The organism is Quadrisphaera sp. KR29, from assembly GCF_052644995.1.
This window is the reverse complement of sequence record NZ_JBQXXG010000015.1, coordinates 1-55,690: the sequence shown is the minus strand read 5'-3', so window position 1 is coordinate 55,690 and position 55,690 is coordinate 1. Positions and strand designations below refer to the sequence as shown.

Genomic DNA, 55,690 nt, shown 5'->3' with positions numbered 1-55,690 from the left:
CGTCCCCGCGTCGAGGTCGACGACGACGCCGACACCGGCCTCCTCCAGCAGCGCGTCGATGCCTCGCGAGAGCGCCGCGACGCCCTGGCGGGCTCCCGGCGTCGACGTCGTCGGCAGCCCCGCCAGCGGCGCCGCGTAGCGGCCGAGCACGTCGGCGGCGAGCACCGCCGCGAGCGCCACGGACGCGCGCCAGTCCGTGGTGCCCGCGCGCAGGTGCGGGAAGGCGGACTCGACCAGCTCGCCCAGGGCGGCGTGCAGCCGCTCGGGCACGGCCTCGCCCGCCTGGCCGGGCAGCTGGCCGTAGCGCGCCGCCTCGGCCAGGTGTTCCTGCACCTCCCGGGCGACCACCTCGGGGGTGCGGCGGCGGGGCGGGGAGGCCGGCGCCGGGCGGGCGGTGGACGTGCGCTCGCCGCCGGCGGCGCGCGGCGCGGGGACCGCAGCGGAGAGCGGGGCGGAGGCCTGGCGGACGGGTGGCGGCGCGGTCACCGCCGCCCGCCGGCCGGAGGCCGTGGGGGGAGCGGCGGTGAGCGTCGTCAGGGGCATCCTCCGAGGCTAGGCGGACCGGGGGCCCCGGCCCCGCCTTGGCCGTGCGACGCGCCGGACGCACCGCGCCCCGCAGCCCGGGCGGGCTGCGGGGCGCGGTGCGGTGGTGTGCTGGGCGGAGCCGGCGTCAGGCGCGGGCCTGCTCCTGCCCGTCGACGTCGAAGGCGCCGTCGCTCTGCTGGGCCGCGGGTGCGCCGGTCGCGTCCGTCGCGGTGGTGTCGCCGGCGGCGGCGGGGTCGGCGCCCGCGGCAGAGCCCGCCGCGGCGCCCGAGCCGGCACCGGCGGCGGAGCCGGCTCCGGTGCGCGAGCGCGCGGCCCGGCGCGCGGGGGTCCGCGGCGAGGTGCCCGAGGAGCTGGTGCGCCGTCCGCTGCCACCCCCGCTGCCGTCCTCGCGGGAGCGCGCGGCGGCGTCGTCGGCCTTCTGCTCGAGGTCGTTGGCGGCGTCGGCGATGCGGTCGGTGGCCCGCTCCGCGACGTCGGCGGCCTTGGCGGCCAGCCCGCCGCCGCGGCCTGCGGTGCGCCCGTCGCCGTCGCCGTCGCCGGCGCCGCGCCCGGCCTCGCCCGAGCCGTCACCGGAGCGCCCGCCCGAGCCCTTGCGCCCCTCGCCCGCCTTCTTGGCCTTCTTGGACGCCGTGCGCAGCGCGTCGTTGTGGTCGCGCTCGGCCTTTTCGGCGTCCTTGCCCACCTCGGCGGCGTGCTTGGTGGCCACCGCCAGCTGCTCCTTGAGCGACCTGAGGCCCTTGTGGGACACGGTCACGCCCCGCTCGGCCAGGGCCAGCTGCGCGCGGGCCTCGCGGCGCTCGGCCTTGGCGGCCTTCAGCGAGCGGCGGGCCTCCTCGACCTGGCGGGCGAGGGCCTCGCGCTGGTCCCCGGCGTCGTGGGCGGCGCGGGCCGCGCGCTCCAGGGCGATGCGGGTGAAGTCGGTGCGCCCGCCCGCCTCGCCCGTCGTGCTGGGGCTGCTCGCGGTCGCGTCGGAGTCCTTGCGCCCGGTGGTCCGGCGCTCAGCGGTCCGGGTCTCGGCGGTCCGGGTCTCGGCGTTCTGGGTCTCAGCGGTCTGGGGCGCGCGAGAGCGCCCGGCGGTGTTCTCAGCCATGTTCCGATCTTCGTCGGGCGCCTCGCCGCTCGCCACCTGAGGTCCGCCGTCCGTCCACCTCCCGTCCACCTGCCGCTGACGTCGGCGGGCCGGCGCGGGGGAGGGCCAGCAGGATGGGGCCATGTCCACCTGGCTCATCACCGGCTGCTCCACGGGTCTGGGGCGCGCCCTGGCCTCCGCCGTCCTGGACCGCGGCTGGAACGCCGTCGTCACGGCCCGAGACCCCGAGACGGTCAGCGACCTGGTCGACGCCCACCCCCAGACCGCCCTGGCCGCCCGCCTCGACGTCACCGACCCCGAGCAGGTCCGCGCGGCCGTCGGGGCCGCCCTGGAGCGCTTCGGCGCCGTGGACGTGCTGGTGAACAACGCCGGCTACGGCTACCGCTCGGCGCTGGAGGAGGGAGAGGAGGACGCGGTGCGGGCGCTGTTCGACACCAACGTCCACGGCGCCACCGCGATGACCAAGGCGGTGCTGCCCGGCATGCGCGAGCGCCGCAGCGGCGCCGTCGTCAACATCTCCTCCATCGGGGCCCAGCTGTGCCCCCCGGGGTCGGGCTACTACGCGGCCACCAAGCTGGCGCTGGAGGGGCTCACCGGTGCGCTGCGCGCCGAGCTCGCGCCGCTGGGCCTGGTCGCCATGGCCGTCGAGCCGGGCGGGTTCCGCACGGACTTCGCCGGCAGGTCGCTGACCGGCACCTCCACGGTGATCGACGACTACGCCCCCGCGGTCGACGCGCGCCGCAAGGAGAACGACAGGGTGCACGGCACCCAGCCCGGGGACCCCGAGCTGGCCGCGCGCGCCATCATCGACGCCGTCACCTCCCCCGAGCCGCCCGCGCTGCTGCTCCTCGGCAGCGACGCCCTCCAGGCGGCGCGGGAGATCAACGAGGCCCGCCGCCGCGAGCTGGAGGCGTGGGCGGCCGTCTCGGAGAGCACCGACATCCGCGAGGGCTGAGCCGCGGGCGGTCCGCGCCGCGCCCGGCAGCACCTACCCTCGTGGGGTGGTGACGGTCAGCCGGGCGGTGCGCGCGGGGCTGCTCGCTGCCCTCGTGTGGTCGCTGGGCAGCCTCCTGGCGGCGGTGAACTGGCACGGCAACTGGATGTCGTTCGTGCGCAGCGGCAACGGTGAGGGGCCGGTGGCGCTGCACGCGCAGGAGCGCTGGCAGCACTGGGTCGACATGACCCTCGCGGGCGTGCTGGTGGCCGTGCTGTGCCTGGCGCTGGCGCTGTGGCCGCTGCTGCGAGCGGCCGGTGAGCGCGCCCGCGGAGGGACCGAGGGCGACAGGGGCGCCATCACCCCGGGGGGCTTCGGAGGCGGGTCGGAGGAGCTGCGCCGCTACGCCGAAGGCCGCGATGCTCCCTGAGGAGCGCGTGGAGCACCTCGTGCGCCAGGGCCGCGGGGCCCGCGGCCTGCGCTGGGTGGTCGTCCTGTTCGGCCTGTACAACACCATCGTCCACGCGGTTGAGGGCCGGGGGTGGCTCGCCCTGGGCTGGGCCGCGCTGACGGCGGCGCTGCTGGCGGTGCAGCTGGCCCCCCGCCGGCTCGGGACGGCCGTCGAGGGCGCCGGCGTGCGCATCGGCAGCGGGTCGCGCTGGGGGCGGCTCATCACCTGGGACGAGGTCGAGCGGCTGCGCGTGCAGGGGCCCTACGACCGGTGGGGCTCCCTCGTGCTGCGCGACGGCCAGCGGGTGCTGCTCCTGCGGGGGATGGCCCCCGAGGCGGTGCGCGAGCTCGCCGCGGCCAGAACGCTGCCCCTGGAGGACCCCACCCGGCGCCGCACCGCACAGGGCCCGGACGGGCGGGGCGCTGAGGCGCAGGACGCCGACGAGGAGGCCCGCCCGGGCGGAGCGGCCGCGGGCCGCGGCGCCGGCGCCCACCAGCCCCAGCCCCCCGGCGTCGAGGACGCCCCGCACGACGTCGCCGACGACGGGCCCCTTGACGGCCCGTTCCGCGCCGCGCGCCGCTCCGGCTGAGGCCCTCAGACCAGGCCCGCGAGCCGGCGGCCCAGGTCCACCAGCTCCACGCGCTCGAGCGCGTCGACGTCCTCCAGGGGCACCCAGGCCGCCGCGTCGGTGCTGCCGCCGACCTCGTCGCGCAGCGCCCCGCCGACCACGTGCGCGCGGTAGACGACGCGCAGCGCGTGCAGCGGCCCGCGGTCGGTGCGCAGCCGGTGCTCGGAGGGCACCACCACGGAGTCGACGCCGATCAGCCCGTCGAGGGACGCCTCGTAGCCGGTCTCCTCCCGCACCTCGCGCACCGCGGCGTCCGCCGGGTGCTCCCCCGGGTCGATGCCGCCGCCGGGCAGGGTCCACCCGTGGCGGCCCTGCTCGTTCCAGTGCGCCAGCAGCAGGCTGGGGCGGCCCTCGTGCTCGGCGACGACGACGGCGTACGCGGCGATGCGGGTGTCCACGGCGCCACGCTAGGGCGACCCGGGTCCGGGGACGGGAGGCCGGGCGCGCGGTGGACCCCCTCAGTGACACCCCGTGGCCGTCACTCAGCGTGGCGGAGCGCTGTGACGGGTGGGGCGCAGGAGACGATGCGGGCGTGCGTGCGCCCGAGCTGACCCTGGCCGACGTCGTCCCGGGGAGGCCGCTCGAGGCCCTCCTGCGCACCCTGCGCCCGAGCGCCGGCGGCGCCGTCGACGTCCTGGTCGCCCTCGCCGAGCACCCGCACCCCGGCGTCCGCGCCGCGCTCGCCGAGCGCCTTCCCCTGCTGCCGCACGGCCCCGGCGGCCCGGCGCCGGAGCTGGTCAGCGCCCTGGCGCGCCTCGCCGGCGACGACGACGCCGGGGCCCGCGAGGCCGCCTGCTTCGCCCTGGCCACCACGTGGCGCGACCAGGACGCCCCCGGGCTGTGCGACGCCCTGGCCGCCCGGCTGGACGACGACGACCTCGACGTCCGCGAGGAGGCGCTGCTCGGCCTGGCCCAGCGCCGCGACCCGCGGGCGCTCACCGCCGTGGGCGCCGCGCTCGGCGGCGCCGGCGCGCCGGCGCCGCGCCTGGTGCTGGAGGCCGCCGGCGCGCTCGGCGACCCCTCGCTGCACGAGGCCGTGCGCGCGCACGCCGAGGCCTGGCTCGCGGACGAGGACGCCGACCCGGCCGACCTCGACGTCGTCGAGGCCGTGGTGCGCCTGACCGACCCCGACGGCGTGGGTGACGACCTGCTCGACGGCGTGGCCGACCTGTGCCGCGCCCGCGCGCACGCCCGCCCGGCGGGCCGGTCGGTGGCCGCGTGGGAGCAGCTCGACGCCGTGCTCGACGTCGCCCCCCACCGCGCGCGCCAGGTGCTCGAGGAGGTGGCGCTCCGCCTGGACGGCGACCCGGCGGCCCTGGAGCACCTGCTCGAGCGCTCCGCCCTGGGCCAGCTGGCGGCCGCCCTGCCGGGGGACTGAGCGGGCGGCGCGAGCCGTGCTCGCGGGGCGCTGGGTAGCGTCGCGGCGTGCTGACAGCTCCCCAGCCGCCGTCCGTGGCCGCCGTGGTCTTCGACATCGGCGGCGTGCTCGCCGCGCCCGAGGGGGCCGTGCCGTCCGTCGCCGCGGCGCTGGGGCTGCCCGTCGAGGACGTCGACCGCGTGTACTGGCACCCGCGCGACGCCTACGACCTCGGCGGCCCGCTGGCCGAGTACTGGGACGCCGTCGGCGCCGGGCTCGGCCTGGACCTCAGCGCCCGCGCCGAGGAGCTCGACGCCCTCGACGCCCGCCAGTGGGCCACCCTGGGCACCGGCGCCGCCCACCTGCTCGACGAGGTCGTCCCCGCGGTGCGCGCCGCCGGCCTGCGCCTGGCGGTGCTGTCCAACGCGCCCGCCTCGATGGAGGGCGTGGTGCGCGCCTCGGCGTGGTCGCGGCCCTTCGACGCGCTGGTCTTCTCCGCGGCCGAGGGCGTCGCCAAGCCCGACCCGGCGATCTACGCGGCCGTGGAGTGGGCGCTGGGCCTGCCGGGGGAGCGGCTGCTGTTCTTCGACGACAGGCCCGTCAACGTCGAGGCCGCGCTCGCCCGCGGGTGGCGCGCCCACGTCTGGCGGGGCGCCGACGACGCGCGCCAGCACCTGGTCGGCGTGGGCGTGCTCCCCGCCTGACGCGCCGTCAGCCCCTGCCGGCGTCGTCGTCGTAGCGGCGGTACATCGCCGCCATCGCGCCGCCGGTGTCGAGGTGGCGCAGGAGGGCGTCGGTGATGCCGGTGAGCTGCGCCAGCTGCTCGGGGGTCAGGACGTCGACGACGTGCTCGCGCACGGCCCGCACGTGCCCCGGTGCGGCCTGCTCGATGCGCTCCAGCCCGGCACCGGTGAGGACGGCGGCGGTGGCGCGCCCGTCCTCGGGGACCGCGCGCCGCTCGACCAGGCCGCGCGCCTCCATCCGCCGCGCCACGTGCGAGAGGCGCGGGAGGGTGGCGCTGGTCTGCGCGGCCAGCTCGCTCATGCGCAGCGAGCGGGTCGGTGACTCCGAGAGCATCGCCAGGACGAAGTACTCGAAGAGCGTGACGTCCGCGTCGCGCCGCAGCTGGCCGTCCAGGGTGCCGGGCAGCACCTCCAGCAGCGCGGCGAGGCGCACCCACGCCGCCAGCTGGGTCCTGTCGAGCCAGGGGACGTCCACGCCACCATCGTGCCCCGCACTGGTTGTCGCGACAACTTCCCGGTGCTACGGTCGAGGTACCAGTTGAAGCGTCAACGACCGGGCCCTGGACCCCAGGCCGTCCCCGGGAGGAGCCTGACCGCATGGACCTCGGACTCTCGGGCCGCGTCGCCGTCGTCACCGCCGCCTCCAAGGGCCTGGGCCGCGCCAGCGCGCTCGCGCTGGCCGCCGAGGGCGCGCGCGTGCTGGTCTCGGCCCGGACCGCGCCGCTGCTCCAGGAGCTGGTCGCCGAGGTCGGCGCCGCCGGGGGCGAGGCGCACGCGGTGCCCGGTGACATGACCGACCCCGACCTGCCGCAGCGCCTGGTCGACGCAGCGCTGCAGCGGTGGGGGCGCCTGGACGCCGTGGTCGGCAACGCCGGGGGCCCGCCCGGTGGGCGCGCCCTCGACGTCGACGACGACGCGCTGCTCGCCGCCTTCACCACCAACGCCCTGGCCTCGGTCCGCCTGGCCCGGGCTGCTGTGCCGGTGATGGCCGAGCGGGGGTGGGGGCGTGTGGTGTTCATCGCCTCGGCGAGCGTCAAGCAGCCGATCGGCGACCTCGCCCTGTCGAACACCGCGCGCACCGCGCTGTGGGCCTGGACCAAGACGGCGGCGGCCGACGTCGCCGCGAGCGGGACCACCATCAACCTGGTCTGCCCCGGCCTGCACGCCACCGACCGGCTGCTCGAGCGGGGCGTGCCCGCCGGCGCCCGCACCGGGACGCCGCAGGACTTCGGGAAGGTCGTCGCCTTCCTGTGCTCCGAGCCCGCCGCCTTCGTCAACGGCACCGCCGTGGCCGTCGACGGCGGAGCCACCCTCGGCCTGCTCTGACGCCCTCGCACCACCCTCCACGACCCCTCGACGTCCCCGGAGGACCTCCCATGACCACCAGCGAGCTGCTCCTGCCCGGCGCCACCACCATGGACGCCGTCACGCTGCACGTCGCCGACCTGCCGGGCATGACCGCGTACTACCGCGACGCCCTCGGCCTGACCGAGCTGGACGGCGCCGTCGCCCGCACCGCGGTCGACCTGGCCTCGCCGGGGACCTCGCGGGCGCAGCACGCCGTGCTCGGGCGGGGGACCACGCCGCTCGTCGTCCTGGTCCACACGCCGGGACTGCCCGCGCCAAAGCGCGGCGAGGCCGGGCTGTTCCACACCGCGCTGCTCTTCCCCGACCGCGCCGGGCTCGCCGACGCCGTGGCCCGCGCCGCCCAGCACCCCCGCTCGCGCTACGTCGGCTCCGCCGACCACCTCGTGTCGAACGCGTTCTACTTCACCGACCCCGAGGACAACGGCATCGAGCTGTACTGGGACCGCCCGCGCGAGCAGTGGGACTGGCAGGCCGGGCGCGTGGTCATGGACAACGCCCCGCTCGACCCGAACGCCTTCCTGCGCGAGCACGTCTCCGCACCCCTCGACCAGCCCGCCGGGGGCTCCGCCGAGGTCGGTCACGTGCACCTCAAGGTCGGCGACGTCCAGACCGCCCGCGCCTTCTACGTCGACACCCTCGGCTTCGAGGTGACCGCCGAGTGGCACGGCGCGCTGTTCGTGGCCGCCGGCGGCTACCACCACCACATGGCCATGAACACCTGGCAGAGCCGCGGCGCCGGTGCCCGCGCCGCGACCCTCGGCCTGGGGCAGGTGTCGCTGGTGCTGCCGGGACGCGCGGACCTCGACGCCCTGGTCGACCGGCTGCGCGCCGCCGGCGTCGACGTCCGCGACGACGGCCGCACGCTGCGCTTCGAGGACCCCTGGAGGAGCCTGCTCGAGGTCAGCGCCGCCGCCTGACCGCGCCGCTCCGCGCTGGGCGGATCCGGTCCCGTCCCCGGTGGGCGCAGGGTGGCCCTGGTCCACACCTACGGGACCGGGGCCACCCTGCGCCCACGGAGGGGAGGGGTCAGGAGGCGCGGCGCAGCCGCTCGGGCACCACGGCCTCGCGCGGCGCGGTCGGTCCGAACGCGCACGAGTCCACCCCGAGCCCGCGCAGCACAGCCTGCTCCACGGGCGAGTGCGCACCGGCCGTGCCGTCGGCGGGCCTGTCGAAGCGCATCGGCTCGCGCAGCGCGATCGGCGGGTTGGTGATGAGCCGCTGCGCGCGCAGCACGTTCTGCGAGGTCGCGTGCAGCGTGAACGGGTGCATGAGCACCACGTCGCCGGCCCTGCCCGTCATCTCGGTGAACTCGCGGCACCGGCTGATGAGCGGGGTCTCCTGCAGCTGCTCGGGCAGCAGCCCCTCGGGGTGCTCGGCCAGGTGGCGCGCCACCACGCCGACGGAGTCGGTGGCCACGAACGTGCCGCCGCCGGTGGGGAGCACGTCGGTCCACAGCACGATGGTCAGCAGCCCCTGCTCGGGGGAGTCCAGGAAGTGGCGGAAGAAGTCGCCGTCCTTGTGCCACCCCGGCACCTGCGGCGAGGGCGGGTCGAACGGGCGGTCCGCCCCCACGCCGAGGTTGGCGATGAAGCCGTCACCCCACTCCCACGGCAGGTCCACGCGCGGGTCGGCCTCGGTGTGCCCGAGCAGCTGCAGGGCCGCGGCGTGCGCGCGGGGCGCCAGCTGCGCCGCGTCGACGCGCTGCTCGGTGGGCAGGTGCACGCGCGGGCGCGTCCAGGTGGCGGTGTCGTCCGGGTCCACGCCGAGGCGCGACCAGCCCCGCTCCACCCAGCCCGGTGGCTGGGTGGAGGGGTCGAAGGCGCCCTCGACGACGACGACGCCGGTGGCCAGGAACTGCTCGACCTGCTCCGCCGACAGCGGTGCCTCGTCGACAGGGGTGTTCGTCATGGTGGTGCTCCGTGGGGTGCGTCTGCGGGCCGCCGAGGTGCTGCAGCGGGCGTGGGGGAGCGGGGGAGGCGTCAGCCCTTGAACGCGCCGTCCATGATCCCGGACACCATCTGGCGGCCGAAGAACGCGAACAGCACGAGCAGCGGGATGGTGACGAGGAAGGAGCCGGCCATCGCCAGCCCGAGGTCGACCGTGAGGTTGGACTGCAGCGCCTTGATGGCGATCTGCGCGGTGTAGACCTCCGGCGACTTCAGCACGATGAACGGCCACAGGAAGTCGTTCCAGGCGTTGACGAAGCCCAGCAGCCCCAGCACGAAGGCGGCGGGCCGCACGATGGGGAAGGCGATGCGGGTGAAGATCTGCCAGCTGCTGGCGCCGTCGACGCGGGCGGCCTGCAGCAGCTGGTCGTCGATGGTGGCCGAGATGTGCTGGCGCATCCAGAAGATGCCGAAGGCGCTGACCAGGCCCGGCACGACGAGCGCCTGCAGGGAGTCGACCCACCCCAGCTGAGCGATGATCATGTACTGGGGGATCACGGACAGCGACGCCGGCACCGTCATCGTCAGCACCAGCAGCAGGAACAGCGGGTCGCGCCCCTTGAAGCTGAGCTTGGCGAAGGCGAAGCCGGCCAGCGCGCACAGGAACGCCTGGCCCACCGCGATGAGCCCCGCCACGACCAGGCTGTTGAGCAGCGAGCGCAGGAACGGGATGGTCTCGAAGACCAGCTGGGTCACCACGAGCAGCCGCCCGCCGGGGACGACGCGCGGCGGCATCTCGGCGGCGGCCGCGGTGCCCGCCGAGGCCACCACGAACATCCAGTACAGCGGGAACAGGCAGGCCAGCGCCGCCAGGGTGAGGACGGCGTAGGTGTACCAGCGCACCCGCCCGACCTGGCGCGAGCGGGGCACCCTGTCCAGGCGCGGCTCGCGCCGCCGTCCCGGTGCCCCGGGCCGCCCGGCGGCCGGAGCGGTCTGAGCGGACTCCGCGAGCTGCGCCATCAGGCACGCCTCCCCACACGGCTGGACAGCAGGTAGTTGACGAGCGCGACCACCACGATGATCGCGAAGAGGGCCACGCCGATCGCGGAGCCGTAGCCGAAGTTGAAGACGCCGAAGCCCTGCTCGAACTGGAACAGCGACAGCGTCTGGCACTGCCGCTCGGCGCCGCAGGTGGTGCCCGAGGTGGGCTGCAGCAGCAGCGGCTCGGTGAAGATCTGCAGCCCGCCGATGGTCGAGGTGATGACCGTGAAGATGATCACCGGGCGCAGGGAGGGCAGGGTGATGGTGAAGAACTGCTTGACCTCCCCGGCGCCGTCCACCGAGGCCGCCTCGTACAGGTCGCGCGGCACGGCCTGCAGCGAGGCCAGGTAGAGCAGCGTGGTGTAGCCGAACCAGCGCCAGGTCACCATGACGGCGATGAGCACGTGGCTGCCGAGCACGGTGTTCTTGAAGTCGATGTGCTCGAAGCCCAGCAGCCCGATGACGAAGTTCAGCAGGCCGTAGTCCCGGTCGAAGAGCTGGGCGAAGACGATGGTGGTCGCCGCCACCGAGGTGATGTAGGGGATGAGCATCGACATCCGCCAGAAGTTCGCCCACCGCAGCCGCGCCTTGTTGAGCACCTGCGCGAGCACCAGGGCGATGAGCAGCTGCGGGACCGTGGACAGGACCCAGATGCTGAAGGTGTTGCGCAGCGCGTTCCAGAAGCGCGGGTCCTCCCCGAGCCGGACGAAGTTGTCCAGCCCCACGAAGGTGCGCTCGCCGATGGGGTTCCAGTCGTACAGCGCCACCACGAAGGTGAACAGCAGCGGGAACAGCCCGAAGACGGCGAACAGCAGGTAGAAGGGCGCGACGTAGCCGTAGGGCGCCAGGCGCTCCCAGCGGCTCTCGACGGGCTGGGAGGCGGTGGTCCCGCGGGTGACCCGCGAGGCCTGCGGGGTCAGGGTCGCGCTCACAGGTCGCCCACCACGATCTCGACGTTGCGCACGCCCTTGGCCCACGCCTGCGCCGGGTCGGCGGCGCTCAGCTCGACGGCCTTGATGGCGTTCTGCAGCTCGGTGCCGATCTCGGCCGTGTACCTGCCGACGGGGAACGGGGTGATGTCGAGCACCGCCTTCGTGAAGATCGCGCCGGTGGGCGCGTCGGAGAAGTAGGGGTCGGTCGCGGTCGCGAGCTCGGGCCGGGAGTAGTTCTCCGGCGTCGTGGGCAGCGACCCGGCGTCCAGGAAGTGCTGCAGCTGGCTGGCCGGGGACTGCACGTCGCGCACGTACTCCCAGGCGGCCTGCTTGCGCTCGGCGGCGGCGGGGATGGCCAGGTAGCTGCCGCCCCAGTTGCCGATGCCGTTGGGGATGGTCGCCAGGTCCCACTGGCCCTCCAGGTCGGGTGCCTGGGACTTGATGGTGCCGAGCATCCAGCTCGGTGAGCAGGTGACGGCGAAGGCGCCGCGGGCGATGCCGGCGTTCCAGGCGCTGCCGAAGGAGTCCACGCGCGCGGAGATGCCCGCCTCCAGGGCGTCCAGGGACCAGTCGAAGGCCTGGCGCACCTGGGGGTTGGTGTAGGCGTACTCCCCGTCGGCGTCGTAGAACTGCTCGCTGACCTGGCCGAGCGCCTGGAAGAACACCGAGGTGGCGGCGTTGTCCACGAAGGGGCTGCCGGTGGCCTCGGTGTAGCGCCGGCCCGTCTCGATGAAGCTGGGCCAGTCAGGCCACAGCGCGCTGACCTCCTCGCGCGAGGTCGGCAGCCCCGCGGCCTCGAAGAGGTCCTTGCGGTAGGCCACGGCCAGTCCGCCGACGTCGGTGGGGATGCCGATCACCTGCCCGCCCCGCGTGGTGGCCTGGGCGATGACCCAGTCCAGGTAGGGCGACCCGACGTCGTCGCCGCCCAGGGTGCGGTAGTCGACGAAGTTGTCGGGGGACAGGGCGAACTTGGGCAGGTCGGCGGCCTGCACGAGCGCGAGGTCGGGCACCTCGCCGCCGGCGATGGCGGTGGTGAGCGCCTGCGCGGTCTCCTGGGAGCTGCCGACCTCGGTGAGCTTGATGGTGACGCCGGGGTTGGCCTCCATGTAGCGCGCCACGTCGTCCTTCTGCCCGATGCCGGTGAAGGACCAGAACGTGAAGTCGCGCGGCCCGGACGGCGCCTGGGGGGCGCAGGCGCTGGCGGCCGCCGCGGCGCCGAGGCCGGCGAGCGCGTACGAGAGGACCTGCCGGCGCGAGGGGTGCGCGCGGCCGTCCGCGGGGCGGGGCGGGGGTGGGGCGGTGCTTCTCACGGGTCTCCCCTGGAGTCGGGGGCACGCGGGCAGCCGTGCGGGTCGGTGCGGCGGTGGGCCGCGTCGTCGTCGCCGGGCCGGGTGCTCGTCGTCGAGCGTCTTGATCTGCAGATCAGGAGCGTGTATCGATATAGGTGCTGTATCGATATAGAACTGCACGGCCCGCGCGCCGTCAAGGTGCCGGTGCGGTGTGCCGAGGACGACGACGACAGGGGAGGCTCTGCACGTGGTCACCATCCGCGACGTCGCCGCGGCGGCCGGCGTGTCGCCCATGTCCGTCTCCAACGCGCTGTCGGGGACCCGCCCGGTCTCGGAGGTGACGCGCGTCAAGGTGATGAGCGCCGTCGAGCGCCTCGGCTACCAGGTCAACACCGCCGCGCGCAGCCTGCGGCAGGGGCGCACCGGTGTGGTCGGCGTCGTCGTCCCCACCCTGGAGAGCCAGTACTACGCCCAGCTGTGCGGCCGCCTGGTCCGCCGCTTCGCCGAGGCCGGCCTGGCCGCCGTGGTCGAGGACACCGGCGCGACCTGGGAGCGGCAGGCCTCGGTCTTCCGCGACAGCCGCGTGGCCGCCTACGACGGCCTGGTGCTCTCCCCGATCGGCCTGTCCGAGGCGGAGCTGCGCACCTTCGCCGGCCGCCTGCCGCTGGTCGTCCTCGGCGAGCAGCAGCTGCACCGCACCGTCGACAGGGTCGGCATGGCCAACACCGAGGGAGCGGCAGCCGCCACGCGCGTGCTGCTCGCGCGCGGCTGCCGGCGCCTGGCCGTGGTCGGGGCGCCGCCGCTGGACGCCCTGGACGGCTCCGCCGAGCACGCCCTCGCCGAGGGCGCCGCCTTCGTCGAGCGCGCCCGCGGCTTCGCGGCCGAGGTCCGGCGGGTCAGCGGCGTCACCACGACGTCGGTCTACACCGGTTCCACCATCGCCGACGGGTGGCGCGCCGGGCACGAGCTGCTCGACGCCCACCCCGACGTCGACGGCGTGCTGTGCGCCACCGACACCCTGGCCCTGGGGGTGCTGCGCGCCCTGGCCGACCGCGGCGTGCGGGTGCCCGAGGACGTGCGCGTCATCGGCTTCGACGACGTGGAGGAGTCCCGCTTCAGCGTGCCCTCGCTGAGCAGTGTCGACCCCGGCCACGAGGAGATGGCCGAGGCCGCCGTGCGGCTGCTGGTGCGCCGCATCGCCGACCCCGCCGCCGAGCCGCGCGACGTGGTCGCCCCCGCCCGGGTGGTGGAGCGGGAGTCCACCGCCGGCCGGCGCGACACGCCGGGACGTCAGCCCGCGGGCTGACGGCCGGCGCCCCGCCCGGTCACTAGCGTGCGCGCGTGACGACGACGGGCGCCGAGGCGCTGCTGCCGGCCCCCCGCCCCGACGGCAGCGACCACGGCACCGCTGCGGGCACGAGCGCGGCGCCGCGGGTCCGGCTGGCCGGGGTCGACCTGGCGCGCGGGGTCGCCGTGCTGGGCATGTTCGCCGCGCACGCCGCCGCCGCCCCCACCCTGCTGGCCGCCGACCCCGCCACCTGGGGCGGGGTGGTCCACGGCCGCTCCTCGATCCTCTTCGCCACCCTCGCCGGCGTCTCGGTGGCGCTCATGACCGGGCGGACCACCCCGCCCGGCGACGGCGAGGTGGTGGCCGCGCGCGTGCGGGTGCTGGTCCGCGCGGCCTGCCTGTTCGGCCTCGGCGGGCTGCTGCAGCTGGTCAGCACCCCCGTCGCGGTGATCCTCGAGCACTACGCCGTGCTGCTGGTGCTGTGCGTGCCCGTGCTGCGCTGGCGACCCCGCCGCCTGCTGCTGGCCGCCGCGGCCGTCGCCCTCCTGGCGCCGTCCCTGCGCGTGCTGCTGCAGGCCGCCGAGGGCGCCTCGAGCTGGCTCGGGTACGGCGGCCAGCTGGGGGCGCTGGCCCTGGAGGGGCCCTACCCGGTGCTCGTGTGGGCGGCGTTCGTGCTGGCGGGGCTGGCGGTGGGGCGCTGCGACCTGGGCGCGGCGCGGGTGCGCCGGGCCCTCGTGGTGGGCGGGGTCGCGCTGGCGGTGCTCGGCTACGGCGCCTCCTGGGCCGTGACGCAGGCCGTGCCCTCCGCCGACCCGGCCGCCGTCGGCGCGGGGTCGGACCTGGCGTGGGACGGCTCGTCGTCGAGCTCCGGCCCGGGCCTGGTCCCCGGCGCCGGCGTGGACGTGACCGGCTCCACCTGCCAGCGCTGGTCGGAGGGCGCGGTGTACTGCGCCGCTGACGACGGGCCCAGCGCCTTCAACCCCGACGGCACCCAGGGGACCCCCGTGCCGGGCGAGGAGGGCGGGGGCTGGCGCAGCGCGCTGACCGCCGACCAGTTCCTCGGGGCGCAGGCGCACTCGGCCACCACGCCCGAGGTGCTCGGAAGCGGCGGCGTGGCCCTGGCCGTGCTCGGCGGCTGCCTGTGGCTGGCCGCTGCCCTGGCGCGGCGGCGCGCGGGCTGGCTGGTCGCGCCGGTGGCGGCGGTGGGCGCGATGCCCCTGACGGCGTACTGCGTGCACGCGGTGGCCCTGGCGCTCACCTCCCACCTGGCGTGGGACGGGCTGGACGCGCAGGGCGGTGGGCAGGAGGGGCAGAGCTGGCTGGCGGGCAGCTGGCAGCTGTGGGCGCTCTTCGCGGGCACCGCGCTGGTGGTGTGCCCGCTGTGGGGGCGCCTCGCCGGGCGCGGCCCCCTGGAGCGGCTGGTCTCCTGGGCGGCCGGGCGCGCCGCGCGGGCCTGAGCCCCGGCGGCGCGCCCGCCCCGTCGTCGTCCTCGGGCCCCCGCGGCTCAGCCGCGCAGCAGCGGGACGACGTCCTCGGTGAACTGCGTCAGGAAGCGGGTCTGGTCGTGCCCGGGGCCGTGGAAGACCAGGTGGTCGAAGCCGGCGTCGACGTAGCCCTTGACGGCGGCGGCGACCTCGGCGGGGTCGTCGGTGACGATCCAGCGCCTGGCCACCTGCTCGATGGGCAGCTCGTCGGCCAGGCGGCCCATCTCCACGGGGTCGTGCACCTGGGACTTCTGCTCCGGCGTCAGCGACAGCGGCGCCCAGAACCGGGTGTTCTCCAGCGCGCGCTCGTGGTCGCGGTCGTAGGAGAGCTTGACCTCGATGGTCCGCTCGATGTCGGCCTCGGTGCGCCCGGAGGCCTCCAGGCCCTCGCGCAGCGCCGGCAGCAGCGTCTCGGAGTACAGGTCCATGCCCTTGCCGGAGGTGCAGATGTACCCGTCGCCGGCGCGGCCGGCGTACTTGGTCACCCCCGGCCCGCCGGCGGCGATGAACACCGGCACGGGCTGCTCGGGCTTGTCGTAGACGGTGGCGTCGTGCAGGCGGTAGTAGTCGCCCTCGAAGGTCACCCGGTCCTCGGTCCACAGCGCGCGGATGAGGCGGACGGCCTCGCGCAGCCGGGCGAAGCGCTCCCTGGTCTCGGGGAAGGCGGCGCCGACGGCGTGCTCGTTGAGCGCCTCGCCGGTGCCGACGCCGAGGATGACCCGCCCCGGCGCCAGGCAGCCCAGGGTGGCGAAGGCCTGCGCGATGACGGCGGGGTTGTAGCGCAGCGTGGGGGTGAGCACCGAGGTGCCCAGCTGCACGCGGGAGGTCTTCGCGGCCACCCACGGCAGCCAGCTCAGCGCGGCTGGGGCGTGGCCGCCCTCGTGGCGCCACGGCTGGAAGTGGTCGGAGATCCACACCGAGTCCAGGCCCGACTCCTCGGCCTGCACGGCGAAGTCGGCCAGCTGGGCGGGGTCGAACTGCTCGGCGGACGCCTTGTAGCCGAGCTTCAGCTCGCGACGCGCATCACTCATGCCTCGATCCTCGTCCGTGCCAGCCTCGCCTGCGAGGTCAGCCCCCCACCCTCCCCGACGATCAAGGGAGTCAGCGCCGTGTCAGGGGGCGGACCACACCGGACGTGGCGCTCAGGCCCTTGATCGTCGCGGGGTGGGGGACGGGGCTGCTCAGGAGTGCTCGACGGCGGCGCGCTCCACCGGCAGGGCCGCCACGTAGCGGCGCAGGTAGGCGTCGAAGCCGGCGACGTCGTCGGGGTCGGGCTGCAGCGTCTCCAGCTGCGCGCCGGCGAAGACGGCCTCGTCGAGGTAGGCCGCCAGCTCGAGCTGCTCGCCGGACCCGTCACGCACCGCCGTGAAGGCCGCCAGGACGGCGATGCCCCACGCCCCGCCCTCGGCCGCGACGTCCCCGACCGAGACCGGCGTGTCGATGGCGGCGGCGAGGTGGCGCTGGGCGACGCCCTTCGTGCCGAAGACGCCGCCGTGGGCGAACATCCGCTCCAGGCGGACCCCCTCGGCGGTGAGCACGTCCATGCCGATCCGCAGCGTGGCGAAGGCCGCGTAGATCTGGGTGCGCATGAACGTCGGCAGGTCGAAGGGGCTGCCGGGCGTGCGCAGGAAGAGCGGCCGCCCCTCCTCCAGGTCGGTGATGGGCTCCCCGGAGAGGTAGTTGTAGGCGAGCATCCCGCCGCCGTCGGCCGCGCCGTCCAGGGAGGCCTCGAAGAGGGTGCGGAAGACGGCTCCGTCGTCGAGCGGGGAGCCGGCGGCCGCGGCGAACTGGCCGAACAGCCCCGCCCACGCGTTGAGCTCGGACGCGCCGTTGTTGCAGTGGACCATCGCCACCGGGTCCCCGGCGGGGGTGGTGACCAGGTCGAGCTCGCGGTGGACCTGCGACAGCGGGCCCTCGAGGACCACCATCGCGAAGATCGACGTCCCGGCGCTGACGTTGCCGGTGCGCGGCGCCACCGACCCGGTGGCCACCATGCCGGTGCCCGCGTCGCCCTCCGGCGGGCACAGCGGCGCCCCGGCCTGCAGCGCGCCGCTGGGGTCGAGCAGGCGCGCGCCGGCCTCGGTGAGGTGCCCGGCCACCTCGCCCGCGGGCAGCACCTGCGGCAGCACGTCGGTCAGCTGCCCGGCGAACCCGGCCTCGGCCAGGACGCGCTGGGCGGTGGCCAGCCGCTCGGCGTCGTAGGTGCCGGTGGCGCTGTCGATGGGGAAGACGCCGCTGGCGTCGCCGACGCCGAGCACGTGCTCGCCCGTGAGGACGTGGTGGACGTAGCCGGCCAGCGTGGTGGCCGTCGCCAGGCGGGGCAGGTGCTCCTCGCCGTCGAGCACGGCCTGGTGCAGGTGGGCGATGGACCAGCGGTGCGGCACGTTGAAGTCGAGCGCGGCGGACAGCTGCTCCACGGCCTGACCGGTGTGGGTGTTGCGCCAGGTGCGGAACGGCACCAGCAGCTCCCCGTCGGCGTCCAGGGCCAGGTAGCCGTGCATCATCGCCGAGACGCCCAGGCCGGCCAGGCGGGTCAGCTCCACCCCGTGCTCGGAGCGCACCGCGGCGGCCACCTGCGCGTAGGCGTCCTGCAAGCCGGTGCGCACGTCGTCCAGGGAGTAGGTCCACAGCCTGTCGACCAGCTGGTTCTCCCACGTGTGGCCGCCGGTGGCCAGCACGCGGTGGTCGGGCCCGATGAGCACCGCCTTGATGCGCGTCGAGCCGAGCTCGATGCCCAGGACTGCCCGTCCCTCAGTGATCTCCGTCGATGACTGCGTCGCCACGGGCACAGCCTGCCCGATCGATGGGAGCGTTCACAGCACGGGTCCTCCGGGCGGGGCCGGCTGACGGGCGGGCTGCGGGGTGGGCTGCGGCGCGGTCAGCTCCGCGCACCACCGGCGGAAGCCCTCCAGGAGGAAGGCCGTCGCCTCGCGGCTGACCCGAGCCGTGGGCACGAGGATGTCGAAGCCGTGGAAGCAGCCCGGGTAGACCCTGCTCTCCACCCGCACCCCGGCCTCGCGCAGCCGCTCGGCCCAGGTGACCACCTCGTCGTGGAAGGGCTCGGCGTCGCCGACGAAGGTCAGCACCGGCGGCAGCCCCCGCAGGTCCTGGGCCCGGGCGGGCGCTGCGGTGGCGGGCACGTCGGCGCGACCGCGCAGCGGCCCGAGGTAGGCGTCCCACGCGGCGTCGTTGGTCGCCGAGCTCCACACCGGGGCGGTGCTGCCGGTGGACGAGGGCGTCGGCCTGTCGTCGATCATCGGGTACAGCGGCACCTGGAAGGCGACGGCCACCTCCCCGCGCTCACGGGCCAGCAGGCACGTCGCGGCTGTGAGGCCCCCGCCGGCGCTCTCCCCACCCACGACGAGCTGGTCGGGGCGGGCGCCGAGCTCGGCGGCGTGGTCGCGCAGCCAGAGCAGCGCGTCGTAGCAGTCGTGCAGGGCCGCCGGGTACGGCCCGGCCGCGGACAGCCGGTAGTCGTTCAGGACGACGACGCAGCCCGTCGCCTCGACCAGCCGCCGCGCGGTGCGCACGCTCTGCTCGGGAGCGCCGACGGCGTAGCCGCCGCCGTGGATCCACAGCACGGCCGCGCCGGGGTCCGCCGTGCCGCTCGCCCCGTCCTGACCGCGCCCACCGCCGGCTCGCCGCCGCACCACCAGGAGCCGCTGCTGCCCTCCGTCGCGACGCGGGACCCAGCGCTGCAGCTGCTCGACCCCGCCGCCGAGGTCCTCCACCGCAGGGGTCGGGCGCAGGGCGCGGGCGGCCGCCGACACCGCGCCGATGACCCCCACCTGCCGCCGGAAGCTGCTGGCGCTGCGCGGCGTGAGGAGCGACATGAGCCGTCCCGCGCGTCGCAGGTCGGGGTCGTACCGGTCCAGGTCCACCGCGCCTCCTCGAGCACCGCCGTGGGAGGCAGGGTGCCACCACGGGCTGCACCGGCACCGGGTGGTCGCCCCGGACGCCCCGGACGCCCGGGCACCGCCCCGGGTGGCGCACGGGCCGCGGACGGTGCGGAGCCGCGGGCGGGGTCGGGAGATCCACCTGCGGGGGTCGGGTGCCGCGGGCAGGGTGAGGCCCATGGCCACCCCCCTGCGGATCCTCTTCATCGGCGGCACCGGCATCATCAGCTCGGCGGCCTCCGCGCTCGCGGTGGAGCGCGGCCACGAGCTGCACGTCCTCAACCGCGGCACCACGTCGCTGCGGCCGCTGCCCGAGGAGGCGGTGCGGCACACCGCCGACGTCCGCGACCCCGTCGCCGCGCGAGAGGCGCTGGGAGACCTGGAGTTCGACGCCGTCGTCGACTGGCTCTCCTTCACCCCCGACCACGTCCGCACCGCCACCGACCTGGTGCGCGGCCGCACCGGCCAGTACGTGTTCATCTCCTCGGCCTCGGCCTACCAGACCCCGCCGGAGCGCCTGCCCGTCACCGAGTCGACGCCGCTGCGCAACCCGTTCTGGCAGTACTCCCGCGACAAGATCGCCTGCGAGGACCTGCTGGTGTCGATGTACCGCGAGGAGGGCTTCCCGATGACGGTGGTGCGTCCCTCGCACACCTACGACCGCACGCTCGTCCCCTTCGACGGCGGCTGGTCGTTCGTGGAGCGGATGCGGCGCGGGCAGCCGGTCGTCGTCCCCGGGGACGGCACCTCGCTGTGGACCCTGACCCACCACACGGACTTCGCCGGGGCGCTCCTGCCGCTGCTCGCCCAGCCCCGGGCGCTGGGGGAGGCCTTCCACATCACCGGCGACGACGCCTGGACCTGGGACCAGATCGCCAGGGCCCTGGCGCGCGCCGCTGGCGTGGACGACCCCGAGCTCGTGCACGTGCCCTCCGACGCCATCAACGCCGTCGACCCCGAGTGGGGCGCGGGGCTGCTGGGCGACAAGGCCCACTCGATGGTCTTCGACAACAGCAAGGTCAAGTCGCTGGCCCCGGGCTGGCGGGCGGTGGTGCCCTTCGAGCGGGGAGCCGAGGAGATCGTCGCCTGGCACGACGAGGACGCCTCGCGCCGCACCGTCGACGAGCGCTGGGACGCGGTGGTCGACGGCCTGGTGGAGAGGTTCCGCGTGGCGTGACGGCCCGGGGCCGCCACGGCGAGGCCACGCCGGGCGCAGCGCCTCCTTGCGGTGTAAGAACGGGTGGTCGCCGCACCGACGCGGTGGCAGCGGCGCGGGGTCAGCGCCGCCGGCTCCAGACCGAGGAGGCCGTCGTGGCTCGTTCCGTGTCGTACTCGTCCCGCGCTGCCGCGCACCGCAGGACCGTCCCCACCCGCTTCGTGGCCGCTGGCGTGGGCGCGCTCCTGGTGGCGCTGGCAGCGCTGCTGGTGCTGGTGCCCGTGCTGGGGCTCGTCGGCGCCGCCGCGAGCGCGGGGCCCGTGCTGTCCGTGCCGGTCGGCTCCATCACCGCGGTGGTGGTGCTCGGCTTCCTGGTCGCCCTCGGCCTGCTCGTGGCCGCTGCGGTGTCCCGGCCGACGTGGCTCGCCTGGGGGCTGGTCGCCGTCGCCGTGCTGGTCGCGCTCGCGGCCTCGGTCTGGCCGATCATCGCCACCGCCGACCAGGCGGTCGACCGGGCCCGCGACATCTGGCCGTGGATCCAGCAGCTGGTGCAGCAGGTCCGTTCCTGAGCGGGCGCGGTTGACGGGCGCTGGAGCGCGGGGGAGCGGGTAGGGCGAGGACGGCGACGTCGAGCGCACGGGGTCCGCCGCCGCACCCAGGAGGTCGCCCGTGCCCGCCACCACCCGTCATCGCCCGCCCACCTCCGGGACCCGCCGTCGCGCCGGGACAGCCGGGGCTGCCGGTGTCGCCGGTGCCGCCGTCGGGGCCGCCGCCGTCGGGGGAGCGCTGCTCCTGCGCCGGGTCGTCGCCGTCGCCCGAGGCGGTCACGGCCACTCCCTGCGGGTGCGCGCCCTCGACGCCGCCGCCGGCGTCCTGCAGCCCAAGCGCCCCCTCGAGGCCGTGAGCACCCACCTCAACGGCTTCCACTTCTACGCCGACGAGCCCGACCGGCAGGTGGAGGCCACCCACCTGTGCAGCCACCGCCGCCCGGGCCTGCACCAGTGCGTCATCTACGACAGCGACGCCCCCGACGCCCGCCTCATCGGGGTGGAGTACATCGTGGGCGAGGAGGCCTTCCGGGCCCTGCCGGAGGAGGAGAAGCGGCTGTGGCACAGCCACCGCCACGAGGTGCGCTCCGGCACGCTCGTCGCCCCCGGGGTGCCCGAGGTCGCCGAGCACGCCCACGTCGAGCACCTCGCCGGCACCTACGGCAAGACCTTCCACACCTGGCAGTACGACCGGGACGAGGAGGTGCCCCTCGGCGTGCCGCGGCTGATGATGGCGTTCACCGGTGACGGCCAGCTGCGGGAGGACCTGCTCCGGGCCCGCGACGAGCGGCTGGGCACCTCGGCCGGGCGCAAGCGGCGCCAGCGGGAGGGCATCGCCGTCGGCGAGCCGGTGCCGGGCGCCGACGCGTGGGAGGGCGGCACCACACCGCAGCTGCGCGCCGAGGAGGTGCCGGTGCGCCACCCGGGGAGCGGCCCGTCGGCCGGAGGTCCGGCCGGTCCGGCGGCCGGCGCCGGCTGAGCGCTGCGGCCGCGGGCCGGCGCCGCGGCGTGGACGGCCTCGCGGAGCAGCGGCGACCTTCCCCTGTCGCGCCGCCCCGCGAGGCCGCCCGTCGATGGTACAGGTGTTCGACATCCGTGCGCCCGGGGGGCGGCCCGACCCGCCCGCCCGGCTCGACCCGCCTGCCCGGCCGGGCCCACGAGGCGGAGGTCAGGCGGCGGGCAGGCCCGCCCGCTCCTCCAGGGCGTCGGTGAGCAGGCCCACCAGCGCCTCCAGCTGGACGTCGACCGAGCCGCCGACCTCCTCGTCGGAGCCGTCCAGCGCGCGCGCCGCCAGCCCCGCCTTGCTGTCGATCATCGCGGCGATGCGCGCGTCGAGCGTCTGCGCGGCGATGACGCGCCAGGCGGTCACCGGCTCGGTCTGGCCGATCCGGTGCACCCTGTCGATGGCCTGGGTCTGCTCGGCGTCGGTCCACGACAGCTCGGCGAGCACCACGTCGGAGGCCACCTGCAGGTTCAGCCCCACCCCGGCGGCGGTCAGCGAGCACACCACCACGGCGACCTCGGGGTCGGTGGTGAAGGCGTCCACGTTGCGCTGGCGCACCTCGGGGGTCTGGCCGCCGCGCACCGAGGAGAAGCGCAGGCCCTGCCGGGAGAACAGCTCCTCGGCGGCGTCCATGACCTCCACGTGCTTGGCGAAGAAGACGACCTTGCCGGCGCTGCGCGCGAGCTGGGCGGTGTAGTCGGCCGCCAGCTCGGCCTTGGCGCGGCCGATGCGGCGCACCACGCTGAAGACGTTCTCGCCGTCGCCGCTCTCGGAGTCCTTGAGCTCGGCCTTGGCGACCCGCCGCACGAGCGCGGTGTCGATGACCGGCTCCGGGCGCGGCGCGGTGGCGCCCAGGGCCTCGCGCGCCTCCTCGACGGCCTCCGCCGCCTCCTCGGAGAGCTGCTCGTCGGCGGCAGCGGGGACCAGCTCGACGCGCGCGTCGTCGTCCTCGTCGCCCATCGCCAGCGCCCCCTCCAGCCCGGCGGCGGCGCGGTGGGCCAGCGCCCGCTCGTAGCGCTCCACCATGCGCAGCGCGAGGTCGCGCTCGGCGGCGCGCACCGAGCGGCCCGCGGGGCCGTCCAGGTCGACCGGCAGGTCGGCCACGCGGCGGGAGGGGATGTCGGCGGCGACGTCGACCTTGCGCCGGCGCACGATGCCGAGGTCGATGACGGCCCGGCGCGCGCCGGGGTAGAAGTCGGGGTCGGCGGGGGTCCTGTCCAGCTCCTCCAGCGCCTCCAGCAGGCGCGGCACCGGGCGGGTGCCGTCGGTCCAGCCGAGCAGCTGCCAGATGGCGCGGAAGTCGTCGACGTCGTTGATGAGCGGGGTGCCCGTCAGCGCCATGACCAGCGGGTCGGGGGTGCGGGCCCGGACCCGGTCGGCGATGGTGAGCACGTTCTGGGACCGCTGGGAGGTCTTGTTCTTGATGAAGTGGGCCTCGTCGACGACCATCCCGCGGAAGCCGAAGTCGCCCAGCCACCCCAGGTGCCTGTCGAGCACCTCGTAGTTGACCACCACGACGTCGGCGAAGCCGTTGACGCTCTCCCCGCTGCCCTGCACCACGGTCGCGGCGCGGTGCGGCACCCACAGCCCGGCCTCGCGGGCCCAGTTGGTCTTCACCACGCTGGGGACGACGACGAGCAGCGGGTAGGCCATCGCCGCCTCCGCGGCCAGCAGCGCCTGCGCGGTCTTGCCCAGGCCCGGCTCGTCGGCCAGCAGGAAGGTCCGGTGGCCCTGCGCCGCGGCGGCCACCACCTGGCCCTGGTGGAGCATGAGCTCCTTGCCGGCCGGTGTGTACTGCGCGGTGGGGGCGGGCAGGTCCATGCACGCCGCGTCACCGCCTCCGGCGCGCTCGAAGGCCGACAGCAGCGCCGCCACGAGGTCCCAGCCGCCCAGGCGGCGGGGCAGGAAGGCGTGGTCGGGCTGGGCGGTGAAGACGGGGGCCAGGAAGGGGTTGGCCAGCTGGCGCGAGGCCACCGAGGTCGGGACGACGGCGCGCTCGGAGGCGGCCGGTGCGGCGACGGCGCCGCCGGGCGGGGCGAAGGGGCTGGCCGCGGCGGTGCTCGCCTGCGGCGCGGGCAGCTCCGCCGGCGCCGGCTCGACGCCCGCCTCGCGCTGCATCTCGCGCAGCAGGGCGCGCGAGGAGGGCGCGACGACGGCGTCGTCGGAGAGCAGGTGCAGCAGCCCGGCGTCGCGCACCGCGGCCACGGCCAGCTGCTGGGCCACGCCGTCCAGGCGCTTGAGCCGCTCGGCCCGCTTGGCCTCGCCGGCGCCCGACTGCTGCACGCGCGCGCGCTCCTCGCGCAGCAGCAGCGCCACGGCCTGGAAGCGGGAGCGGACGGCGGGGGTCAGCCGGCCTGCGCGCACGGCCTGCTGCACCTCCCGCACCCCGTCGAGCAGCACCGTGACGACGTCCTTGCGCTGCTGGCGCCCGGAGGGCCCGCTGCGGCGGCCGCCGCCGCTCGCGCCGCTCCCTGCGCCGCGGGCGTCGCGGCGTCCGTCACCGCGGGGGGAGCTGCCGGTGCTGCGGCGTGCGTCGCCGCCGCGCTGGCCCTGGGCCAATGCCACCTCCTGGAGGCGTCCGGGCGCCGTGGCGCCACGTCGAGGCCCGCTGGTCCGGTGGCGCTCTGAGGGCGGCCGACCGCCGGGACCACCCGGCGTCGAGCCGGGGCCTGCGACCAGGGGGCGTTCGCGGACCATCGTAGGCGCCGCGAGCGGCTCGGCGCGCCGTCATCCCCGGCCGAGACACCGCTCGCGACGGCCTCACCGCAGCCGGCGCCCCTTCGGCGCAGCTGACGCCCCTTCGGCGCAGCCGGCGCCCCTTCGGCGGGTCTGATGGGGCGTCAGGTGCACCGGAGCAGCTCGGGGGTGGCGCGCACGCCCGTGGTCACGCTCAGGGGTGGGTGGTGCCCGCGCCGCGCAGGGGCACCTCGAGGCGCGCGGCCAGGTCCCTCACCGACGTGCCCCACGTCTCCAGGACGACGACGTCCGGCCCGCCGAGGTCGAACAGGGCGACGTCGGTGTAGACGCGGCTGACGCACCGCACGCCGGTCAGGGGGTAGGTGCACTCCGGCACGAGCTTGGCCGACCCGTCCTTGGCGAACAGCGTCATCATCACCAGCACGTCCTTGGCGCCGCCCGCGAGGTCCATCGCCCCGCCGACGGCGGGGATGGCGTCCGGTGCGCCGGTGTGCCAGTTGGCCAGGTCACCTCTGGCGGAGACCTGGAAGGCGCCGAGCACGCAGACGTCGAGGTGGCCGCCGCGCATCATGGCGAAGGAGTCGGCGTGGTGGAAGTAGGCCGCCCCCGCCAGCTCGGTGACGGGCACCTTGCCGGCGTTGGTGAGGTCGGGGTCGACCTCGTCGCCGTGGGCCTCCGGGCCCATGCCGAGCATGCCGTTCTCGGTGTGCAGCACCACGCCGCTGCCCTCGCGCAGGTGCGCCGCGACGCTGGTGGGCTGGCCGATGCCGAGGTTGACGTAGGAGCCGTCGGGGATGTCGCGGGCCACGACGGCGGCCATCTCCGCGCGCGTCAGCGGCCCGCGGCCGAGGTGCTCGACCGTGCTCGTCGTCGTCATCGCCCCTGCTCCTCGTCGGGCTGCCGGGTGGTGGACAGGTCGACCACGTGGTCGACGTAGATGCGGGGGGTGACCACCGCCTCGGGGTCGAGCGCCCCGGTGGGCACCACCTCGTCGACCTGGACGACGGTGACCGCGGCCGCCGTCGCCATGACGGGCCCGAAGTTGCGGGCGGTCTTGCGGTAGACGAGGTTGCCGACGCCGTCGGCGCGGTGCGCGCCGACGAGCGCCACGTCACCGCGCAGCGCCGTCTCCAGGACGTGCTCGCGCCCGTCGATGACCCGGGTCTCCTTGCCCTGCGCGAGCAGCGTGCCGGCGCCGGTGGGGCAGAAGAACGCGCCGATGCCGGCGCCCGCGGCCCGCATCCGCTCGGCCAGGGTGCCCTGCGGCACCACCTCCAGCTCGATCCGCCCGGCGCGGTAGAGCCCGTCGAAGACCCAGGAGTCCGACTGCCGGGGGAAGGAGCAGATGACCTTGCGCACCCGGCCGGCGGCCAGCAGCGCGGCCAGGCCGGTGTCGCCGTTGCCGGCGTTGTTGCTCACCACGGTGAGGTCGTCGGCGCCGTGGCGGATGAGCGCGTCGACCAGGGCCACCGGCATGCCGGCCATCCCGAAGCCGCCGACGAGCACCGTCATGCCGCTCGTGATGCCCGAGGCGGCGAGCGCGGCGTCGGCGGCCTCCTCGGCCGTCGTCCCGGTGTGGAACCGGGTGCGGCTCACCGGCTGGCCTCCTGGTTCTCCAGCACCACGGCCAGGCCCTGGCCCACGCCGATGCACAGGGCCGCCACGCCCCAGCGGGCGTCGCGCTCGCGCAGCACCGCGGCCAGCGTGCCCAGCAGCCGCGCGCCCGAGGCGCCCAGGGGGTGGCCCAGGGCGATGGCGCCGCCGCGGGTGTTGACGAGGTCGGGGTCGACGTCCCACGCGTCCAGGCAGGCCAGCGACTGCACGGCGAAGGCCTCGTTCAGCTCGACGGCGCCGACGTCGGACCAGCCGATCCCCGCGCGGGCCAGGGCCTGGTCCGCCGCCTCGATCGGGGCGAGCCCGAAGTCGCGGGGGTCCAGGGCGTGCGCGCCGCGGCCGGCGATGCGGGCCAGGGGGGCGGTGCCGAGCAGCTCGGCGGCGCGCTCGGAGCCGATGACCAGCGCGGCCGCGCCGTCGGTGAGGGGGCTGGCGTTGCCGGCGGTGATGGTGCCGCCGTCGGCGGGGGAGCGGAACGACGGCGTGAGCTTCGCGAGGGTCTGCGGGGTGGAGCCGTCGCGGACGCACTCGTCGCGGGTGAGCTCGACGCCGGGGACGTCGGTGACCAGGTGGTCGTAGAACCCGTCGGCCCACGCCTTCGCGGCGAGCTGGTGGGAACGGGCGGCGAAGGCGTCCTGGCGCTCGCGGCCGATGCCCAGGCGCTGGGCCAGCTGCTCGTTGCACTCCCCGAGCGAGGCGGTCCACTGGCTCGGCATGTTCGGGTTCACCAGCCGCCACCCCAGCGTCGTCGACGCCGCGGTGACGTCACCGGCGGGGAAGGCCCGCTCCGGCTTGGGCAGCACCCACGGCGCGCGCGACATCGACTCGACGCCACCGGTGACGACGACGTCGGCGTCGCCCGTCTCGATGCTGCGCGAGGCGAGCGCGGCGGCGTCGAGGGAGGAGCCGCACAGCCTGTTGACGGTGGTCGCGGGGACGCTCGTGGGCAGCCCGGCGAGCAGCACCGCCATGCGCCCGACGTTGCGGTTGTCCTCGCCGGCCTGGTTGGCGCAGCCCCAGACGACGTCGTCGATCCGCGCCGGATCCAGCGCAGGGGTCCGGGCCAGCGCTGCGGTGAGCGCCGTGGCGGCGAGGTCGTCGGGGCGCGCGGTGGCCAGCGCGCCGCCGAAGCGGCCGAACGGCGTGCGCGCGCTGGCGTACAGGTGGGCCGAGGGCATGGTGACGACGCTAGGCCGCTGATCGATCGGCGTCCAAGACGAAGTCTGGCCTGGCTGATCAGTGCTGTGCATCAATGGTGGCCGTGGAGACCCGGCTGCTGCGCTCCTTCGTCGTCCTCGCCGAGGAGCAGCACTTCGGGCGCGCGGCCGCGCGCCTGCACGTCGCGCAGCCGGCGCTGTCCCAGCAGCTGAAGTCCCTCGAGCAGCAGGTGGGTGCCCGGCTGCTCGACAGGTCGACCCGGCGGGTCGAGCTCACCACCGCCGGTGCGCTGCTGCACCAGCGGGCGGTCCGGGTGCTGGCCGACCTCGACAGGACCGCCGCCGACCTCGCGCTCGTGGCCGCGGGGCGGGCGGGCCGGGTGCGGCTGGGCTTCGTGGGGACCGCCACCTACGCGCTCCTGCCCAGCGTCGCGCGCCGCGTGCGCGCCGAGCTGCCCGACGTCGAGCTGGTCCTCCACGGCGAGCGCCTCGCCCCGGAGCTGCTCGACGGCGTGCTGGCAGACCACCTCGACCTCGCCGTGCTGCGTCCCGCCGGCCCGCCGCCACCCGGTCTGGTCGTGGAGGAGCTGCGCCGCGAGCCGCTCGTGGTGGCCCTCCCCGAGGGCCACGCCCTGGCCGGGCAGCCGTCGGTGGCGCTCGCGGAGCTGGCCGGAGAGGTGCTCGTGGCGCACCCCTCGGGCCGCCGGTCCACGCTGCAGCCCCTGGTGCTCGGGGCCTGCCGCGCCGCCGGCTTCGAGCCGGAGGTGCTCGAGGTGGGGGAGACCGGGACCCTCGTCGCGCTGGTGGCCGCGGGCCTGGGCTTCGGCCTCGTGCCGGAGGCGGTGCGCGCGCTGCGCCTGGACGGGGTGGTCTACCGACCGCTCGCCGGCGACCCCGTCCAGGTGCCCCTCGCCGTGGCGCACCGGTCCGACCCCTCACCGCTCGTGCGGCGCGTCGCAGCGGTCGTCACGGCTGCCGCCACCTCCGTGGTGCACGGGCGGTAGTGGCGCCCAGCCGCGTGGTCGTGGCTGAGCGGCGCGGCGGCGCGGGGCGGCGGGGTCAGTACTCGACGGGCTCCAGCTGGGCCAGGATGGACTCGCGCTCGGACTCGAACTGGGGCGGCAGCATGAACGCCTGCCCCAGCTCCTCGGGAGACTCGTCGCAGTCCCAGCCGCCCTCGTTGTGCGTGACCGCGAGCTCGAAGAGCGCACCGCCGGGGGTGCGCACGTAGTGGGACTTGAAGTAGGTCCGGTCCTTGAGCTCGGAGATGTCGGTGTAGCCGGCGCCCTCGATGTCGAACTTCACGGCGTTCTGGTTCTCGAGGGTGTCGAGGTTCCAGGCGAAGTGGTGGTAGGTCCCGGCGCCGAACCGCCAGGTGCCCTGCGTCCGGTCCCGGTCCCCGGTGAGCTCGACCCAGTTCCCGTGGGAGGCCTCGCCCACCCGGAAGCGGGCCCGGTCGCCCTCCTCCTCGACCCCGCCCTTGGCGAAGAAGACGTCGGTGGCGAACTCGACCATCCGGTCGGCGTCGAAGACGTGCACCCCGACCCCGTGCAGGCCGTGGATGGCGTGCTCACCGGGGACGCCGGCGCCCGTGTACCCCCGGCGCGGGTCGCCCTCCTGCGGCACCATCACGTACTCGATGCCGCACGGGTGGGCGAACTCCAGGCGGCGGGTGCCGAACACCTCGCTGGAGCGGGCGGCGACCCCGTGCTCGCCCAGCCGCGCCGCCCAGTAGTCCAGGGAGCCCTCGGGCACCGCCAGGAGCACCTCGCGGGCCTGGTTGGTGCCGCGGGTGCCGTAGGAGCCGGCCTGGGCCCACGGGAAGGTGGTCACGACCGAGGAGGGGTCGCCGTCGGCGTTGGAGTAGTACAGGTGGTAGATCGGCAGGGAGCCGTCGTACAGGACGGTCTTCTTGATGGGGCGCAGCCCCAGGACCCTGGTGTGGAAGTCGACGTCCTCCTGGGCGCGGCCGACGGACAGCGTCACGTGGTGCGAACCGGTCACGTACGTCATCGGGTCCCCTTCGACCTGGCGCACCGGCGCCGACGACGGTGCTGCGCCGATCCTGCCGACGAGCGGGCCGGCGCGCAACGGTCGGGCGGTGCGGTGCCTCCCTCGCCAGCGGCGGCGGCCCCGGGCAGGATCGCCCCGTGGTGGACAGCGGGGTCGTGGGGGACGGCGGGGTCACGACGGACAGGTGGGGACCGCAGCCCCCCGACGGCCGGGCCGTCGTCGTGGCGCTGCACGGCCGGGGCCAGGACCGGGACGCCTTCCGGGAGCTCGTCGAGGCGCTGCCCCTCGGGGACCTGCCGGTGCTGGCCCCCCGCGCCGCGGGCGACACCTGGTACCCGCTGCCCTTCACCGCCGAGCTCGCGCGCAACGAGCCCCACCTCACCCAGGCCCTGGCCGCCGTGGACGCCGCGGTCCAGGAGGCCGTCGACGCCGGGGTGCCGCTCGAGCGGGTCGTCCTCCTGGGGTTCTCCCAGGGCGCCTGCCTGGCCCTGCAGTCCTTCCTCACCTCCCCTCGCCGCTACGCGGCCGTGGTGGCGCTCACCGGTGGCTTCGCGGGGCCGCCGGGGACCGCGCCGGCCCCGCCCGACGGTGCCGCGGGTGTGCCGGTCCTGCTGGCCACGCACGCCGAGGACGGGTGGGTGCCCCTGTGGCGCGTGCAGGAGACGGCCGACCTGCTGGCCTCAGCCGGGGCGCCGGTGACCCTCCTCGTCGAGCCCGGGGCCGACCACGTGGTGACGCCGCTGGCCCGCCGCGCGGTCGCCGACGTCCTGGAGCGGGCCCTGGCCTGAGTCCCTGGTGACGGGCAGCCCCATGATCGTCGCAGCGTCGTGGCGCGGACGTCCTTGATCGTCACCGAGGGACGAGCGCAGGGGGACGGGGGCCGTCGGTCCTCCGCGACGATCACGGGGGTCCGCGCCACGTCAGCCGCGCCCGCTCACGAGCCGGCGCGCACCTCGCCGGGGGAGCACCCGTAGCGCTCGCGGAAGACCCGGGCGAAGTGCGAGGCCGAGACGAAGCCGCAGCGCGCGGCCACCGCCGAGACCGCGGGGCGCCCCGGCGCGGACAGCAGGCGGTGCGCCAGCTCCAGGCGGCGCTCGAGGACCACCCGCGCGACGCTCGTGCCGTCCTCGCTGAACACCCGCGCCAGGTGCCGCTCGCTGAGGCCGACGGCGCGGGCCACGGCGCCCACGGACAGGTCGTGGTCGCCCAGGTGCCGCTCGACGTGCGCGAGCGCCGCGCGGCGGTGGTCGGCGCTGGTGGTCGAGCCGTGCAGGACGGCGTGGAGGAGGCCGCCCAGCTGCCGCTGCGCTGCGGCGCGCTCGCCGGGCCCGGGGCGCGCCAGCGCGGCGCGCACCAGCCGCGCCAGCGCGGCGGCGTGCGCGCCGCCGGGAGCGTCGCCGAAGTCCAGCACCAGGGGCTCGGCCGGCAGCGAGCGCCCGGCGACCTCCTCGAAGGTGGCGCGCGGCACCTGCACGACCAGCTCCTCCAGGCCGTGGGCGAAGCCGCGCAGGAAGGGCCGGCCCACGTCGCAGACCAGCAGGGTGCCCGGGCGCTGCAGCTGCACCCCGCCGCCGTGGTGGAAGAACGACTCCCCGCGCAGCGCGAAGTAGAGGGCGACGCCGTCGACGCCGCTGGCGGCGATCTGCCGCGCGGAGCGCTCCACCACGTGAGCGCTCGCGGCGACGCCCGCCAGGTGCACCCCGCCGACGTCGAGCACCGCCTCGCGGCCCTCCAGCGCGCTGCCGTCGAGCGTCCTGGCGCTGAGCTCGATGAGGGCGCTGGCGTTGTGCTCCTCCCACCTGGCCACGCGCTGCTCGGGGGGCAGCCCGGCGGTGGAGAAGGAGCGGTAGCCCTCGACCAGCACCCCTGCGCACCGCCCCGTCGCGTCGCCCGGACGGCGCCGACGCCGTCCCCGGAGATCGGCAACGTACACCGGCTCGCGGGGTGCTCCGGGTGCTCAGGCGGGTGCGAGCACGATGTCGAAGCGTGTTCTGGCCCAGCCCCGGCCGCCGAGGTCGCGGCCGTCCGGGGTGGGCGCGCCCGCCGGGTGGTGCTCCCAGTCGAGCACCAGCGACTCCTTGACCCCGAACACGGAGTCCCGCTCGAGCAGCTCGTCACCGCGCACGAAGATGTGCGTCACGAGGGTGCGGCACCCCGGTGCGGACACCATGAAGTGCAGGTGGGAGGCGCGCAGCGGTGAGCGTCCCGTGCTGGCGAGCAGGTCACCGACGGGGCCGTCGTCGGGGATCGGGTAGGGGGTGGGGAACAGCCCCCAGAAGCGGTAGCCGCCGTCGTCGCCGGCCACCAGCCGTCCCCGCCCGTAGGTGCGCCCGTCCTCGTGCTGGACGTCGTACAGGCCCTCGGCGTCGGCCTCCCAGACCTCGATCCGGGCCCCGGGCAGCGGGTTCCCGTCGACGTCGCGCACCGTCCCCTCCACCCACGCCGGCTCCCCGGGGGCCCCGCCGGCGATGTCACCGCCGGCCTCCACCACCGGGGCCTCGTCGACGAAGAACGGCCCGAACACGGTGGCCTCGGTGGCGTTCCGGTACGCCTCGTTGTTGACCGCCACCGTCTGCATCGACAGCCCGAGCACGTCGCTGAGCAGCACGAACTCCTGGCGCGTGCCGCTGGTGGTGTGGCCGACGCGGGTGAGGAAGGCGACCGCCGCGGCCCACTCGGACTCGGTGAGCCGCACGGCGCGCACGTAGGAGTGCAGGTGGCGCACCAGCTCGACCAGCAGGTGGCGCAGGCGCTCGTCGGGGGTGGCGTCGAAGGAGGCGACGACGCGCTCGACGAGCTCCTCCTCGCGCGCCCGCTGCTCGGCGGACACCCGGTCGTCCGCCGGGCCGGTCGCCCGCGCGCCCTCACCGCTCACCGCTGCACTCCTTCGTCGGGGACGGGGGCGCCGGCCCACGCCGCGCGCAGCAGCGCCGCCAGCGCGGCGGCGTCGACCGGGCGGGGGTTGGACGGCGGCACGCTCGGAAGCACCAGCTCGACGGCGCGCGGCAGGTCGCCCTCGGCCAGCCCGAGGTCGCGCAGACCCCGCGGCCCGCCGAGGTCGGCGTGCAGCCGCTGGAGCCCGGTGGCCGCGGCGGTGCCGTCGAACAGCCCGGACAGCCGGGCCGCGGCGTCGGGGGCGGCGGGGGCGTTGAAGGCGGTGACGTGCGGCAGCACGACGGCGTGCATCTCGGCGTGCGGCAGCCCGAAGGCCCCCCCGAGGACGTGGCAGACCTTGTGGTGCAGCCCGGAACCGGCCGAGGCGAAGGCCACCGCCGTCAGGTGGGCGCCGAAGAGCAGGCGCTCGCGCACCGCGAGGCCGTCCTGGCCGGCGGCGAGGTCCTGCAGCGCCGGGACGAGGGCCCGCAGCCCCTCCGCGCCGAGGGCGGCGTTGAGGGGGTCCGCGCGGGGGGCCCAGAACCCGTCGACGGCGTGGGCGACGGCGTTCAGGCCGGAGGCGGCCGCCGCGCCGGGCGCCAGCCCGAGCGTCAGCGCGGCGTCGTAGACCACCGCCCGCGGCAGCACCCGGGGGTCCGAGCCGGTCCGCTTGACCCCGTCCGTGGTGGTGCCCCAGACGTCGGTGGCCTCCGAGCCGGCGAACGTGGTGGGCACCGCCACCAGCGGCAGGCCGGTGCGCAGCGCCACCGCCTTGCCCAGGCCCGTCGCGGACCCGCCGCCGATGGTCAGCACGAGGTCCGCGCCGCTGCGCCCGGCCACCTCCACCGCCGCGGCGGCGCGCTCGGCGGGCACGTGCTGGGCCACCTCCTCGATCCGTGCGACCACGGGCAGCGCGGCGGCCACGTCGTGCGCGGCCTGCGCCGAGGAGCGCCCGGCGATGACGAGCACGCGCTGCGCGCCGAGGTCGGAGACCACCCGGGCGGTGCTCTCGACGGCGGCGCCGCTGCCGAAGAGCACCCGCTGGCCGAGGGTGGTGTGGTCGAAGGGCGCCAGGCCCGTCCCGCGCGTGCCGGCGCTCACGCGTCGCGCCCCAGCACCTGGCGCAGCACCCGCTCCAGGGCGGCGGCCGGGTCCTCCACCGGCCCCCGGGAGCGCCAGGCGACCACCTTGTCGGGGCGCACGAGCAGCACGCCGTCCTCCTCGACCTCCCGCAGCCGCGCCCAGTCGTCGTAGAGGTCGGTGACGGCCTGGCCGGGCCCGATGACCACCGCGCGCAGCGGGACGCCCAGGGCGGCGCCCACCTGCTCGGCCGCGTCGGCCCAGGCCTGGCCGGTGACGCCGGTGAAGACGGTGAAGCCCGTGCTGGGGGCGAGGTCGAGGGTGGAGAGCTTGCGGGTGCTGTCACCGACCCACGCGTGGGGGAGCGGGGAGCCCGGGACGGTCGAGGGGGTGAAGTAGAGCTCCGGGTCGCGGGTGGGCTCGGGCAGCGCGCTGCCGTCGCTGACGACGGCGCCGGAGCCGTAGAACTGACCCAGCTCCACGCCGTGCGCGTTGAACTCGTAGTGCTTGAGCTCCATCGCCTTCCGCAGGGCCTCCCGCTTGGCCCGGCCCGCGGGGGTGGGCGCCTTGCGCTCCTCGATGGCGGCGACCATGCCCGCCTCGTCGGCGGCGCCGGTCACCCCGAGGGCGTCGAAGAAGCCGCCGAACTCCCGGCTCGACTGGTTGGCCCGCAGCACCACCTGCTTCGCCACGGGCGCGCGCTCAGCGGTGTAGGAGTCCAGCAGCCGCTCCCCGGCCTGCCCCCTGAGCACGGCGGCGAGCTTCCAGGCGAGGTTGTAGGAGTCCTGCACGGAGGTGTTCGAGCCCAGGCCGTTCGAGGGCGGGTGGCGGTGGACGGCGTCACCGGCGCAGAAGACCCGGCCGCGCTGCAGCTCGGTGGCGTACCGCTCGTTGTTGCCCCACAGCGACGTGCCGGTGATCTCGACGTCGACGTCGGACGTGCCGAGCAGCGACCTCACGACGTCCAGGGCCGCGGCCTCGTCGACCTGCGGCGGCGGCTGGGAGATGTCGTAGCCCCAGACGATGAGCCACTCGTTCCAGGGCCTGACCATGCGGACCAGCCCGGCGCCGATGCCGCCGACGTTCGCGCCCGGCTGCACCACCCAGTACAGGACCGACGGGCGGTGCCCGACCAGGCGCGTGAGGTCGGCGCGGAAGGTGATGTTCATCGACCCGGCGATGTCCATGCGGCCCTCCATCGCCAGCCCGAGGTCCTCGGCCACCTGCGAGCGGGCGCCGTCGGCGCCGACGAGGTAGTGGGAGCGGACCTCGTGCACCGCCCCGGTGACCCTGTCGCGCACCGTCGTCGTGACGCCCTCGTCGTCCTGGACGTGGGAGAGGTACTCGGTGGAGAAGCGCACCTGCGCGCCGCGCTGGGCCGCGCCGCTGACGAGGATCGGCTCGAGGTAGTTCTGCGGGACGTCGCAGTTCATCGTGGGGGAGGCGCGCACGTAGTCGCCCTCGCGGTCAGGGCTGGTGCCCCAGGCGAGGATGCGGCCGAACTCCTCCCCGGCGATGGAGGAGCAGAAGACGGTGTCGCCGATGAGGTGGTGCGGCGTCGAGACCGCCTTCACCTGCTCCTCCAGGCCCATGTCGCGGAAGAACTCCATGGCGCGCTGGTTGGTGATGTGCGCGCGCGGCGTGTTGGCCGTCCAGCGGTACTTGGTGATCAGCTGGACGCGGACGCCGTAGGTGGCCAGCGCCAGCGCCATCGAGGCGCCGGCGGGGCCGGAGCCCACCACGAGCACGTCGGTCTCCACGCGCGAGCCGCTGGGGAGCGCCGTCGCGGCGATCCCGTCGTCGAACACAGCCACTGGACGCCTCCACCGCGCGCACCCTCGCGCGCCTCGCCACCGCCGGACCCCCTCGAGTGTGGGGCCGTGGACCGCCCGCCGGCCCGGCGTGGCGCGACCAGGCCAGGGGACGGCCGGAACCAGCGCACAGCGCCTGGGTCACCTGGCGCTCACCCGCGTGGTCGTCGCGGCCCGAGGGGGCCTCCTCCCCTCGGTGACGATCATGCGGCTGCGCGCCACATCCCCTGGAGGCGCGCAGGTCAGGCCCCGCCGTCCTCGGACAGCGCCTGCTGCGCGATGCGGAAGGCGGTGTTCGCGTCGGGCACGCCGCAGTAGACCGCCGCCTGCAGGAGGACCTCCTTGACCTCCTCCACGGTCAGGCCGTTGCGGCGCGCGGCGCGCACGTGCATGGCCAGCTCCTCGTGGTGGCCGCGCGCGACGAGCGCGGTGAGCACGCCCACCGAGCGCGAGCGGCGGTCCAGGCCCAGACGGGTCCAGATGCTGCCCCAGGCGTACTCGGTGATGAGCTCCTGGAAGTCGCGCGTGAGGTCCGTGGCCGCCGCGGTGGCGCGGTCGACGTGGGCGTCACCCAGCACCTCCCGGCGCACCGCCGTCCCGGCCTCGCGGACCTGCGCCACGGTCATGGTGCTGCGCGCCGCGCGCTGGACGTGCTCGCGCACCAGCCGGGCCACCCGCTCGGGGGCCTCGACCGGAGCGAGGTGGGCGACGTCGTCGAGGACGACGAGCCGCCCGTCGCGCACGCCGTCGGCCACTTCCCGCAGGCCGTCCGGTGGGGTGGCGACGTCGTGGGCTCCGGCGACGGCGAGCACCGGCGCATCCACCTCGGCCAGCCGGTCGCGGACGTCGAAGCGCCCCAGCGCCCCGCACACGGCGGCGTACCCGGCGTCGTCGGCCTGGGACAGCGCGTGCAGCAGCGCGGAGCTGCGCTGCGGCTCGCGATCCACGAAGCCCGGCCCGAACCACCGCTGCGCCGAGGCGGCCACCAGGGAGGGAGTGCCGGAGGCCCGCACCGCCGCGGCGCGCTCGGCCCACGACTGCGGCGTGCCGATCACCGCCCCGGTGCACAGCAGCACCGCCGAGCGCACTCTCTGCGGCGCGTCGAGGAGCAGCTGCAGCGCCACGGCGCCGCCCACGGAGTCACCGGCCACGTCGAAGGGGGCCCCTGTCCCGGCGAGCGCGTCGACGGCGGCGAGGACGTCGGCGGCGAGGTCGGCCATCGAGACACCGCGCTCGCCGGAGCCGCTCCCGCCGGGCACCCAGCGGTTGCGGCCGTGGCCGGGCAGGTCCCAGCCCACCACGTGGAAGGCGTCGCCCAGGCGCTCTGCGGCAGCCGACCACAGCGCCTCCGCGCTGGTGCCCAGCGAGGGGCCCACCACGAGCAGGGGGAGCCCGTCGTGCCCGGCGAGACGGACGAGGGTGGTGCTCACTGGTCCTCCAGCGACGTCGTGGTGGGGTGCCCCTCGAGGTGGGCGGCGGCCCTGGCGAGCGCCTCGTCGACGAGGTCGTCCACCAGGCCGAGGTAGGTCTCGCCGGCGGGCCGGCCGGTGAGACCGGCCATGCTCTCCTGCTCGGCGAGGACGTCGGCACCGAGCTCCCACACCCGCTCGGCCATGCGTCCGGCGTCGACCTGCAGGCCGCGCAGCAGGTCGCTGGCCTGGCCCGCCGCCACGGCGGTGCGCCGCAGCAGCAGCGCCAGGGTCTGCCACTCGAGGTGCCAGCCGCCGTCGGCGCGCTCGTCGACCTGCTCGGCCGCTCCCAGGTGCAGCGTCGCGGCCAGCTGCGGCGCGGCCAGGGCCGCCCGCCGCACGAGGACGGCGAGGGTGGGGTTGGCCTTGTGCGGCATGGTCGAGGAGCCACCGGCGGAGCCGTCGCGCAGCTCGCCGAGCTCGGGGCGCCCGAGCACGAGGACGTCGTTGGCGATCCGGCCCCACGCGTCGGTGGCGGTGGTGGCCGCGTCGCCCAGGCGCGTCAGCGGCGTGCGGCGGGTGTGCCACGGCGGGGAGGCCTCGAGGCCGAGCGCGGCGGGGACGCTGCGGCGCAGGGCGCGCGCCCCCTCGGGCCCGGCCAGCTCGACCACCGCCGACAGCGTGCCCGCGGCCCCGCCCAGCTGCACCGGCCAGCGCAGCGCCGCCAGCGCCTCGTCGGCGTCGAGCAGCCCGTGCAGCCACCCCGCCGCCCTGGCCCCGAAGGTGGTGGGGACGGCGGGCTGCGTGAGCGTGCGCGCCACCGCCGGCGTCCCGCGGTGCTCCCCGACGACGGCGACCAGGTGCGCCACCTGGTCGCCCAGCTCGCGGCGCACCGCGCCGACGGCCTCGCGGGCGCACAGGAGGACGGCGGTGTCCAGGACGTCCTGGCTGGTGAGGCCGCGGTGCAGCCAGGACGCCGCGGCGGGGGAGCCGGCCTCGGCCAGCGCCGCGCGCAGGGCCGCCACGAGCGGCTGCACGGGGTTGCCGCCGGCCTCGGAGGCCTCGGCCAGCGCGGCGTCGTCGAGGCCGCCGGCGCCCTCCACGACGCGCGCCAGGTCGGCCCGGGCGTCCGCCGGCGCGGCGCCCGCGCTGACCAGCGCGTCCAGCCAGACCTGCTCCACGCGCACCGCCGCCGCGAGCAGCGCGCTGCCGGTCATGAGCTGGTCGGCGCGGTGGTCACCGGGCCACCACAGCCCGTCGGCGCGTGCGTCCCTCACGCGGCGATCCTGCCGGGCGGCCTCACGCGCGCTCGCCGGGCCACCGCAGGAACACCGTCTCGTCCTCGCCCTGGAGCCGGACGTCGAAGCGCAGGCCGTCCTCGTCCTCGGCGCACAGCAGGGTGTGCGCGCGCCCCCCCGCGGCGCGCAGCAGCGCGTCCGGCCCGGCTCCGTCCAGGGGCAGGTAGGCCCGGGTGAACAGGCGGTGCAGCAGCCCGCGGGCGAAGACGGTGAGCGCGAAGAAGGGCAGGCCGCCCTGCACGGACCCCGGGCGCAGCGTGGTGAAGGCGAACCGCCCGGTCCGGTCGGTGGTGCAGCGGCCGAAGCCGGTGAAGACGTGCCCGTCGCGGCGCAGGGACCCCTGGCGCTGCACCACGTGCCCGTCGGGACCGGCCTGCCAGACCTCGACCAGCGCGTCCTGGACCACCAGTCCCGCGCCGTCGGTGACGGTGCCGTGCAGCAGCACCGCGCCGGGAGAGCCGGGGGCCACGAGGTCGCGGTCACCGGGGTAGGGCAGCGCGTAGTGGAAGAACGGCCCGACCGTCTGGCCGGGTGTCGGGAGCAGGGCCGGCGGCGGCTGGTGCGCGACCCGGCCGCCCGTCGTCGTCGTGAGCGTCATCGGGCCGCCTCCTCGTCCTCGGTGCGCTCGACGTCCAGGTCGCCCTCGAGGGGCGTGCGGAGGCTGCCGGTCAGCACCACGTCCCAGCGGTACCCGGTGGCCCACTCGTGCTGGGTGAGCTCGTGGTCGTAGGTGGCGACCAGCCGCTCGCGGGCCCTCGGGTCGACGATGGACTGGTAGATCGGGTCGAGGGCGAACAGCGGGTCTCCGGGGAAGTACATCTGCGTCACCACCCGCTGGGTGAAGTCGGTGCCGAAGAGCGAGAAGTGGATGTGCGCGGGGCGCCAGGCGTTGTGGTGGTTGCGCCACGGGTAGGGGCCCGGCTTGATGGTGGTGAAGCGGTAGGTGCCGTCGTCGTCGGTGATGCAGCGGCCGACGCCGGTGAAGTTCGGGTCCAGCGGGGCCGGGTGCTGGTCGCGCTTGTGCACGTAGCGCCCACCGGCGTTGGCCTGCCAGACCTCCACCAGCTGCCGGCGCACGGGGCGGCCCTCGCCGTCCAGCACGCGTCCGGTGACGACCATGCGCTCGCCGATCGGCTCGCCCCCGTGCTGGACCGTCAGGTCGGCCTCGAGCGGGTCGACGTCGCGCTCGCCGAAGCAGGGCGCCCACAGCTCCACGCCCTCGGGGTCGGCGTGCTGGAGGTCCTTGGTGGGGTGGCGCAGCAGGCTGGAGCGGTAGGGCGGGTAGTCGCGGCGCGGCTGCACCTCGGCCGCCCCTGACTCCTCGTAGGCGCGGGTGATCGCGGCCATCTCGTCGTCGACGACGTGCTGCAGCGCCAGGCCCGTGGCGGGGTGGCGCTGCGCTGCGCCGGTGAGTGCTGCCGAGCTGCTCATGGAGCGACGCTAGGTGCACCGGGGTCCGCCGCGCCGGATCGGCTTCCGTCCAGCGGAAGCCATCCGGGTGGGCCGAGTGCTCCGCCGTCCCGCGCGAGCGCTCCGCGCGGCAGACTCCGCCCGTGGCGGGCAACAGCCGGACGGCGGGGGAGAGCGTCACCTCGCGGGCGCTCAGCCTGCTCGCCGCCTTCGACGACGAGCACCGCCGGCTGGCGCTGAGCGCGCTGGCCGCGCGCACCGGGATGCCGCTGCCGACGGCGCACCGCCTGGTCGCCGACCTCGTCGCCTTCGGGGCCCTCTCGCGCACCCCGTCCGGGGACTACGTCGTGGGCCGGCGGATGTGGGACATCGGCCTGCTCGCGCCGGTGCAGTCCGGGCTCCGCGAGGTGGCGGCGCCGCACCTGCAGGACCTCTACGGCGCCACGCGCGCCACCGTGCACCTCGCCGTCCGCGACGGGACCAGCGCCCTCTACGTCGACAGGCTTCGCGGGAACGCGTCGCTGCCGGTGGTCTCCACGGTGGGGTCCCGGCTGCCGCTGCACGCCACCGGCGTCGGCAAGGTGCTCCTCGCGCACGCCCCCGAGCACGTCCGCGAGGAGGTGCTGCGCGAGCTGCCCCGGCTGACGCCCTTCACGATCACCGCCCCCGGCGGCCTGCGCCGCCAGCTGACCCTCGTGCTGCGCGACGGCTACGCCACCACCGCCGAGGAGCTGGGCCTCGGGGCGTGCTCGGTGGCCGTCCCCGTCTCGCAGCGCGGGCGGGTGGTCGCGGCGCTCGGCGTCGTCGTCCCCTCCCTCACCCGCGAGAGGCCACGGCTCGTGGCGGCGCTGCAGGTGGCGGCGCAGGGCATCTCCCGCTCGCTCGAACGGGCGCCGGCCGTGGCCGGTGGTGACGAGGCGGTCGAGCCGGCCTGACCCGGGCCGGCCCGCGCCGCGTCAGCCGGCCCGGCGGTGGATCGACTTGTACGAGAGGTAGGCGTGCAGCCCCTCGGGGCCGTACTCGACCCCCAGGCCCGAGTCGTGCCGCCCTCCGAAGGGCGCGTTGTGGTTGGACGCGAAGAAGCCCAGGCCCACCGAGCCGGTGTCCATGCGCTCGGCCACGCGCTGGGCAGCGGCGGCGTCACGGGAGAAGACCAGACCGCCCAGGCCGAAGTCCGTGGCGTTGGCCAGCTCGACCGCGTGGTCGACGTCGTCGTACCTCATGACCGCCAGCACCGGTCCGAAGACCTCCTCGCGCGCCACGCGCATCGAGGGCGTGACGTCGGCCAGCACGGTGGGCTCCACGTACCAGCCCGCAGAGCCGGGGACGGCACCGCCGCCGGTGACCACCCTGGCCCCCTCCCGCCGTGCGTCCTCGAGGTGGCGCAGCACGTGCTCGTACTGGCGCGCGGTGGCCACCGGCCCGAAGGTGGTGGCCGGGTCGAGGGGGTCTCCCACTGCTGCGGCCGCCACGGTGCGGGCCGCCATCGCGACGACCTCCTCGTAGCGCGAGGCCGGCGCCAGCAGTCGCGTGGAGATGTAGCAGGTCTGCCCCGTGTTGCGCAGGCACGAGCGGAGCAGCACGCCCGCGACCCGGTCGAGGTCGGCGTCCTCCAGCACGACCGCGGCGGACTTCCCGCCCAGCTCCAGGGTCACCGGTCGCAGGAGCTGTCCGCAGGCGGCGGCGATGCGCCGGCCGACGGCGGTGGAGCCGGTGAACGCCACCTTGTCCACCAGGGGGTGGTGGACGAGGCGGTCACCGACGTCACCGGCGCCGGTCACGAGGTTCACGACGCCGTCCGGCACGCCGGCCGCCTGCACCGCCTCGACCACGTAGCGCAGGGACAGCGGGGTGGTCTCCGCGGGCTTGAGGACGGCGGTGCACCCGGCCAGCAGCGCTGGGGCGAGCTTGACGACCATGAGGTTGATGGGAAAGTTCCACGGCGCGATGAGCGCGCACACCCCGACGGGGTCCCTCCTCACCACCGTCTCGCCCTCGCCGGACGGGAAGGGGCGCACGTCCTCGGCCTCCAGGACGTGCGCGAGCCCCGCGACGTGCCGGAGGATGCCTGCGGCGTTCGCCGCCGCGCCGCGGGTCTCGCTGATGGGTGAGCCGTTCTCGCGGGTGGTGGTCTGCGCGATGAGCTCGGCCCTGGCCTCCACCTCCTCGGCGATCCGGAGCAGGTGCTGAGCACGCTGGGCAGGCGCCAGCCGCGGCCAGGGACCGTCCCGGAAGGCCCGAGCGGCGGCCTCGACGGCGGCGTCGACGTCCTGCGCGCTGGCTCCGGGAGCGCTGCCCCAGGCCTCGCGGGTGGCGGGGTCGACCACGTCCAGCCGCCCGCCGCCGGTCGCCGGCACCCAGGCGCCGTCGACGTGGAGGTCGTCGACGTGGGTGTGCGGCAGCCGCAGGTCCGCCCGGAGGTGCGGCAGCTGCTCGGCCTGTGCCGTCACCGGATCACCCCGGTCTTGAGGAGGGCCTCGGAGCGCGTGAGGTCGGCGTGGGCCATCCGCACCGCAGCCTCGGTGAGCAGCTCCGGCACGATCTCGCGCCACAGCCGGTCGCAGTACGTCGCGGGGTCGAGCCCGAACCACCCGGAGGCCAGGGCGATCCCCGCGTGGTCGAAGCGCCACAGGCGGTCGGCGTCGCGCACGAGGGCGTCCTCCAGCGTGTGCGCCTCCTTGCGGGTGTCGTGGCCGCGGATGATGTCGACGACGGCGTCGACGAAGGCCGGGGAGTGCCCGAGGCCCGGCAGCACCTCGCGGGCGATGACACAGCCCTGCTCCTCGTGCTCGAAGCGGATCGCGGCCCTGCGCCAGTCGCCGCCGAAACCCTCGGATATGATGCGGCTCTCGTCGACCCGGCCCCAGCCGGTGTCGTGCAGGAGGATGGCGACCCTCACCACCAGTGCGTCCGCCTGCGGGTAGGCGGCGCACAGGCGCTCCGCGTAGGCCAGGGAGATCGGCAGGTGGATGTCGTTTCCGCGGGTGCGCGTCTCGGGCACCACCGCCGTCCAGATGGCGTCGAGGTCGTCACCGCGGGCCGGCGTGCAGGCGATGGGGGAGGTGTCGACGGCGCCGTGCACCGGCACCGGGGTCGGGGGGAGGGCGGTCCTCATGCCGTCAGCCCCGACGTCGCGAGCTGGGCGCGGGCTCCCACCGGTGTGGTGATGGACTTCAGCGGCACCGACGGGTCCGCTGCGAGGTCGGCGGGGATGTCGGCCCCGGCGGCGAGCGCCTGCCGCACGGCCATGAAGTCCAGCGGGGCACCGACGCACTCGGCGGCGATGAGCCGCTCCCCGGCGTAGTGGAGCACCGTGAACCTGCCCCTCGCGTCGTCGCGGCGCACCACGGTGCGCTCCGAGCCCTGCGACAGCCCGGCGATCTGCAGCTTGAGCTCGCCCTGGTCGGACCAGAACCACGGGATGCCGGCGTACTCCTCGCGGCGGCCGGTGATGGCGTACGCCGCGACCTTGGCGTGCTCGATGGCGTTGTTGACGCTCTCGAAGCGCACCCGGTCTTCCGGGGCCGAGCCGGGCACGGGGTTGGGGAGGTTGGCGCAGTCGCCCACCGCGACCGTCACGCCGTCGGAGGTGAGGGCGCAGGAGTCGACCCGGATGCCGTTGTCGCACTCCAGGCCCAGCTGCTCGGCGAGCTCGGTGTTGGGCACCACGCCGATGCCCACCAGCACGACGTCGGCGGGCAGCGTGCGCCCGTCGGCCATCCGCACGCCGCGCACGCCGTCGTCGTCGCCGACGAGCGCCTCGGTGCGGGCGCCGAGCTCGACGCGGATGCCGCGGGAGCGGTGGTGGGCCAGGAGGTGCGCAGCCACGTCCTCGCCCACGGCGCGTCCCACGAGGCGCGGACCGGCCTCGAGCACCGTGACGCGCTTGCCCATCTTCTGGAGGCTGGCGGCGGCCTCCAGGCCGATGAAGCCCCCGCCGATGACGACGACGTCGACGGCGGTCTCGGCGCGGGCCTTGAGCTCGAGCGCGTCGTCGGCGTTGCGCAGGGACAGCACCCCGGGCAGGTCCGCGCCGGGCAGCGGGAGCCGGCGCGCCCGCGCGCCCACCGTGAGGGCCAGCCTGTCGAAGGCGAAGGTGGCCCCCGAGCTGGCGGTGGCCACGCCGCTGCCGTCGGAGCGCTTCTCGACGCTGATGATCCGCTGGCCCTTCACCAGGGTGATGCGGTGCTCGTCCCAGTACTCCTGGGACCTGTGGATGAGCTTCTCCTTGGAGATGCTGCCCTGGAGGAACTGCTTGGACAGCGCCGGCCGCTGGTAGGGCCGGTGGTCCTCGTCGCTCAGCAGGGTGATGGGGGGCTCGTAGCCCAGGGCGCGCAGCGAGACCGCCAGCTGTACGCCTGACTGGGAGGCCCCGATGATGAGCAGTCCGTCGGCGGCCACGGTCAGACCTGCGTCGCTGGGGTCGTGACGTGCAGGTCGGTGTGCTCGGTGATGGGCAGCTGGCAGCTGAGCCGGGAGTACTCCTCCCGCTCGACGGCGGTGCCGTAGAGCATCTCGTCCTCCATCTCCTCCATCGCGGGGAGGTCGGGGAGGTCGTCGGCGGCCACGAAGACGTGGCAGGTGGCGCACGAGAGCGAGCCGCCGCACTCGGCGACGATCCCGGGCACGCCGTTGCGCACGGCGGTCTCCATGACCGAGTCGCCGGGGACGGCCTCGACGACGCGGACGCCGCCGTCGGCGTCCGTGAAGCTGACCTGGGGCATCGGAACTCCTCGGTGGTGCGGGGTGCAGGGCTGCAGGGGGTCAGACGAACTGCCGGCCGCCGTCGACGACGAGCGTCTGCCCGGTGACGTAGGCGCTGTGCGGACCGGCGAGGAAGAGCGCTGCGCCGACCACGTCCTCGGGGAGCGCCGGGCGGCGCAGGGCGCTGCGGTCGACGCCGTAGTGCTCGGCGTCCTCGACGAGGCCGTAGCTGGCCTCGGTGAGGGTGAAGCCGGGGGCGATGGCGTTGACGGTGATGGACCGCCGCCCCAGCTCCTTGGCCATGACCCGGGTGAGGGCGATGACGCCGCCCTTGGAGGCCACGTAGTGCAGCCAGTGCTCCGAGCCGCTGTAGACGGTGGCCGAGGACAGGTTGACCACGCGCGCCCCCTCGGGCAGGTGCGGGCTGCACGCCCGCACCACCAGCCACGGCCCCTTGAGGTTGACCGCCATGACGCGGTCCCACTCGGCGGGGTCGATGTCCTCCAGGGGCGAGCGCGTGACGGTGGCGTAGACGGCGGCGTTGTTGACGACGACGTCGATGCGCCCGCCGCCGAACGCGGCGACGGCGGAGGCGACGCGCTCGGCGGAGGCCGGGTCGGTGACGTCCACGCGCTCCGCCAGGGCCTGCGCGCCGGCCTCGCGCACGAGGCGCGCGGTCTCCTGCGCGCCGGCCAGGTCGACGTCGGCCACGGCCACCCGGTAGCCCTGGCCGGCGAAGCCGAGGGCGAAGCTCCTGCCGAGCCCGCCGGCGGCGCCGGTGACCAGGACGGTGCGGCCCTCGCCCGCATCGGCGTGCGTGGCCACGGTCAGTCCTCGAGGATCTCGACCCGGCCGCGCGAGCCGTCGACGCGGATGCGCTGGCCGGTGCGGATCGTCGTCGAGGCGCTGCCGGTGCCGGTGACGGCGGGCAGCCCGTACTCGCGGCACACGATCGCGGCGTGGCTCATCATCCCGCCGATGTCGGTGACGGTGGCCTGGACCTTCCCGAAGACGGGACCCCACGACGGCGCCGTGATGGTGGCCACGAGGATCTCGCCCTGCTGCACCTCGAAGAGCTGGTCGGCGCTGGTGATGACGCGCGCCGGGCCCTCCACGACGCCCGGCGAGGCGGCCATGCCGGTGATGACGCCCTCGGAGCCGCCCTCGTCCTCGCCCAGCCACTGCTGCACCTGCTCGGTGGTGATGCCGTAGAGCATCATCGTGAACGGCTCGGTGATCTCCGCCGGGGGCGTGTTCAGCGCCGGCTGAGGGCGCCGCGTCGCCAGCGCGTCGATGATCCCCCGGCGGCGCTCGACCTCCGCGGGCCAGTAGTCGGGGCCCGTCGCCCGCGAGCCGACGCCCCAGGCGGTGGCCAGGTCGAACAGCGCCTCGCGGACCTCCCCGCGCGTCAGGTACAGCACGTCGTCGACGTCGGCCCAGAAGCCCGCCCCGACGAAGACCGCGCTCAGCTCGCGCACCTTGCGCCAGAAGACGCCCATGGTCCAGTGCTCGATGTAGAAGTTGTGGTTCTCCACGTAGGGGTAGGCCGTCGCCGCGAGGCCGCGCTTGGCGTCGAAGGTGGCCAGCGCCTCGCCGTCCAGCAGCTCGCGGTACTCCTCCACGATGCGCTCGCGCTCGGCGAGCAGCTCGGCCACCGGGCGCTGGATCCGCTCCCCGGCGTCCAGGCGGCGCACGTAGTCCTTGATGAACCCCAGCGGGATCTCCTGGTGGTCCTTCCAGTACTTGTCGGTGCCGTAGAAGCCGTTGCCGATGGTGAAGTTGAACCACGGGTCCTGGGCCTCGCGGTAGCTGTCCAGCCAGGCCCGCCCGCCCTCGGCGGCGGCGAAGCGGGCGAGGGTGCCCTCGACGTCGTCGGTGTCGGACAGCGCGTCCTGCAGGCCCAGCTCCACGGCCAGGGCGGCGAGGCGCTTGAGCTCGTCGTCGGGCCGGAACAGCTCCATGTCCACGCCCTGCACCATCTTCGCGATGGCCTGGTCGGGGATGCCGGGGAAGGCGCCCTTGCAGTACCCGAAGAAGTCGAGGTAGGCGATGTAGCCGAGGTTGAGGAACTCGAAGTGGTACTGCCAGTTCTGGTAGCAGAGCTGGATCAGCCGGTCGTAGCCCTCCATGAGCACCTCGGTGCCGTCCTTGGCCCGGCCGGAGACGACGTCGTCGAAGGGCACGACGTCCGGCAGCGGCGCGAAGGTGAGCGCCTCCATCTCGTCGATCGTCGCGCGGACCTTGACCTTCCACTGCTCCAGCAGGCCGTCCCAGTTCTGGAAGTAGTGGCCGGCGCGGCGCTCGAACTCCGGCACCCGGGCGCCGACCTCGTCCGGCGGCACGGGCACCGGGCTCATGTAGAGGTAGCCGAGGTGGATCTTGAACTCGATGCCGTTGGCCGGGGGGATCAGCAGGTGGCGGGTGTTGTACTGCCCAAGGCACTTCACGGCGAACTCCCCGCCGATGGTCTCGAAGGGCTTGAAGACCGCAGGCCAGTGCTGGCTGTCGCAGAACCAGAACTTCTCGTCCTCCTGGCCCGACAGGTTGCGGAAGGCCAGGTGGTAGGGGTAGAGGTCCTCCCAGCCCTCCGCACCCTCGGGGACGGTGAGGTCGGACGGCCTCGGGAACGACTTCAGGACCGGCCGGGCCTGGCCCGGCGCGGTGGTGGGGGAGGGGTCGATCGCGGTCACGGTTGCTCCTTCGCGGGCGGGGGTGGTCGCGGCGTCGCGACCGGGCGGGTGGGACGGGGTGCCGGTGGAGGCGGGGAGGGCTCAGCCGCGGGCGGCTGCGGAGCTGCGGAGCACCGCGGAGAAGTCGAAGGTCCCGGCTGGCGCGGCTGGTGCCGACGGTGCGGGCAGCGCGGTCGCAGCGGGCGGGCGGCCCGCGGCGGCGGAGTGGACGGTCTCGGGCCTGGCCTGCAGCAGGAGCAGGTCCTCGCCGGGAGGAAGGTCGGCGTCGAGGGCCCACTCGACGTCCTGGGGGCAGCGGTAGTGCCTCTCGGCGCGCTTGGCGAGCCGGGCGACGGCCACCAGCTCGGCGTCGCTGAGGCAGCGGCGGCGCCGGCGCTCGGGCTCGACCTCGCGCTCGACCAGCTGCCCCGAGGTCGCGTCGGGGACGAGCTCGGCGTGCTTGTCGCCGATGGTCTCCGAGACCAGCGCGAGCACGACCTTGTCGAGCACGTGGTTGTCGGGGGTCACCTGGCCCGAGACCACCATCTCGCCGACGCCGTAGGAGGAGTCGATGGTGATCTTCGAGCGGTCACCGGTCAGCGGGTCGAGGGTCAGCGCCACCCCCGACGCGCGGGCGTTCACCATCTTCTGCACGGCCACGGCCATGGACAGGCCCTCCTCGGGGACGCCGTGGCGCAGGCGGTACAGGACCGCCCGGCTCGTGTACAGGGACGCCCAGCAGCGGCGCACGTGCTCGAGCACGGACTCCTCCCCGCGCACCCACAGGTAGGTGTCCTGCTGCCCGGCGAAGCTCGCGTCGGGCAGGTCCTCGGCGGTCGCCGAGGACCGCACGGCCACCGGGACCTCCTGCTCGAAGCGCCCCTGCAGGGCCCGGTAGGCGCTCACCACGTGCTCGCGCAGGTCGGCGGGCACCGGCGCGGTGCAGATGAGCTCGCGGATGCGCGCCGAGGCGGCGTCGACGGCGGTGACGTCCTCGGGGTCCAGCCCGGTCAGAGCAGCGGCGATCGTCGCGGCGGTGCCCGACCTGTCCAGCACCGCGTCGTAGTGGGCGGTGGTGATGGCGAAGCCCGGCGGGACCGGCATGCCGGCGGCGGTCATGGTGACCAGCGAGGCGCACTTGCCGCCCAGCAGCTCGTGCCGGGGGGCGACGGGGGCGTCGAAGAACTGGACGTAGGCGTGCTCGTCGGTGTTCTGGTGATGCATGGTCGTGTCAGGCCTCCCAGGTGACGGGCACGCGCACTGGCGCGCGGAAGGAGAGGTTGTCGCCGAACCGGATCCGCTCGCCGTCCACCAGGCGCATCCACGGGGCGAGCCGGGCGACCTCCTCGACGGCGATCCGGGTCTGCAGCTTGGCGAGCATGTTGCCCAGGCAGTAGTGGATGCCGAAGCCGAAGGACAGGTGGTCGCGGGCGTTGGGCCGGGTGGTGTCGAAGGCGTCGGGGTCCTCGAAGCGGGACTCGTCGCGGTTGGCCGAGCCCATGACCAGCAGCAGCTCGGCGCCCGCGGGCACGTGCTGCCCGCCGACGACGGCGTCCGCGAGGGCCTTGCGGCGCCAGGCCACGATCGAGGGGCTGTAGCGCAGCACCTCGTCGATGGCGGCGGGCACGCGCGCCGGGTCGGCGACCACGGCGTCCCACTGGTCGCGGTGGGCCAGCAGCACGCGCAGCGCGTTGGAGATGAGCGTGGTGGTGGTCTCGTGGCCGGCGAAGAGCAGGCTGTAGCAGAGGGAGGCGATCTCGTGGTCGCTGATGTCGGCGCCCTCGCGCTGGGCGCGCACGAGGTCGCCCACGAGGCTGTCGCGCTCCTCCTCGTGAGCCTGCGCCACCAGGCGCTGGCACTCGCCCCAGTACTCCACGAGGTTGTGGGCGTGGGGCACCTGCTCCTCGTCGGACAGGTCGCCCCACGTCATCGCCGCGCGCGAGTCCGACCAGCGCTTGAAGGTGGCGACCTGGGAGGTGTCGGCGCCGATGAGGGTGAGGATGGTGACCGTCGGGACGTCCCGGGCCAGGTCGGCCACCAGGTCGCCACGGCGGTCCACGCGGGAGAGCAGGTCCTCCAGGAGCCTGACGACGTTCTCGCGGACCGCCGGCTCCAGCGCCTTGTAACGGCGGGGGGTGAACGCCCGCGAGGCGATCTTGCGGATGCGCGTGTGGTCCGGCGGGACGCGCGCGGACAGGCCCGAGTAGGCGGTGAAGCCGCCGTCGAGCATGATCCGCTTCGCCTCGGCGCCCCGCTCGCGCACCGGTGCCTGCGCGTTCTCGCTGCTGAAGGTCTGCCAGTCCTCGAAGACGGCCTTGACGTCGTCGTAGCGGGTGACCACCCAGTACCCGACCCGCTCGTCGAAGTGGACGGGTGACTCCGAGCGCAGGGCGGCGTAGGCGGGGAAGGGGTCGTCCTGGGCGAAGGGCTCGTAGCCGTGGTGCACGGGGCACCCCTGGGCCGCGGGGCTCGGAGCTGACTGCCGGGACTGCGGCACGCTGGCTCCCTGGTCTCGTCGTCGGTGACTGACCCCGCCAGTCTGTGCACCCGGGCCAGCCGGTCACAAGGACGCGATTCCGACTGTTGGAAGCGATGCCCCGGTCAGCCGCCGCGTCCGGCGAAGGGCTCCAGCGCGCTCCCGATGCGGCGGGCCACCCCGTGCAGCACCGGCAGGTGCCGCTGCATCTGGGTGGCCTGCGAGGAGAGCATCGACAGCCCCAGCGCCGCCACCGCGGTGCCTGCGCGGGTCAGGACGGGAACGGCGATCGAGCAGGCGCCGGCCCGCACCTCCTCGTAGGTGGTGGCGCAGCCCTGCTCCTTGATCTGGGCGAGCTCGACGAGCAGGCGCTCGGAGTTCACGTGGGTGCGCAGCGTGGGAGCGTGCATCGGCGCGGCGACGTAGGCCTCCTGCAGCCACCGCTCCTCGTGGGCGAGCAGCACCTTGCCCACCGCCGTCGCGTGCAGCGGCAGCCGGCCACCCACCCGCGAGGCCCGCGGGACGCGCTTGGAGCTGTAGACCCTGTCGACGTAGAGGGCGTCGCGCCCCTCCCGCACGGCGAGGTGGGCTGTCTCGTGGGTCAGGCTGAAGAGGTCCTGCAGGTAGGGGCGCGCCGCGTCGCGCAGGTGCCGCCCGCCGAGCTGCGCGACCTCCCACAGCCGCAGCCCCACCTGGTAGCGGCCCATGGCGTCCCTCTGCAGGGCGCCCCACTCAACCAGCTCCCCGACCAGCCGGTGGGCGGTCGGCAGCGGCAGCTCGGCGGACTGCGCGATCTGCGTCAGCGTCAGCGGGGAGGTGCTGCCTTCGAACGCCTGCAGCACCCGCAGGACCCTGGCGGTGACGGACTCCCCGGTCGGGCGCCTCCGGCCGCGGCCGGGCCCGGCGCTGCGCTGGCCGTCCAGCTGCGCGCTCAGCCCAGTGCTCCCAGCTGGGCTGAGGTGTCCGTCCGCGCGACCGTCGCCAGTCCCCGGGCCACGGTCCGGCCGGCGTCGGTGAGCAGGTGCGTGTGGACGCGGCTGCCGATGAGCAGGTGCGCCTGCTCCCGGGTGAGGCCGAACCAGTCCATGACGGTGTCCACGCCGTGCGGGGTGAGGCGCCAGAGCTTGTCGGCGTCCTTGACGACGGCGTCGTCGACGGAGGTGGCATGCGCCCGGGAGTCGTGCCCGTCGACGATGGCGACCACCCGGTCCACCACCTCGGGGCTGCGCCCGAGCTGCTCGAGCACCTCCCGTGCGATCGCGGCGCCCTCGACCTCGTGGCGGCGCACGAGGTCGGGGCGGTCCCCACCGGGGGCGATGGCCTCGAGCACCTCCTCCTCGGGGACGCGCGACCAGCCGGTGTCGTGCAGCAGGACGGCCGGCAGCACGACGTCGGCGTCGGCGCCCGGGACGAGGTCGACCAGCGCCCGGGCCAGCTCGTAGGAGTACAGGGTGTGGGCGTCGTTGCTGCGCACGCGCAGGTGCGGGGCGGCGAGCCGCCACACGTCCTCGTCGTGGGCCGGCATGGGCGACGCGCCCACCACGTCGGCGACCGCGGGCGTGCGCGCGCTGACGTCACGTCCGAGCAGGTTGGTCACCGGCTCCAGCTTGGGGCTCACAGCTCCTCCTCGCGGGCGCGGCGCCGAGCGGTGCCGCCGTGGCACCCGCTAGCACCGCCGGCGCCGTCGGTGGGGGCCCTGCGCCCCCTCGCGCGCCCCCAGGCTACGGACCGCTGGGCCCCCGCAGGAAGCACGGACTTCCGTCCACTGGAAGCGGGCCGCCCGTACCTGGGCCTGGCCGCGCACCGGCTCGGGCAGGCCGTCCAGGTGGCGCGCCCGCACACCCGCACGGTGCTTCCGCCCAGCGGAACCCCGCTGTTGGGGATCGCGGCGGCCGGGCGTTCCATGGGCGCATGACGCAGAGCGGCGGCACCCGGCACCTCACCCGCACCCAGGTGGGCATCGTCGGCGGTGGGCCCGCCGGGCTGATGCTGGCCCACCTGCTCGACCTCGCGGGCATCTCCACCGTGGTGGTCGACGACCGGACGCGTGACGAGATCTACGCGACGGTCCGCGCGGGCATCCTCGAGCACGACACCGTGCAGCTCCTGGTCGACTCCGGGGCCAGCAAGCGGGTGCTCACCGAGGGCTACGAGCACGAGGGCATCGAGCTGGCCTTCGGCGGGGGACGGCACCGCATCGACTTCCAGGACCTGGTCGGCGCCTCGGCGTGGCTGTACCCGCAGACGGAGGTCTTCGCCGACCTCGCCGACGCCCGCGACCGCGCTGGCGGTGACGTCCGCTGGGGCGTGCGCGACACCCAGGTCCTCGACGTCACCTCCGCCACGCCGCGGATCGTCTTCACCGCGGCGGACGGCAGCGAGCAGGAGGTGGTGTGCGACCACCTCGTCGGCGCGGACGGCTCCCGCAGCCAGTGCCGGCGGTCCGTCCCCGAGGACGCCCGCGTGCAGACGGGCCGGGAGTACCCCTTCGCGTGGTTCGGCATCCTGTGCGACGCGCCGCCGAGCGCCCCGGAGCTGGTCTACAGCCACTCCGCGCGCGGCTTCGCCCTCGTGAGCCAGCGCACGGAGTCGGTGCAGCGCATGTACTTCCAGTGCGCCCCCGACGAGGACGCCTCCACCTGGAGCGACGACAGGATCTGGTCGGAGATGGCCTCGCGGCTGTCACCGAACGGCGTCGAGGTCATCGAGGGCCCCATCACCTCCAAGGCGGTGCTGCGCTTCCGCAGCTTCGTGCACGAGCCGATGCGGCACGGGCGGATGCTGCTCGCCGGCGACGCCGCCCACACCGTGCCGCCGACCGGCGCGAAGGGGCTCAACCTGGCCCTGGCCGACGTGCGGCTGCTGGCCGAGCTGCTGGAGCGGGCCGTGGAGAAGGGTGACGACGGTGCGCTGGAGGAGTACACCGGCCGGGCGCTGGCGCGGGTGTGGAAGGCGCAGCACTTCTCCTACTGGATGACGACGATGCTGCACGCGCTGCCGGAGGCGACGCCCTTCGACGTGCGCCGCCAGGAGGCCGAGCTGGCCTCGCTCGTCTCCAGCCGCTCCGGCTCGGCCTTCCTCGCCGAGGGCTACACCGGCTGGCCGGAGCGCCTCGGCCTCCGCTGACGCCGAGGACGGGGGAGGCTCAGGGGCGCGCCAGGCGCTGGCTGAGCCGGTGGGCGTGCTCCAGGAGCAGCCGTCCCAGCACCGGGCGGCGCTCAGCGCTGAAGCGCGTCTCGACGCCGGTCAGGCTCAGCGCCCCGCTGGGCTCGCCGGTGTGGTCGAAGACCGCGGCACCCATGCCCCAGCTGCCCTCCACGAGCAGGGCGGGGTTGGTGGCGTAGCCGTCGGTGCGGGTGCGCTGCAGCCTCTCGCGCAGCGCTGCGCCGCCGTGCGCCTCGCCCCAGGCGGGGGTGAGGTCGTGGGAGGCCAGGTAGCGCTCGGCCTCGGCGGTGGGCAGGTGCGCCAGGATCGCCAGCCCCGCCGAGGCCACCCCGAGCGGGAAGCGCACCCCCTCGTGGAGGACGAAGGAGCGCAGCGGGAAGCTGCCCTCCTCGCGCAGGAGGCACACGGTCTCGTCGCCGCGGCGCACGGAGAAGAACGCGCTCTCCCCGGTGGCCCCCGCCAGCGACCTCACGACGTCGCGGGCGAGAGCGGTGACGTCGTAGCGGCGGGCGGCCACCGCGCCGAGCAGGTAGGTCTCCGGGCCCAGCAGCCAGCGCCCGGTGGCGCTGGGGCGGTCGAGCAGCCCGTCGCGGGCCAGGGCTGTGGCGATGCGGTGCGCGGTCGACCTGTTGAGGCCCGTGGTCGCCGCCAGCTCGGTGGTGGTCAGGCCCTCGGCGGGGCCGCGCCCGACGGCGCGCAGCACCGCGCTCGCCCGGCTGACGGCCTGGTCGCCGCCGGTCGCCGGGGCGGTCATGGGGCGCTCCCGGTGGCGCCGGCGGTGGCGCGGGCCAGGGCGTTCACATCGTGGACGCTACCGAGGGCCGCGTGCACGTGCTGACCGATCTCGCCGCGCCTCAACCGAGTGCTTGCCCCCTCGACGGGCGCTTCCCTAGCGTGCGAGCGCTGGGGGGCCGCGTCCAGGTGGTGGCGCGCAGCGGCGGACGCGTCGGACCGGCAGCAGAGCAGCAGACGAGCAGCGGAGCACGAGGGAGTGGCCCATGGCACCGAAGCGGTGCGCCAGCGCGCGCGAGGCCCTCGAGGGGGTGGTGCACGACGGCATGACCGTGGCCGTCGGCGGCTTCGGGCTGTCGGGCATCCCCAGCAACCTCATCCGGGCGCTGCGCGACACCGGCGCGCGCGACCTCACCGTCGTCTCCAACAACATGGGCGTCGACGGCAAGGGCCTGGGCCTGCTGCTCGAGGCAGGCGCGGTGCGCAAGGTGCTGTCCAGCTACGTGGGGGAGAACAGGCTCTTCGCCCAGGCCTACCTGGCCGGTGAGCTGGAGGTCGAGTTCGTCCCCCAGGGCACCCTGGCCGAGCGGCTGCGCGCCGGCGGCGCGGGCATCCCCGCCTTCTACACGCCCACCGGCTTCGGCACCGAGGTGGCGCGGGGCAAGCCCACGGCGGAGTTCGACGGCGTGCACGCCGTGCTCGAGCGCGGCATCGTCGCCGACCTCGCCCTGGTCCGCGCCCACACCGCCGACCCGGCCGGCAACCTGCGCTACCGCCTGGCCGCCCGCAACTTCAACCCGCTCGTGGCCACCGCCGGCAGGGTCACCGTGGTGGAGGCCGAGCACGTGCTCGAGACGTTCCTCGACCCCGACGACGTCGTCACCCCCGGCGTCTACGTGCAGCGCCTCGTGGCGGTGGAGGACCCCACCAAGGACGTCGAGCAGCGCACGGTCCGCCCGCGCGCCGCCGTGGCAGAGGGGAGCGCGCTCTGATGTGGACCCGCGAGGAGATGGCCGCCATCGCCGCCGAGGAGCTGGAGGACGGCGCGTGCGCCAACCTCGGCATCGGCATCCCCACCTTGGTGGCCAACCACCTGCCGCCGGGCGTGCACGTGGTGCTGCAGAGCGAGAACGGCCTGCTCGGCATGGGCCCGTTCCCGTACGAGGGCGAGGAGGACGCCGACCTCATCAACGCCGGCAAGCAGACCGTCACCCTGCTGCCGGGCGCGTCCGTCTTCGACTCCGCGACCTCCTTCGGGATGATCCGCGGCGGCCACATCGGCGTCGCCGTCCTGGGGGCGCTGCAGGTCTCCGGCTCCGGTGACCTCGCCAACTGGCAGGTGCCCGGCAAGGTGGTCAAGGGCATGGGCGGGGCGATGGACCTCGTGGCGGGCACGCCGCGCGTCGTCGTCCTCACCGAGCACGTCGCCAAGGACGGCTCGCCCAAGGTGGTCGAGCGCTGCACGCTGCCGCTGACCGGCGTCGGCGTGGTCGACCGCATCATCACCGACAGGGCCGTGTTCGACGTCGTGCAGGACGACGGCGGGGGAGGCGGCCGGCTGGTGCTGCGCCGCCTCGCGCCCGGGCAGGACGAGGCCGGGCTGCGCGCCCTCACGGGCGCCGCCTTCACCACCGACCTCGACAGCACGACGACGAGCGGGGCCCCGCGGTGAGCGCGCAGCGCAGGGCCGTCGTCGTCGGGTACGCCCGCACGCCGTTCGTGCGGTACTGCGGCCGCTTCGCCGCGGTGCCCGCTGTCGACCTGGGGGCCCACGCCATCCGCGCGGCGCTCGCGCGCGCCGGCGTGGGGCCCGGCGACGTGCAGCGCGTGCTCGGCGGCCACGTGCTGCAGGGCGGCGCCGGGCAGAACCCCGCGCGCCAGGCCGCGGTGGCCGCCGGCATCCCGCTGAGCACCCCGGCCAGCACGCTCAACGCCGTCTGCCTGTCGGGGATGCAGGCCGTCGCCGACGCCGCGGCGCTCGTCGAGGCCGGGCGCGCCGACGTCGTCGTCGCCTTCGGGATGGAGTCGATGAGCCTGGCGCCCCACGTGGCGCCGATGCGCTCGGGGCGGCGGTACGGGGCGCTGGAGCTGGTGGACACCCTCGAGCACGACGGGCTCACCGACGCCACCGAGCGCCGGTCGATGGGCGCCTCCACGGAGGCCCGCAACGCAGGGCTCGGGCTGGCGCGCGGCGAGCAGGACGCGTGGGCCGCGGCCAGCCACCAGCGCGCCGCAGCCGCCGCGCCGTGGCTCGCCGGGGAGGTGGAGCCGTTCAGGGTCGTCGGCCGCGGACGCCGCAGCAGCGACACCGACCTGGTCACCGACGACGACGGCGTCCGTCCCGAGACGACCGCCGAGGGGCTGGGGCGCCTGCGCCCCGCCTTCTCCGCTGACGGGTCCGTCACCGCGGGCAACGCCTCGCAGGTGACGGACGGTGCCGCGGCGCTCGTGCTGACCAGCGCGGACCTGGCCGCCTCGCGGGGGCTGGCACCCCTGGCGGAGGTGCTGGCGACCTCGTTCGTGGCCGGGCCCGACGTGTCGCTGCACGCCCAGCCGGCCGTCGCGGTCCAGCGGGTGCTCGCCGAGGTCGGGGCACCCGCGTCCGAGCTGGCGTCCGTGGAGGTCAACGAGGCCTTCGCCGCCGTGGCCGTGCACTCCACGCGCCTGCTCGGCGTGGACCCGGAGCGGGTCAACCCCCACGGCGGCGCGATCGCGCTGGGCCACCCGCTGGGGGCCTCCGGCGCGCGGGTCGTCGGGACCCTGGCCCGCACCCTGGCGGACGCCGGCGCCGGGCGCCTGGGGGCCGCCGCCCTGTGCGGCGGCGGCGGCCAGGGCATGGCGGTGCTCCTGCGCGCCCTCTGACCCCACCCACCTCGCTGTGATCATGGGCGAGGGGGCCCCCGCGGGGGGGCCCAAGGCCCCGGAGCACGGGGGGGGGGTG

The 55,690-nt window shown here is 75.7% G+C and carries 54 protein-coding genes (1 of these 54 cut by a window edge); 19 read left to right on the top strand and 35 right to left on the bottom strand.

Features of this window, described 5'->3' with window-relative positions; genetic code table 11:
* Both ACUN9U_RS13980 and ACUN9U_RS13975 read right to left on the bottom strand, forming a co-directional pair.
* Positions 1–543: the 5' portion of a hypothetical protein gene (locus tag ACUN9U_RS13980; protein ID WP_445485611.1), read on the bottom strand. Its footprint begins 192 nt before the window's first position; the window shows 543 of its 735 coding nt (coding positions 1–543); it begins with the start codon at positions 541–543; its stop codon lies off the left edge, out of view.
* 127 nt (positions 544–670) lie between these two features.
* Positions 671–1,636: a hypothetical protein gene (locus ACUN9U_RS13975; RefSeq protein WP_445485610.1), complete on the bottom strand. Its 966-nt coding sequence runs from the start codon at positions 1,634–1,636 to the stop codon at positions 671–673.
* A gap of 121 nt (positions 1,637–1,757) precedes the next feature.
* Between ACUN9U_RS13975 and ACUN9U_RS13970 the strand changes: the two genes are divergently transcribed.
* The 3 genes from ACUN9U_RS13970 to ACUN9U_RS13960 are packed head-to-tail and all read left to right on the top strand — an operon-like array spanning position 1,758 to position 3,610.
* Positions 1,758–2,591 carry an oxidoreductase gene (locus tag ACUN9U_RS13970; RefSeq protein ID WP_445485609.1) on the top strand — a complete coding sequence of 278 codons (834 nt, stop codon included), beginning with the start codon at positions 1,758–1,760 and terminating at the stop codon, positions 2,589–2,591.
* A gap of 46 nt (positions 2,592–2,637) precedes the next feature.
* Positions 2,638–3,000, top strand: coding sequence for a hypothetical protein (locus ACUN9U_RS13965; RefSeq protein ID WP_445485608.1), 363 nt, complete (start codon positions 2,638–2,640; stop codon positions 2,998–3,000).
* The gene (locus ACUN9U_RS13960) at positions 2,990–3,610 is read left to right on the top strand and encodes a hypothetical protein (protein ID WP_445485607.1); all 621 of its coding nucleotides are present in this window, start codon (positions 2,990–2,992) and stop codon (positions 3,608–3,610) included. The genes ACUN9U_RS13965 and ACUN9U_RS13960 overlap by 11 nt, the downstream gene beginning before the upstream one ends.
* A gap of 5 nt (positions 3,611–3,615) precedes the next feature.
* On the opposite strand, the gene ACUN9U_RS13955 is transcribed toward ACUN9U_RS13960, so the two are convergent.
* A complete protein-coding gene (locus tag ACUN9U_RS13955; RefSeq protein ID WP_445485606.1) occupies positions 3,616–4,047 on the bottom strand; it encodes an NUDIX hydrolase in 432 nt (143 codons plus the stop codon).
* A 134-nt stretch (positions 4,048–4,181) separates the two neighbouring features.
* Between ACUN9U_RS13955 and ACUN9U_RS13950 the strand changes: the two genes are divergently transcribed.
* Together ACUN9U_RS13950 and ACUN9U_RS13945 are read left to right on the top strand one after the other, a co-directional pair.
* Positions 4,182–5,027, top strand: coding sequence for a HEAT repeat domain-containing protein (locus tag ACUN9U_RS13950; protein ID WP_445485605.1), 846 nt, complete (start codon positions 4,182–4,184; stop codon positions 5,025–5,027).
* A gap of 47 nt (positions 5,028–5,074) precedes the next feature.
* Complete coding sequence (locus ACUN9U_RS13945; RefSeq protein ID WP_445485604.1) at positions 5,075–5,710, top strand: HAD family hydrolase; 636 nt, start codon at positions 5,075–5,077, stop codon at positions 5,708–5,710.
* 7 nt (positions 5,711–5,717) lie between these two features.
* On the opposite strand, the gene ACUN9U_RS13940 is transcribed toward ACUN9U_RS13945, so the two are convergent.
* Positions 5,718–6,224 (bottom strand): MarR family winged helix-turn-helix transcriptional regulator, encoded by a 507-nt coding sequence (locus ACUN9U_RS13940; RefSeq protein ID WP_445485603.1) that lies wholly within the window; start codon positions 6,222–6,224, stop codon positions 5,718–5,720.
* 122 nt (positions 6,225–6,346) lie between these two features.
* Here ACUN9U_RS13940 and ACUN9U_RS13935 point away from each other — a divergent pair, with 122 nt between their 5' ends.
* Complete coding sequence (locus ACUN9U_RS13935) at positions 6,347–7,075, top strand: SDR family oxidoreductase (protein WP_445485602.1); 729 nt, start codon at positions 6,347–6,349, stop codon at positions 7,073–7,075.
* A gap of 50 nt (positions 7,076–7,125) precedes the next feature.
* Positions 7,126–8,034, top strand: coding sequence for a VOC family protein (locus ACUN9U_RS13930; RefSeq protein WP_445485601.1), 909 nt, complete (start codon positions 7,126–7,128; stop codon positions 8,032–8,034).
* Between the two features lie 109 nt (positions 8,035–8,143).
* Here the strand turns inward: ACUN9U_RS13930 and ACUN9U_RS13925 are convergent, their stop codons facing one another.
* The 4 genes from ACUN9U_RS13925 to ACUN9U_RS13910 all read right to left on the bottom strand — a co-directional run bounded on the left by ACUN9U_RS13925 (position 8,144) and on the right by ACUN9U_RS13910 (position 12,286).
* Positions 8,144–9,025 (bottom strand): hypothetical protein, encoded by an 882-nt coding sequence (locus tag ACUN9U_RS13925; protein WP_445485600.1) that lies wholly within the window; start codon positions 9,023–9,025, stop codon positions 8,144–8,146.
* Between the two features lie 71 nt (positions 9,026–9,096).
* Entirely contained in the window at positions 9,097–10,023 is a 927-nt protein-coding gene (locus ACUN9U_RS13920) for a carbohydrate ABC transporter permease (RefSeq protein WP_445485599.1), read from the bottom strand.
* Positions 10,023–10,976 (bottom strand): carbohydrate ABC transporter permease, encoded by a 954-nt coding sequence (locus ACUN9U_RS13915; RefSeq protein ID WP_445485598.1) that lies wholly within the window; start codon positions 10,974–10,976, stop codon positions 10,023–10,025. Before ACUN9U_RS13915 ends, ACUN9U_RS13920 begins: the two co-directional genes overlap by 1 nt.
* Positions 10,973–12,286 (bottom strand): ABC transporter substrate-binding protein, encoded by a 1,314-nt coding sequence (locus tag ACUN9U_RS13910; protein ID WP_445485597.1) that lies wholly within the window; start codon positions 12,284–12,286, stop codon positions 10,973–10,975. Before ACUN9U_RS13910 ends, ACUN9U_RS13915 begins: the two co-directional genes overlap by 4 nt.
* A 226-nt stretch (positions 12,287–12,512) precedes the next feature.
* Between ACUN9U_RS13910 and ACUN9U_RS13905 the strand changes: the two genes are divergently transcribed.
* Together ACUN9U_RS13905 and ACUN9U_RS13900 are read left to right on the top strand one after the other, a co-directional pair.
* Complete coding sequence (locus ACUN9U_RS13905) at positions 12,513–13,571, top strand: LacI family DNA-binding transcriptional regulator (RefSeq protein WP_445485596.1); 1,059 nt, start codon at positions 12,513–12,515, stop codon at positions 13,569–13,571.
* A gap of 35 nt (positions 13,572–13,606) precedes the next feature.
* Complete coding sequence (locus ACUN9U_RS13900; RefSeq protein ID WP_445485595.1) at positions 13,607–15,010, top strand: heparan-alpha-glucosaminide N-acetyltransferase domain-containing protein; 1,404 nt, start codon at positions 13,607–13,609, stop codon at positions 15,008–15,010.
* Between the two features lie 47 nt (positions 15,011–15,057).
* On the opposite strand, the gene fgd is transcribed toward ACUN9U_RS13900, so the two are convergent.
* The 3 genes from fgd to ACUN9U_RS13885 form a co-directional block, all read right to left on the bottom strand.
* Complete coding sequence (gene fgd, locus ACUN9U_RS13895) at positions 15,058–16,068, bottom strand: glucose-6-phosphate dehydrogenase (coenzyme-F420) (protein WP_445485594.1); 1,011 nt, start codon at positions 16,066–16,068, stop codon at positions 15,058–15,060.
* Between the two features lie 150 nt (positions 16,069–16,218).
* Complete coding sequence (locus ACUN9U_RS13890) at positions 16,219–17,820, bottom strand: xylulokinase (protein WP_445485593.1); 1,602 nt, start codon at positions 17,818–17,820, stop codon at positions 16,219–16,221.
* A gap of 30 nt (positions 17,821–17,850) precedes the next feature.
* On the bottom strand, positions 17,851–18,918 hold the full coding sequence (locus ACUN9U_RS13885) for an alpha/beta hydrolase (protein WP_445485592.1): 1,068 nt from the start codon (positions 18,916–18,918) through the stop codon (positions 17,851–17,853).
* Positions 18,919–19,111: 193 nt separating this feature from the next.
* Here ACUN9U_RS13885 and ACUN9U_RS13880 point away from each other — a divergent pair, with 193 nt between their 5' ends.
* From ACUN9U_RS13880 to ACUN9U_RS13870, 3 genes are all read left to right on the top strand, one after another.
* Positions 19,112–20,110 carry an SDR family oxidoreductase gene (locus ACUN9U_RS13880; RefSeq protein WP_445485591.1) on the top strand — a complete coding sequence of 333 codons (999 nt, stop codon included), beginning with the start codon at positions 19,112–19,114 and terminating at the stop codon, positions 20,108–20,110.
* A gap of 134 nt (positions 20,111–20,244) precedes the next feature.
* Positions 20,245–20,658, top strand: a complete 414-nt coding sequence (locus tag ACUN9U_RS13875) for a hypothetical protein (RefSeq protein WP_445485590.1) — start codon at positions 20,245–20,247, stop codon at positions 20,656–20,658.
* 100 nt (positions 20,659–20,758) lie between these two features.
* Entirely contained in the window at positions 20,759–21,616 is an 858-nt protein-coding gene (locus ACUN9U_RS13870) for an OBAP family protein (RefSeq protein ID WP_445485589.1), read from the top strand.
* A 189-nt stretch (positions 21,617–21,805) separates the two neighbouring features.
* Here the strand turns inward: ACUN9U_RS13870 and ACUN9U_RS13865 are convergent, their stop codons facing one another.
* From ACUN9U_RS13865 to ACUN9U_RS13850, 4 genes are all read right to left on the bottom strand, one after another.
* The gene (locus tag ACUN9U_RS13865; RefSeq protein WP_445485661.1) at positions 21,806–24,040 is read right to left on the bottom strand and encodes a DEAD/DEAH box helicase; all 2,235 of its coding nucleotides are present in this window, start codon (positions 24,038–24,040) and stop codon (positions 21,806–21,808) included.
* 490 nt (positions 24,041–24,530) lie between these two features.
* On the bottom strand, positions 24,531–25,214 hold the full coding sequence (locus ACUN9U_RS13860) for a 3-oxoacid CoA-transferase subunit B (protein WP_445485588.1): 684 nt from the start codon (positions 25,212–25,214) through the stop codon (positions 24,531–24,533).
* Entirely contained in the window at positions 25,211–25,933 is a 723-nt protein-coding gene (locus ACUN9U_RS13855) for a 3-oxoacid CoA-transferase subunit A (RefSeq protein ID WP_445485587.1), read from the bottom strand. Before ACUN9U_RS13855 ends, ACUN9U_RS13860 begins: the two co-directional genes overlap by 4 nt.
* Positions 25,930–27,129 (bottom strand): thiolase family protein, encoded by a 1,200-nt coding sequence (locus ACUN9U_RS13850; RefSeq protein WP_445485586.1) that lies wholly within the window; start codon positions 27,127–27,129, stop codon positions 25,930–25,932. The genes ACUN9U_RS13855 and ACUN9U_RS13850 overlap by 4 nt, the downstream gene beginning before the upstream one ends.
* 74 nt (positions 27,130–27,203) lie before the next feature.
* Between ACUN9U_RS13850 and ACUN9U_RS13845 the strand changes: the two genes are divergently transcribed.
* Positions 27,204–28,112, top strand: a complete 909-nt coding sequence (locus tag ACUN9U_RS13845; RefSeq protein ID WP_445485585.1) for a LysR substrate-binding domain-containing protein — start codon at positions 27,204–27,206, stop codon at positions 28,110–28,112.
* Positions 28,113–28,167: 55 nt separating this feature from the next.
* Here the strand turns inward: ACUN9U_RS13845 and ACUN9U_RS13840 are convergent, their stop codons facing one another.
* Positions 28,168–29,121: a VOC family protein gene (locus tag ACUN9U_RS13840; protein ID WP_445485584.1), complete on the bottom strand. Its 954-nt coding sequence runs from the start codon at positions 29,119–29,121 to the stop codon at positions 28,168–28,170.
* A gap of 137 nt (positions 29,122–29,258) precedes the next feature.
* Between ACUN9U_RS13840 and ACUN9U_RS13835 the strand changes: the two genes are divergently transcribed.
* On the top strand, positions 29,259–29,909 hold the full coding sequence (locus ACUN9U_RS13835) for an alpha/beta hydrolase (RefSeq protein ID WP_445485583.1): 651 nt from the start codon (positions 29,259–29,261) through the stop codon (positions 29,907–29,909).
* Positions 29,910–30,055: 146 nt separating this feature from the next.
* Here ACUN9U_RS13835 and ACUN9U_RS13830 read toward each other — a convergent pair whose 3' ends face one another.
* The 8 genes from ACUN9U_RS13830 to pcaH all read right to left on the bottom strand — a co-directional run bounded on the left by ACUN9U_RS13830 (position 30,056) and on the right by pcaH (position 38,940).
* Positions 30,056–30,985 carry an AraC family transcriptional regulator gene (locus tag ACUN9U_RS13830; RefSeq protein ID WP_445485582.1) on the bottom strand — a complete coding sequence of 310 codons (930 nt, stop codon included), beginning with the start codon at positions 30,983–30,985 and terminating at the stop codon, positions 30,056–30,058.
* Positions 30,986–31,078: 93 nt separating this feature from the next.
* The gene (locus ACUN9U_RS13825) at positions 31,079–31,996 is read right to left on the bottom strand and encodes a dioxygenase family protein (RefSeq protein ID WP_445485581.1); all 918 of its coding nucleotides are present in this window, start codon (positions 31,994–31,996) and stop codon (positions 31,079–31,081) included.
* Positions 31,993–33,096 (bottom strand): iron-containing alcohol dehydrogenase, encoded by a 1,104-nt coding sequence (locus tag ACUN9U_RS13820; protein ID WP_445485580.1) that lies wholly within the window; start codon positions 33,094–33,096, stop codon positions 31,993–31,995. The genes ACUN9U_RS13825 and ACUN9U_RS13820 overlap by 4 nt, the downstream gene beginning before the upstream one ends.
* A complete protein-coding gene (locus tag ACUN9U_RS13815) occupies positions 33,093–34,889 on the bottom strand; it encodes an FAD-dependent oxidoreductase (protein WP_445485579.1) in 1,797 nt (598 codons plus the stop codon). Before ACUN9U_RS13815 ends, ACUN9U_RS13820 begins: the two co-directional genes overlap by 4 nt.
* A 239-nt stretch (positions 34,890–35,128) precedes the next feature.
* Positions 35,129–36,316 carry a bifunctional 3-oxoadipate enol-lactonase/4-carboxymuconolactone decarboxylase PcaDC gene (gene pcaDC, locus ACUN9U_RS13810; protein ID WP_445485578.1) on the bottom strand — a complete coding sequence of 396 codons (1,188 nt, stop codon included), beginning with the start codon at positions 36,314–36,316 and terminating at the stop codon, positions 35,129–35,131.
* A complete protein-coding gene (locus ACUN9U_RS13805) occupies positions 36,313–37,512 on the bottom strand; it encodes a lyase family protein (RefSeq protein ID WP_445485660.1) in 1,200 nt (399 codons plus the stop codon). Before ACUN9U_RS13805 ends, pcaDC begins: the two co-directional genes overlap by 4 nt.
* Positions 37,513–37,594: 82 nt before the next feature.
* Positions 37,595–38,191 carry a protocatechuate 3,4-dioxygenase subunit alpha gene (pcaG, locus tag ACUN9U_RS13800; protein WP_445485577.1) on the bottom strand — a complete coding sequence of 199 codons (597 nt, stop codon included), beginning with the start codon at positions 38,189–38,191 and terminating at the stop codon, positions 37,595–37,597.
* Positions 38,188–38,940 (bottom strand): protocatechuate 3,4-dioxygenase subunit beta, encoded by a 753-nt coding sequence (pcaH, locus tag ACUN9U_RS13795; protein WP_445485659.1) that lies wholly within the window; start codon positions 38,938–38,940, stop codon positions 38,188–38,190. Before pcaH ends, pcaG begins: the two co-directional genes overlap by 4 nt.
* Before the next feature lie 206 nt (positions 38,941–39,146).
* Here pcaH and ACUN9U_RS13790 point away from each other — a divergent pair, with 206 nt between their 5' ends.
* A complete protein-coding gene (locus ACUN9U_RS13790) occupies positions 39,147–39,938 on the top strand; it encodes an IclR family transcriptional regulator (protein ID WP_445485576.1) in 792 nt (263 codons plus the stop codon).
* Positions 39,939–39,959: 21 nt separating this feature from the next.
* On the opposite strand, the gene ACUN9U_RS13785 is transcribed toward ACUN9U_RS13790, so the two are convergent.
* The 10 genes from ACUN9U_RS13785 to ACUN9U_RS13740 all read right to left on the bottom strand — a co-directional run bounded on the left by ACUN9U_RS13785 (position 39,960) and on the right by ACUN9U_RS13740 (position 50,470).
* Positions 39,960–41,453, bottom strand: a complete 1,494-nt coding sequence (locus ACUN9U_RS13785) for an aldehyde dehydrogenase family protein (RefSeq protein WP_445485575.1) — start codon at positions 41,451–41,453, stop codon at positions 39,960–39,962.
* Positions 41,450–42,118: an HD domain-containing protein gene (locus tag ACUN9U_RS13780; RefSeq protein ID WP_445485574.1), complete on the bottom strand. Its 669-nt coding sequence runs from the start codon at positions 42,116–42,118 to the stop codon at positions 41,450–41,452. Before ACUN9U_RS13780 ends, ACUN9U_RS13785 begins: the two co-directional genes overlap by 4 nt.
* Positions 42,115–43,404: an NAD(P)/FAD-dependent oxidoreductase gene (locus ACUN9U_RS13775; protein ID WP_445485573.1), complete on the bottom strand. Its 1,290-nt coding sequence runs from the start codon at positions 43,402–43,404 to the stop codon at positions 42,115–42,117. Before ACUN9U_RS13775 ends, ACUN9U_RS13780 begins: the two co-directional genes overlap by 4 nt.
* A 2-nt stretch (positions 43,405–43,406) precedes the next feature.
* The gene (locus ACUN9U_RS13770) at positions 43,407–43,727 is read right to left on the bottom strand and encodes a 2Fe-2S iron-sulfur cluster-binding protein (protein WP_445485572.1); all 321 of its coding nucleotides are present in this window, start codon (positions 43,725–43,727) and stop codon (positions 43,407–43,409) included.
* Positions 43,728–43,767: 40 nt separating this feature from the next.
* Positions 43,768–44,532 carry an SDR family NAD(P)-dependent oxidoreductase gene (locus ACUN9U_RS13765; RefSeq protein ID WP_445485571.1) on the bottom strand — a complete coding sequence of 255 codons (765 nt, stop codon included), beginning with the start codon at positions 44,530–44,532 and terminating at the stop codon, positions 43,768–43,770.
* Between the two features lie 2 nt (positions 44,533–44,534).
* Complete coding sequence (locus ACUN9U_RS13760; RefSeq protein ID WP_445485570.1) at positions 44,535–46,397, bottom strand: PEP-utilizing enzyme; 1,863 nt, start codon at positions 46,395–46,397, stop codon at positions 44,535–44,537.
* Between the two features lie 81 nt (positions 46,398–46,478).
* Positions 46,479–47,600, bottom strand: coding sequence for a PEP/pyruvate-binding domain-containing protein (locus ACUN9U_RS13755; RefSeq protein WP_445485569.1), 1,122 nt, complete (start codon positions 47,598–47,600; stop codon positions 46,479–46,481).
* A gap of 7 nt (positions 47,601–47,607) precedes the next feature.
* Positions 47,608–48,822 carry a cytochrome P450 gene (locus ACUN9U_RS13750; protein ID WP_445485568.1) on the bottom strand — a complete coding sequence of 405 codons (1,215 nt, stop codon included), beginning with the start codon at positions 48,820–48,822 and terminating at the stop codon, positions 47,608–47,610.
* Positions 48,823–48,977: 155 nt separating this feature from the next.
* Complete coding sequence (locus ACUN9U_RS13745; RefSeq protein WP_445485567.1) at positions 48,978–49,694, bottom strand: IclR family transcriptional regulator; 717 nt, start codon at positions 49,692–49,694, stop codon at positions 48,978–48,980.
* Positions 49,695–49,783: 89 nt separating this feature from the next.
* Positions 49,784–50,470, bottom strand: a complete 687-nt coding sequence (locus ACUN9U_RS13740) for an HD domain-containing protein (protein ID WP_445485566.1) — start codon at positions 50,468–50,470, stop codon at positions 49,784–49,786.
* A gap of 293 nt (positions 50,471–50,763) precedes the next feature.
* On the opposite strand from ACUN9U_RS13740, the gene ACUN9U_RS13735 reads away from it, so the two are divergent.
* On the top strand, positions 50,764–51,978 hold the full coding sequence (locus tag ACUN9U_RS13735; protein WP_445485565.1) for a 4-hydroxybenzoate 3-monooxygenase: 1,215 nt from the start codon (positions 50,764–50,766) through the stop codon (positions 51,976–51,978).
* Between the two features lie 19 nt (positions 51,979–51,997).
* On the opposite strand, the gene ACUN9U_RS13730 is transcribed toward ACUN9U_RS13735, so the two are convergent.
* Positions 51,998–52,771: an IclR family transcriptional regulator gene (locus ACUN9U_RS13730; RefSeq protein ID WP_445485564.1), complete on the bottom strand. Its 774-nt coding sequence runs from the start codon at positions 52,769–52,771 to the stop codon at positions 51,998–52,000.
* A 244-nt stretch (positions 52,772–53,015) separates the two neighbouring features.
* Between ACUN9U_RS13730 and ACUN9U_RS13725 the strand changes: the two genes are divergently transcribed.
* From ACUN9U_RS13725 to ACUN9U_RS13715, 3 genes are read left to right on the top strand one after another with little or no spacing between them, the layout of a single operon-like run.
* Positions 53,016–53,741, top strand: coding sequence for a CoA transferase subunit A (locus ACUN9U_RS13725; protein WP_445485563.1), 726 nt, complete (start codon positions 53,016–53,018; stop codon positions 53,739–53,741).
* Positions 53,738–54,421 carry a 3-oxoacid CoA-transferase subunit B gene (locus ACUN9U_RS13720; protein WP_445485658.1) on the top strand — a complete coding sequence of 228 codons (684 nt, stop codon included), beginning with the start codon at positions 53,738–53,740 and terminating at the stop codon, positions 54,419–54,421. Before ACUN9U_RS13725 ends, ACUN9U_RS13720 begins: the two co-directional genes overlap by 4 nt.
* A complete protein-coding gene (locus ACUN9U_RS13715; protein ID WP_445485562.1) occupies positions 54,418–55,611 on the top strand; it encodes an acetyl-CoA C-acyltransferase in 1,194 nt (397 codons plus the stop codon). Before ACUN9U_RS13720 ends, ACUN9U_RS13715 begins: the two co-directional genes overlap by 4 nt.
* Positions 55,612–55,690 lie beyond the last annotated feature (79 nt).

Excerpts from the sequence above, each read along its gene's own strand:
- ACUN9U_RS13880 (WP_445485591.1), top strand. The coding sequence starts at position 19,112 with ATGGCCACCCCCCTGCGGATCCTCTTCATCGGCGGCACCGGCATCATC.
- ACUN9U_RS13930 (WP_445485601.1), top strand. The coding sequence starts at position 7,126 with ATGACCACCAGCGAGCTGCTCCTGCCCGGCGCCACCACCATGGACGCC.
- ACUN9U_RS13935 (WP_445485602.1), top strand. The coding sequence starts at position 6,347 with ATGGACCTCGGACTCTCGGGCCGCGTCGCCGTCGTCACCGCCGCCTCC.
- ACUN9U_RS13725 (WP_445485563.1), top strand. The coding sequence starts at position 53,016 with ATGGCACCGAAGCGGTGCGCCAGCGCGCGCGAGGCCCTCGAGGGGGTG.
- ACUN9U_RS13840 (WP_445485584.1), bottom strand. The coding sequence starts at position 29,121 with ATGACGTACGTGACCGGTTCGCACCACGTGACGCTGTCCGTCGGCCGC.
- pcaG (WP_445485577.1), bottom strand. The coding sequence starts at position 38,191 with ATGACGCTCACGACGACGACGGGCGGCCGGGTCGCGCACCAGCCGCCG.
- fgd (WP_445485594.1), bottom strand. The coding sequence starts at position 16,068 with ATGAGTGATGCGCGTCGCGAGCTGAAGCTCGGCTACAAGGCGTCCGCC.
- ACUN9U_RS13780 (WP_445485574.1), bottom strand. The coding sequence starts at position 42,118 with ATGAGGACCGCCCTCCCCCCGACCCCGGTGCCGGTGCACGGCGCCGTC.
- ACUN9U_RS13960 (WP_445485607.1), top strand. The coding sequence starts at position 2,990 with ATGCTCCCTGAGGAGCGCGTGGAGCACCTCGTGCGCCAGGGCCGCGGG.
- ACUN9U_RS13860 (WP_445485588.1), bottom strand. The coding sequence starts at position 25,214 with ATGACGACGACGAGCACGGTCGAGCACCTCGGCCGCGGGCCGCTGACG.
- ACUN9U_RS13970 (WP_445485609.1), top strand. The coding sequence starts at position 1,758 with ATGTCCACCTGGCTCATCACCGGCTGCTCCACGGGTCTGGGGCGCGCC.
- ACUN9U_RS13845 (WP_445485585.1), top strand. The coding sequence starts at position 27,204 with ATGGTGGCCGTGGAGACCCGGCTGCTGCGCTCCTTCGTCGTCCTCGCC.
- ACUN9U_RS13975 (WP_445485610.1), bottom strand. The coding sequence starts at position 1,636 with ATGGCTGAGAACACCGCCGGGCGCTCTCGCGCGCCCCAGACCGCTGAG.
- ACUN9U_RS13805 (WP_445485660.1), bottom strand. The coding sequence starts at position 37,512 with ATGACCGGCAGCGCGCTGCTCGCGGCGGCGGTGCGCGTGGAGCAGGTC.
- ACUN9U_RS13925 (WP_445485600.1), bottom strand. The coding sequence starts at position 9,025 with ATGACGAACACCCCTGTCGACGAGGCACCGCTGTCGGCGGAGCAGGTC.
- ACUN9U_RS13770 (WP_445485572.1), bottom strand. The coding sequence starts at position 43,727 with ATGCCCCAGGTCAGCTTCACGGACGCCGACGGCGGCGTCCGCGTCGTC.
- ACUN9U_RS13730 (WP_445485564.1), bottom strand. The coding sequence starts at position 52,771 with ATGACCGCCCCGGCGACCGGCGGCGACCAGGCCGTCAGCCGGGCGAGC.
- pcaH (WP_445485659.1), bottom strand. The coding sequence starts at position 38,940 with ATGGCCGCGATCACCCGCGCCTACGAGGAGTCAGGGGCGGCCGAGGTG.
- ACUN9U_RS13850 (WP_445485586.1), bottom strand. The coding sequence starts at position 27,129 with ATGCCCTCGGCCCACCTGTACGCCAGCGCGCGCACGCCGTTCGGCCGC.
- ACUN9U_RS13920 (WP_445485599.1), bottom strand. The coding sequence starts at position 10,023 with ATGGCGCAGCTCGCGGAGTCCGCTCAGACCGCTCCGGCCGCCGGGCGG.
- ACUN9U_RS13755 (WP_445485569.1), bottom strand. The coding sequence starts at position 47,600 with ATGCATCACCAGAACACCGACGAGCACGCCTACGTCCAGTTCTTCGAC.
- ACUN9U_RS13735 (WP_445485565.1), top strand. The coding sequence starts at position 50,764 with ATGACGCAGAGCGGCGGCACCCGGCACCTCACCCGCACCCAGGTGGGC.